Origin of the sequence: Mycolicibacter arupensis, from assembly GCF_002086515.1 — a bacterium.
Classification (GTDB): domain Bacteria; phylum Actinomycetota; class Actinomycetes; order Mycobacteriales; family Mycobacteriaceae; genus Mycobacterium; species Mycobacterium arupense.
Map to the genome: position 1 here is coordinate 1 of NZ_MVHH01000022.1, position 57,671 is coordinate 57,671.

Annotated in this window: 44 protein-coding genes and 1 pseudogene (1 of these 45 running past the window's edge); 29 read left to right on the forward strand and 16 right to left on the reverse strand. The window is 66.9% G+C overall.

The window, feature by feature from the left end:
- The first annotated feature begins 117 nt into the window (after positions 1-117).
- From BST15_RS11900 to BST15_RS11910, 3 genes are all read left to right on the forward strand, one after another.
- Positions 118-1,731: a recombinase family protein gene (locus BST15_RS11900; RefSeq protein ID WP_046189861.1), complete on the forward strand. Its 1,614-nt coding sequence runs from the start codon at positions 118-120 to the stop codon at positions 1,729-1,731.
- A gap of 73 nt (positions 1,732-1,804) precedes the next feature.
- Positions 1,805-3,013 (forward strand): protein kinase family protein, encoded by a 1,209-nt coding sequence (locus BST15_RS11905; protein WP_131701218.1) that lies wholly within the window; start codon positions 1,805-1,807, stop codon positions 3,011-3,013.
- Positions 3,014-3,604: 591 nt separating this feature from the next.
- Positions 3,605-4,237, forward strand: coding sequence for a hypothetical protein (locus BST15_RS11910; protein ID WP_083070964.1), 633 nt, complete (start codon positions 3,605-3,607; stop codon positions 4,235-4,237).
- Between the two features lie 609 nt (positions 4,238-4,846).
- Here BST15_RS11910 and BST15_RS11915 read toward each other — a convergent pair.
- On the reverse strand, positions 4,847-5,719 hold the full coding sequence (locus BST15_RS11915) for a hypothetical protein (protein ID WP_046189859.1): 873 nt from the start codon (positions 5,717-5,719) through the stop codon (positions 4,847-4,849).
- 746 nt (positions 5,720-6,465) lie between these two features.
- On the reverse strand, positions 6,466-7,782 hold the full coding sequence (locus tag BST15_RS11920) for an LAGLIDADG family homing endonuclease (RefSeq protein WP_131701217.1): 1,317 nt from the start codon (positions 7,780-7,782) through the stop codon (positions 6,466-6,468).
- A 674-nt stretch (positions 7,783-8,456) separates the two neighbouring features.
- Between BST15_RS11920 and BST15_RS11925 the strand changes: the two genes are divergently transcribed.
- Positions 8,457-9,008 (forward strand): recombinase family protein, encoded by a 552-nt coding sequence (locus BST15_RS11925; RefSeq protein WP_409366504.1) that lies wholly within the window; start codon positions 8,457-8,459, stop codon positions 9,006-9,008.
- A 6-nt stretch (positions 9,009-9,014) separates the two neighbouring features.
- Here the strand turns inward: BST15_RS11925 and BST15_RS11930 are convergent, their stop codons facing one another.
- Positions 9,015-10,538 carry a bifunctional DNA primase/polymerase gene (locus tag BST15_RS11930; protein ID WP_046189856.1) on the reverse strand — a complete coding sequence of 508 codons (1,524 nt, stop codon included), beginning with the start codon at positions 10,536-10,538 and terminating at the stop codon, positions 9,015-9,017.
- 216 nt (positions 10,539-10,754) lie between these two features.
- Here BST15_RS11930 and BST15_RS11935 point away from each other — a divergent pair, with 216 nt between their 5' ends.
- From BST15_RS11935 to BST15_RS11945, 3 genes are read left to right on the forward strand one after another with little or no spacing between them, the layout of a single operon-like run.
- On the forward strand, positions 10,755-12,335 hold the full coding sequence (locus tag BST15_RS11935) for a class I SAM-dependent DNA methyltransferase (protein ID WP_046189869.1): 1,581 nt from the start codon (positions 10,755-10,757) through the stop codon (positions 12,333-12,335).
- On the forward strand, positions 12,332-13,510 hold the full coding sequence (locus tag BST15_RS11940; RefSeq protein WP_082108448.1) for a restriction endonuclease subunit S: 1,179 nt from the start codon (positions 12,332-12,334) through the stop codon (positions 13,508-13,510). The genes BST15_RS11935 and BST15_RS11940 overlap by 4 nt, the downstream gene beginning before the upstream one ends.
- A complete protein-coding gene (locus BST15_RS11945) occupies positions 13,507-16,740 on the forward strand; it encodes a type I restriction endonuclease subunit R (RefSeq protein WP_083070965.1) in 3,234 nt (1,077 codons plus the stop codon). Before BST15_RS11940 ends, BST15_RS11945 begins: the two co-directional genes overlap by 4 nt.
- 2 nt (positions 16,741-16,742) lie before the next feature.
- Here BST15_RS11945 and BST15_RS21730 read toward each other — a convergent pair whose 3' ends face one another.
- Positions 16,743-17,432: a hypothetical protein gene (locus BST15_RS21730; RefSeq protein WP_131701216.1), complete on the reverse strand. Its 690-nt coding sequence runs from the start codon at positions 17,430-17,432 to the stop codon at positions 16,743-16,745.
- Between the two features lie 166 nt (positions 17,433-17,598).
- Between BST15_RS21730 and BST15_RS11950 the strand changes: the two genes are divergently transcribed.
- Positions 17,599-18,279: an HhH-GPD-type base excision DNA repair protein gene (locus BST15_RS11950; RefSeq protein WP_083070966.1), complete on the forward strand. Its 681-nt coding sequence runs from the start codon at positions 17,599-17,601 to the stop codon at positions 18,277-18,279.
- Positions 18,276-18,422, forward strand: coding sequence for a DUF1059 domain-containing protein (locus BST15_RS11955; protein WP_083070967.1), 147 nt, complete (start codon positions 18,276-18,278; stop codon positions 18,420-18,422). The genes BST15_RS11950 and BST15_RS11955 overlap by 4 nt, the downstream gene beginning before the upstream one ends.
- Here BST15_RS11955 and BST15_RS11960 read toward each other — a convergent pair.
- Both BST15_RS11960 and BST15_RS11965 read right to left on the reverse strand, forming a co-directional pair.
- Positions 18,416-19,261: a DUF4349 domain-containing protein gene (locus BST15_RS11960; RefSeq protein WP_131701215.1), complete on the reverse strand. Its 846-nt coding sequence runs from the start codon at positions 19,259-19,261 to the stop codon at positions 18,416-18,418. The two genes, BST15_RS11955 and BST15_RS11960, sit on opposite strands and share 7 nt — an antisense overlap.
- A 53-nt stretch (positions 19,262-19,314) precedes the next feature.
- Positions 19,315-20,289, reverse strand: a complete 975-nt coding sequence (locus BST15_RS11965) for an Rv1157c family protein (RefSeq protein WP_109370859.1) — start codon at positions 20,287-20,289, stop codon at positions 19,315-19,317.
- A 143-nt stretch (positions 20,290-20,432) separates the two neighbouring features.
- Between BST15_RS11965 and BST15_RS11970 the strand changes: the two genes are divergently transcribed.
- Positions 20,433-21,662, forward strand: a complete 1,230-nt coding sequence (locus BST15_RS11970) for a mannosyltransferase (RefSeq protein WP_046686460.1) — start codon at positions 20,433-20,435, stop codon at positions 21,660-21,662.
- On the opposite strand, the gene BST15_RS11975 is transcribed toward BST15_RS11970, so the two are convergent.
- Complete coding sequence (locus BST15_RS11975; RefSeq protein ID WP_046189855.1) at positions 21,640-21,924, reverse strand: 4a-hydroxytetrahydrobiopterin dehydratase; 285 nt, start codon at positions 21,922-21,924, stop codon at positions 21,640-21,642. The two genes, BST15_RS11970 and BST15_RS11975, sit on opposite strands and share 23 nt — an antisense overlap.
- 33 nt (positions 21,925-21,957) lie before the next feature.
- Between BST15_RS11975 and BST15_RS11980 the strand changes: the two genes are divergently transcribed.
- The 9 genes from BST15_RS11980 to BST15_RS12020 all read left to right on the forward strand — a co-directional run bounded on the left by BST15_RS11980 (position 21,958) and on the right by BST15_RS12020 (position 32,370).
- The gene (locus tag BST15_RS11980; protein ID WP_046189854.1) at positions 21,958-22,365 is read left to right on the forward strand and encodes a (deoxy)nucleoside triphosphate pyrophosphohydrolase; all 408 of its coding nucleotides are present in this window, start codon (positions 21,958-21,960) and stop codon (positions 22,363-22,365) included.
- Between the two features lie 132 nt (positions 22,366-22,497).
- Entirely contained in the window at positions 22,498-22,827 is a 330-nt protein-coding gene (locus tag BST15_RS11985; RefSeq protein WP_046189853.1) for a DUF732 domain-containing protein, read from the forward strand.
- Positions 22,828-22,850: 23 nt separating this feature from the next.
- Positions 22,851-23,240 carry a MarR family winged helix-turn-helix transcriptional regulator gene (locus BST15_RS11990; RefSeq protein WP_083070968.1) on the forward strand — a complete coding sequence of 130 codons (390 nt, stop codon included), beginning with the start codon at positions 22,851-22,853 and terminating at the stop codon, positions 23,238-23,240.
- Positions 23,241-23,291: 51 nt separating this feature from the next.
- The gene (typA, locus tag BST15_RS11995) at positions 23,292-25,178 is read left to right on the forward strand and encodes a translational GTPase TypA (protein WP_046189851.1); all 1,887 of its coding nucleotides are present in this window, start codon (positions 23,292-23,294) and stop codon (positions 25,176-25,178) included.
- A gap of 130 nt (positions 25,179-25,308) precedes the next feature.
- Complete coding sequence (locus tag BST15_RS12000) at positions 25,309-27,138, forward strand: ABC transporter family substrate-binding protein (RefSeq protein WP_207572050.1); 1,830 nt, start codon at positions 25,309-25,311, stop codon at positions 27,136-27,138.
- Between the two features lie 167 nt (positions 27,139-27,305).
- The gene (locus BST15_RS12005) at positions 27,306-28,190 is read left to right on the forward strand and encodes a hypothetical protein (RefSeq protein WP_052751540.1); all 885 of its coding nucleotides are present in this window, start codon (positions 27,306-27,308) and stop codon (positions 28,188-28,190) included.
- Positions 28,191-28,241: 51 nt separating this feature from the next.
- Positions 28,242-29,165, forward strand: a complete 924-nt coding sequence (mshB, locus tag BST15_RS12010; RefSeq protein WP_046191347.1) for an N-acetyl-1-D-myo-inositol-2-amino-2-deoxy-alpha-D-glucopyranoside deacetylase — start codon at positions 28,242-28,244, stop codon at positions 29,163-29,165.
- A gap of 180 nt (positions 29,166-29,345) precedes the next feature.
- Positions 29,346-29,756 (forward strand): hypothetical protein, encoded by a 411-nt coding sequence (locus BST15_RS12015; RefSeq protein WP_052734836.1) that lies wholly within the window; start codon positions 29,346-29,348, stop codon positions 29,754-29,756.
- A gap of 67 nt (positions 29,757-29,823) precedes the next feature.
- Complete coding sequence (locus BST15_RS12020) at positions 29,824-32,370, forward strand: bifunctional FO biosynthesis protein CofGH (protein ID WP_082103988.1); 2,547 nt, start codon at positions 29,824-29,826, stop codon at positions 32,368-32,370.
- 65 nt (positions 32,371-32,435) lie between these two features.
- On the opposite strand, the gene BST15_RS23065 is transcribed toward BST15_RS12020, so the two are convergent.
- From BST15_RS23065 to BST15_RS12040, 4 genes are all read right to left on the reverse strand, one after another.
- A complete protein-coding gene (locus tag BST15_RS23065; RefSeq protein ID WP_165757119.1) occupies positions 32,436-35,231 on the reverse strand; it encodes a PE family protein in 2,796 nt (931 codons plus the stop codon).
- A gap of 246 nt (positions 35,232-35,477) precedes the next feature.
- Positions 35,478-38,921 (reverse strand): PE family protein, encoded by a 3,444-nt coding sequence (locus tag BST15_RS21345; protein WP_109560229.1) that lies wholly within the window; start codon positions 38,919-38,921, stop codon positions 35,478-35,480.
- A 492-nt stretch (positions 38,922-39,413) separates the two neighbouring features.
- The gene (locus BST15_RS12035; protein ID WP_046190700.1) at positions 39,414-41,456 is read right to left on the reverse strand and encodes an NADPH-dependent 2,4-dienoyl-CoA reductase; all 2,043 of its coding nucleotides are present in this window, start codon (positions 41,454-41,456) and stop codon (positions 39,414-39,416) included.
- A 15-nt stretch (positions 41,457-41,471) separates the two neighbouring features.
- Positions 41,472-42,032 carry a PadR family transcriptional regulator gene (locus BST15_RS12040; RefSeq protein WP_046190701.1) on the reverse strand — a complete coding sequence of 187 codons (561 nt, stop codon included), beginning with the start codon at positions 42,030-42,032 and terminating at the stop codon, positions 41,472-41,474.
- Positions 42,033-42,183: 151 nt separating this feature from the next.
- Here BST15_RS12040 and dapC point away from each other — a divergent pair, with 151 nt between their 5' ends.
- On the forward strand, positions 42,184-43,290 hold the full coding sequence (dapC, locus tag BST15_RS12045) for a succinyldiaminopimelate transaminase (protein ID WP_046190702.1): 1,107 nt from the start codon (positions 42,184-42,186) through the stop codon (positions 43,288-43,290).
- A 2-nt stretch (positions 43,291-43,292) separates the two neighbouring features.
- Here dapC and BST15_RS12050 read toward each other — a convergent pair.
- Positions 43,293-43,937: pseudogene (locus BST15_RS12050) on the reverse strand (HNH endonuclease family protein); the annotation flags it as partial.
- A 147-nt stretch (positions 43,938-44,084) separates the two neighbouring features.
- Here BST15_RS12050 and BST15_RS12055 point away from each other — a divergent pair.
- Both BST15_RS12055 and BST15_RS12060 read left to right on the forward strand, forming a co-directional pair.
- Positions 44,085-44,987, forward strand: coding sequence for a pseudouridine-5'-phosphate glycosidase (locus tag BST15_RS12055; RefSeq protein ID WP_046190703.1), 903 nt, complete (start codon positions 44,085-44,087; stop codon positions 44,985-44,987).
- A 30-nt stretch (positions 44,988-45,017) separates the two neighbouring features.
- A complete protein-coding gene (locus tag BST15_RS12060) occupies positions 45,018-45,365 on the forward strand; it encodes a carboxymuconolactone decarboxylase family protein (RefSeq protein ID WP_046190704.1) in 348 nt (115 codons plus the stop codon).
- Between the two features lie 22 nt (positions 45,366-45,387).
- Here the strand turns inward: BST15_RS12060 and BST15_RS12065 are convergent, their stop codons facing one another.
- Positions 45,388-46,113: a helix-turn-helix transcriptional regulator gene (locus BST15_RS12065; protein WP_046190705.1), complete on the reverse strand. Its 726-nt coding sequence runs from the start codon at positions 46,111-46,113 to the stop codon at positions 45,388-45,390.
- A 128-nt stretch (positions 46,114-46,241) separates the two neighbouring features.
- Here BST15_RS12065 and BST15_RS12070 point away from each other — a divergent pair, with 128 nt between their 5' ends.
- Both BST15_RS12070 and BST15_RS12075 read left to right on the forward strand, forming a co-directional pair.
- Positions 46,242-47,651: an acyl-CoA synthetase gene (locus BST15_RS12070; protein WP_046190706.1), complete on the forward strand. Its 1,410-nt coding sequence runs from the start codon at positions 46,242-46,244 to the stop codon at positions 47,649-47,651.
- 39 nt (positions 47,652-47,690) lie between these two features.
- Positions 47,691-47,987, forward strand: coding sequence for a hypothetical protein (locus BST15_RS12075; protein ID WP_234708344.1), 297 nt, complete (start codon positions 47,691-47,693; stop codon positions 47,985-47,987).
- 8 nt (positions 47,988-47,995) lie between these two features.
- On the opposite strand, the gene BST15_RS12080 is transcribed toward BST15_RS12075, so the two are convergent.
- Positions 47,996-48,679: a TetR/AcrR family transcriptional regulator gene (locus tag BST15_RS12080; RefSeq protein WP_046190707.1), complete on the reverse strand. Its 684-nt coding sequence runs from the start codon at positions 48,677-48,679 to the stop codon at positions 47,996-47,998.
- A 119-nt stretch (positions 48,680-48,798) separates the two neighbouring features.
- Here BST15_RS12080 and BST15_RS12085 point away from each other — a divergent pair, with 119 nt between their 5' ends.
- Both BST15_RS12085 and BST15_RS12090 read left to right on the forward strand, forming a co-directional pair.
- Complete coding sequence (locus BST15_RS12085; RefSeq protein WP_046190708.1) at positions 48,799-49,224, forward strand: MmpS family transport accessory protein; 426 nt, start codon at positions 48,799-48,801, stop codon at positions 49,222-49,224.
- Positions 49,221-52,112 carry an MMPL/RND family transporter gene (locus tag BST15_RS12090; protein WP_046190709.1) on the forward strand — a complete coding sequence of 964 codons (2,892 nt, stop codon included), beginning with the start codon at positions 49,221-49,223 and terminating at the stop codon, positions 52,110-52,112. Before BST15_RS12085 ends, BST15_RS12090 begins: the two co-directional genes overlap by 4 nt.
- Positions 52,113-52,151: 39 nt before the next feature.
- Here BST15_RS12090 and dapD read toward each other — a convergent pair whose 3' ends face one another.
- Positions 52,152-53,105, reverse strand: coding sequence for a 2,3,4,5-tetrahydropyridine-2,6-dicarboxylate N-succinyltransferase (gene dapD / locus BST15_RS12095; protein ID WP_109370885.1), 954 nt, complete (start codon positions 53,103-53,105; stop codon positions 52,152-52,154).
- A gap of 102 nt (positions 53,106-53,207) precedes the next feature.
- On the opposite strand from dapD, the gene dapE reads away from it, so the two are divergent.
- Positions 53,208-54,287, forward strand: coding sequence for a succinyl-diaminopimelate desuccinylase (dapE, locus tag BST15_RS12100; protein WP_046190710.1), 1,080 nt, complete (start codon positions 53,208-53,210; stop codon positions 54,285-54,287).
- Positions 54,288-54,345: 58 nt separating this feature from the next.
- On the opposite strand, the gene BST15_RS12105 is transcribed toward dapE, so the two are convergent.
- Positions 54,346-56,364, reverse strand: a complete 2,019-nt coding sequence (locus tag BST15_RS12105; RefSeq protein ID WP_083070970.1) for an ATP-binding protein — start codon at positions 56,362-56,364, stop codon at positions 54,346-54,348.
- 47 nt (positions 56,365-56,411) lie between these two features.
- Between BST15_RS12105 and BST15_RS12110 the strand changes: the two genes are divergently transcribed.
- Positions 56,412-56,975, forward strand: a complete 564-nt coding sequence (locus BST15_RS12110; protein WP_046191117.1) for an LOG family protein — start codon at positions 56,412-56,414, stop codon at positions 56,973-56,975.
- Between the two features lie 40 nt (positions 56,976-57,015).
- A protein-coding gene (gene fadD6 / locus BST15_RS12115; RefSeq protein ID WP_046191118.1) for a long-chain-acyl-CoA synthetase FadD6 crosses the window boundary here: on the forward strand, positions 57,016-57,671 show its 5' end (the start). The gene runs 1,129 nt beyond the window's last position; the window shows 656 of its 1,785 coding nt (coding positions 1-656); its start codon is at positions 57,016-57,018; its stop codon lies off the right edge, out of view.

Below are 57,671 nucleotides of genomic sequence, written 5' to 3' on the forward strand. Positions count from 1 at the left end.
GTCACGGGCAACAGGACTCTAAAACAGGATGGCCCCGTTCATTGGGGACATGCCAGACCCGTTTGCCCTCCTCACGGGCATGTTGCTCGACCAGCAAGTCTAGATACGATTGCAACTATGGGAAGTCAGGCGCTACGCGCTCTTGTCGGTGCTCGTGTCTCGGTAGTCCAAGGGCCTCAGAAGGTCTCGCACCTAGCCCAGTTGGAGACGGCCACGAAGTGGGCCGAGGCCAAGGGCTACGAGATTGTCGGGACGTTTGAGGATCTCGGTGTATCGGCCGAGAAGCGCCCGGAGGATCGGCCAGACCTTGGGCCGTGGCTGACGGACGAAGGCGCGGCGAAGTGGGACGTAATCGTTTGGTCCAAGATGGACCGCGCTTTCAGATCCACACGGCACTGCGTCGACTTCGCCCGGTGGGCTGAGGAGCGGCACAAGGTCGTCGCGTTCGCGGACGACGGGCTGACTCTCAACTACCGGCCTGGAGCGACCAAGGGCATAGACGCGATGATGGCCGAGCTGTTCGTCTACCTCGGTTCGTTCTTCGCCCAGTTGGAACTCAACCGGTTCAAGACCAGGGCGCAGGACGCCCACCGCGCGATCAGGCAGATGGACCGGTGGGCCTCCGGGGTTCCGCCGCTCGGGTTCAAGGTGGTTGACCATCCGAGCGGCAAGGGCAAGGGGCTCGCCACCGACGAGACCGGCAAGGGCCTGCTGCATTCGATGGGCCGCCGTTTGTTGGACGGCTGGAGCTTTATCCGCATAGCGGCGTGGCTCAACGAGCCGTACGCCGATCCTCGGTGTGGCCGCAAGCATGTTCATGGCTGCGAGTGCCGCGACGGTGCGGCCCTGACGAACATGGACCGCGCTCGGGTAGCGAGCGGTAAGCCCGCAAAGGCTCGACCGTGGACGGTCAACACCGTGATAGACGGGCTGACCTCTCCGAGGACGCAGGGCCTCAAGATGACCGGTCGCGGCAAGCACGCCATGGTCGTGCTCGACGCCGAGGGGGAGCCGATCCGGCTCGGGCCACCGACGTTCGACGCCGATACATGGAAGCAGATTCAGGAGGCCGCTCAGCTCCGCAAGATCGGCCGGCGGACGCCGAGCAAGACGGCTAACCCAGTGCTGGGCGTAGCCGTGTGCGGTTGCACCGGCTGCCCAGCGTGCGAGGCTAAACAAGCAAATGGCATCTGCGGGGCCTCGCTGGCCCAGCAGATCACCCGTAAGAAGCTCGCAAGCGGCGAGATGGGGGAGTGGCGTTCGTATCGTTGCGGTCGAACTCCTTTGAACTGCAACGGTGTCTCCGCACGGGCTGAGGACGTTGATTTTCAGTTCACCCATGAGTTCACCTACCACCGAGGTGGCGAGCCGATGACCCGAAGCGTGTTCGTGCCCGGTGAGGATCACAGCGCCGAGCTGGAGCAGGTCAATGCGACGATTGACCGGCTCCGCATGGAATCCGACGCCGGTCTGCTGACGACGCCGGAGGATGAAAGTCTGTGGCTCGAGCGGATGAAAGCTCAAGTTGCCAAGCGGGACCAACTCGCGGCGACGCCGAGCCGAGCGGCTGGCTGGGTGACCGAGGAGACCGGCCAGACGAAGCGGGAAGCGTGGCTAGCCGCCTCCGAGGAGGAGCGGCGGCAGCTCTACCTAGACGCTGGGATGTTGTACGTCCAGAGGCGTAAGGGGGAGCGCAGCTACTTCGACAGGGCATCGACACGGCCCAGGTGACCGGCGACAAGAAAAGACCCTGCCACCGATTCGTCGGTGCAGTTCCTCTGACTCGTGATGTCAGAATGGAGTGGTGGTTTCATCAGCGGAAAGGCGGCTAGAGCGGGTCCTCAGGCAGTACGTCGACGAGCCCATCGACGCGGACTACCTGGAGATGTATCTCACCCCTGGTGCCTGGACGCAGGACCCCTTGGAACGCGCATTCGCATCTATCCATGGGCGGCTCGACAAAGAGTTCGATTTCATGAACCAGAAAGGGCGCAGTAGTGGGCCGTATCCAGGGGGCGGACACTTCAACGCTGATAACAGTCGCAGGTTGCTTGGCCTCATCGATGAGGTGGAGGAGCTGCGGCTGGCGCTGGAAAAGGTCGGAAAGTCGATGACTGTGGCGCCGGAGTACCAGCGCGTTCTGGACGGTGCTAAGACGTGGCTGGTCGACAGCGGCGGTAGTCCGATCCCTGAAGGCTTTACGCCCGTGCGGGTCGAGAAGTACGACCCGGTATTCGGGTTGGCTGATGCCGCACTGGAATTGGCTGACCATTCGAAAGTCTCCCTCACCGTCGTGGGTGAGGGGTCCTACGCGATAGTCCATAAGTTCGTGGATCCAAACTACGAGATCAATGTCGCCCGGAAGAAGCTGAAGAACAACGTCGACGCGCGGGATGTCAAAAGGTTCCGCCGTGAGTACGAGATCATGAAGGGTCTCGACTTCCCGTACATCCTCAACGTCTATCGGTACGACGAAGTGGAGAACTCCTATACTATGGAGTTCTGCGAAAGCACGCTTGAGGACTATGTCAAGCGTCGAAACAACCAGCCGCAGTTTGACTTCAGCGTTCGACGCAGGATCGCGCTCCAGTTCCTATACGGACTGAACTATCTGCACAAGAAGGGCATCTGCCACAGGGACCTGAGCCTCAAGAACATCTTGCTTCGCGTGTTCTCGAACGGGGCCGTCACCGTCAAGCTCTCAGACTTCGGACTGGCGAAGCCGCGAGAGTCCGACTTCACGAAGACAGAGACCGAGATTCGGGGTACCTTCGTGGACCCTGCGCTGGACAGGTTTAAGGATTTCGAGCCGGTCAATGACATCTGGGTAGTCGGTTTCGTGCTCTCCTACCTTTTCAAGGGCGTCAATCGCCTCATAGCGGACTCGACTCCTCTTGGACAGATCATCCAGAAGTGTTCGCATGCCGATCCGGCGCAGCGATACCAGACGGTGCTGGAGGTCATTGCGGCAGTCGAGAACCTGGATACCGAACCGATCGGCGATCCGGCCTAACGGCAGTTGTCACGCCCGAACGATCGTGTAGTGACTGTGCCGTGTGCAGGCAGACCCGTTGTGGGATATGGGTTTACAGAAGATTGGCCACCTCTTGCCATACCATTCGATCTGTGATTGCAGGCCGAGGACTCGGGTCCAAGAGCGCGGGAACCGCAGCCGGTACACCTGCTCGGTGAGGAAACCGACCTCGTGCTGCTCAGCGCGTCGGGCGAGGTGCCCGACTGCGGCCGGGGGCTCTCATCAGTGCTACCTAGCATCGGCGGTTGCCTCGCCCGCTTGACTGCGGGTCATCTTGCCGCCGTCTGGGCGCGGTAGGCCAACCGCAGAGACTCCAGCAGTTGCACCCGCGGTGCAGCTAGCCCTTGCAGCGGGTGCCCCTACCACTGCTCTGGTGTTGCAGCGTGCAGCGTGCAGCGTCCGCCTCGCCCCCCTGCGTGGTGCCCACATTGCGCTGCGGCGCAAGCGGCACTGCGCCCTCCCGCTGCGCCTGCGGCCATGACTCGTCGGGCCGCGCTGCTCGCCCGACCCTGGCCCTGCTCTACGGCGTGTTCGTGCGGTTAGACGTAAGCAACTGCAAAGATCCAACGCATGGCAACGGCGGACGGACCAGCAGGCACCTACGCGGACCACGTAACCATCACTTTTAACCAGGTCTCGGACCGGTCCAGCGGATGCGTGCTCGACAGCTTCCAGATAGGCGTCAACCCGAATGGCACCATCGACCTCGAATGGCTGACCGACGAGATCAAAGGCGTATTCCTTCAGCCCCCGGATCCAGAGACCGGCATCCGTTACCCGCTCGACAACTACATCTTGGCTCAGCGACGAACCGAAATGTCCTGGGGCGCGAGCGCTTCAGTCTTCCAGTTCATCGTTGACACCGCATCCGGTATCGGCAAAGCCGGTGCCGGAGCAGTTGTGGGAGCGGCCATAAACGAGCTGGTTCAGAAGCTGAAAGCGCTTGGCTACCAAGTAATTACAGGAAAGCCCGGGGCTCTTTCCGATGACGAAGCGATTCGCCGGGGCCTGAACGCAATCGAAACTCATTACGAAACAACGCTATCGGACCTGTCTGCAAGGTCCGTGGAGAAGAATGAGTTTGGGCAACATGTTGTGGCTGCGAGTGACAGTGGTGGCTCAACCTACACGGTCACCTTCGTGGTACGGGGTGGCGTAACCGACGTTGTCTCGCGTAGCCACACGCTCCCAACTGGCAATTAGGCGCTCTGGCTCGTCTACCTCGGCTCGTTCTTCGCCCAGGTCGAACTCAGCCGGTTCAAGACCCGTGGCCTCGACATGAGACGACAGCGACCACCGTCAGCTCCTAGTAGACGCCGGCGTCCGGTTCGTCGTGGTCTCCGCTAGGTCGTTCCGAGGAGGCTTCTGGGTGCCATTTGGGCGGCGGCCATTGGGCAGGCCGACTGAGGAAGACCTCGTTGCGGTGCGAGAGGGGTAGTTGTAGTCCTCGTTGCCTGCCGCGAGGAGCGTAGAGCAGGCCCGACGATCATCGTTGCCGGCGTTGGGCTGGCCCTCGATATCACGATGCCAGGGTGAGCGTGGTTTTTAGCGGGAGGGCTGCGTATGACGTTTCAGCCCCTCGCAGCGACGATCGGAATCGTGATACAGGCAGTGAGTGTGACCATGACGGCTATGAGGCGGAACGTGGTGCCCCACTCGTTGATTGCGACCCGCACCGTCTTGATTGCGGCCCGCGCTGTCTTCCCGTTTCCCCGATTGAGGTGTAGTGCGCTGATCATCGACTCTTCCTTTGGTTCGGGGAATTTCGAAGGCGGAGGTTCAAAGGCTCCCGCGTGGCAATACGCGGCGCGATCACTTCGAATCGCCCGAAATCGTGTTGTCGGCTACGGAGGTGTTCCCTTGCGCGGCAGCTTTGGCCTGGCTTTGAAGGAGGGACCGATCGAAGGTGCTAAAAGGTGACGCGAGCGCCCGGTGGTAGACCTCTCTGCGGCCAGCGGGATGCCTTGCGTCCGGCACCTTCTGGATTTTGGTCAACAGGACGCCGACGTTCATCAACTCTCGATAGCCTCGTTCAGCTGTCCGTTCTGAGATCCCGTACCAAGCTTGAGCTCTGCTGACCGGCATGGCGAAGGTTCTTTTGGTGGGGCTCTGCGTCTCGGCCAGGATGATGAGCAGCATCGCTTTGCCTGGGAGCGTCAACCGGTCGGCGTAGCCCGAAGTCCAGTACGCGTGGGGCAACGTGAAATAGCCCGGTCCGCCTTCCTCATCGTCCTCGCCGGGCCGGGACCAGAGTCCTCCCGTGCCCTCGTGCAACGGGTGGACGGCCAGAGCGTTTCCGGTCTCCGTGCGGTGCACAAGCTGTAGCTCGGTCAGGGCGTCGAATGCTTTCGACGCCGCACCGGGACTGCAACGCGTCTTCGTCGACATCATTCGTGCCCAGGTACGCATCGAGATCGGGTCATCGCCGAGGATCGGCTCAAGTGCATGGAGGAGCAAGAGAGCGTCGAGCGGGCGGTGATGCCTACCGTGAACCAACTCGGCGAGCTTTGCTGCCCGCTCGGTCTCGTGGCGCTCCTTCTGGACGAAGACCTTCCTGAGCGGAACGTAACCCCGTTTCGCTGAAGCGAGCAGGCTGGCAACGGTCTCACCGGGCGACATCGGCGGCGCGTCTGGTTCGACCTCGTCGAAGGGGTCCTCCGGCGATGCGCTTTTGGTCTCGTTCATGTCGGGAACGATACCTGCCGGGCGGGCACCGCGAGATGGTCTACGTAGCTGAAAGTGCACCTCTCAGGTGCCAGTTTGTGAGAGACATGGTACGACTATGGAACGCTCTCTGGTAAGCCCATGGGACACCAGATGGAACTGGGGCCTCAGGCGGTCACAATCAGGCAGTTTCAGCATCTCTTGTGGAGTGGCCGATGAATTCCTTCGAGCTCTCTCGGGCGTCGTAACTGCTCCGCGTCTCCCCGTCCCGTTCCAAAACCCGTACAGAATGGCTCGGCCGCATAACCGACCGGTCGGGATGCACCCCTGGAGGGGTACCCCCTGGGGCCCCTGAACTGCGACGATGCCTGCGTCTCGTGTGCGAATTCCGATGTGCGTACCAGCGTGTCGCCTTGCGTCACTCAGCAACTCATGACCCTGCATGCCATATGTCAACCACCTGTAGTAACGCGAATGTCGGCTTGCTAACGAGCAAACACATGCGTGTGCATATCCCCTGATCGCACGCTCTGTAAACCAGGGCATGCACCGCATGCGAACTGAGCAGCAACTCGCACTGGTGATGGGACACTTCCAGATCCTGCCCCGCTGCCTTGTGAATGAATGCGACGGCCACCAAGCTGTCGATTGTGTTATGCCATAGCTGATGCACTCGGGCAGTACGGCTGCAGATTGTTCCAGCGCAGCGCGGGCATCCCGTTGAAAAGGGTCTGGACCGGTTGTCAGCCTCGAGGGTGAAGTCGCCGTCACTGATTACGCAAGTAACCAGGCGTCCGTTGGCGAATGAGTTGTCGCCGGCGATTGCGGATCGACTTGACCGAGCGGTGAAGCTCACTGGCGACGGCGCTGGTCGGCGCATCGTCGCAGCGCTTCAGGTGGCCGAGCTTGTCGAGAATGACGGCGTCCTCCTCGGGGGTGAATTGCTTCTTCCAACGCGGCGTTTGCCCGCCGGCATCGCGCCATGCCCGGCGATGGTCGGCCACTTGGGTGTTATGGATGAGGTGGCCCATTGGACCGGCTTGATACAGGCGATCCGTGGCATCCACTTCGATCCGCCGGGTCGGCACGGTCTTGACTGCACGAATGCTTGCGATGGTGACCCGGTTCCGAGAAGTGCCGTGCACTCGGCCAGCCTTTCGCGCAAAGGCGAAGGGCTGTATGCGCCAGGCGGTGAAGACCACCCTGTAGTACCCGCCGTCGAGGCTCCGTGCGTCCGTCACGAAAGTGATAGTTGGCAACTGCCCAAGACCGCGAAGGAGCTCGACGACATCCTCGGCCAGGTGCCTTCTACCTATGAACACGCATTGCTGACTAGTTGTGGCGCAACCGTCGGTGTCCATCAGCCCTCGGAGGAGCTCCAGCCGTTGCTCGGTCCCCGACCACATGTACTCAACTGGGATCTGCTTGCTGCGGAAGCATTCGATTTCTCGCAACCGGATTGCCGGGCTCGGGCGGTCAGCCGCTTGATATCCGGCGGCGCCGGAGAATGACAACCGGGCGGCATTTTGCCCAGATCTCAGTCGATGCGTGTGGATTCCCCGAGACGCGAGTTGACGCTCCAACTCCTCGACGTCCTCCCAGCCAGACGTGACGTTGCAGGCGCCCGTCGACCCGTCGCCGAGCCACACCCCCAACAGGTACGGGTCGACCGGAAGGTCAACGGTTGGGGTCTGCCTCGCTGCAGCGCGCGGAATCGCGAACTTGCGGCCATCCTCTGCCATCTCGCGGGTAGTCCTAACCCTCGACTGGGCGGCGGATGCCACCGCCTCGGTCAGCCACAGGTGGTCACCGCTCACAACGGTTGATGTCACGGCGCGGCCCGCCTGCTGCCCGCCGGCGAACATGACCTCGTAGCAGTCAAACCCAACCTCCGCTGGGGGTGCGTCTACCACCTGCACGGGCGACCCGTCGGAGCCGAAGATCAAGTCTCCGGATTGCAGCTGCCCCACTGTCGTCCATCCGGTCGGCGTGGGCATGGGTGTATCGACCGATATCCCCCCGGCATCGCTGACGGCCAAGTTGCTCTCGACGGCGTAACGGCGCGTCCGCTGCTGCGCGCTCACCCGCGCCCGATAGCCGGTGCTGTACTCGCGCTGCGCCGCGCTGCAGACCGCGCATCTGCACCGATGCCGCATGTACCCCGCCCTACCGTGCTCAAATTCGCAGGGCTCACCTGCCGTGCACCTCTTGCACGCACTCATGGGCGCATCCAAGCACGACCTGCCGACCCGCCGTTAGGCATCGGGAGGCCGATCCTCAGCGGGCCAAAGTTGTCGTCGCTGGTCAGCTGTTGGGCGGCGAGAGGAGGCCCAACGGGGTGCCGGATCAATGTTCCTGGCGCAGGCTCAAACCCAGACCCAGGCCCAGGCTCGATAGACACGATTTTCTCGATGCCTCTGACCTGCAGTTTTATAAGGAGTCGATTCGCTATTTGCCCCGTAGACGGCCGCTCCACGTGCCGTTGTGCCAAGGGTCGGAGACGGTTTCCCGAGGGCTCCTGAGGCCTCTCGCACGGCGGCGCCACGAGTTCCTGATCGGGTCGGGGAGCTCTAAGGCCGTCGACTGGCCCCCAACGCGCCCCTGGGGCGATGAATGCCCATCTGGGGTGCACCCGTGTTGGGCATTTTGGCCACCGCCTAGGACTGTCCAACTGAAGTGCGAATCGAATTATTTGACAGTATGTCGCTCAAGGTTTTAGAGTCTTGTTTGACAGTTCGTCGGTTGAATGGAGTCAGCAGTGGGTCAGCGCATCGGGTATCAGCGGGTCAGCACCGTCGACCAGAACACGGATCGCCAGCTCGATGGGGTCGAGCTGGACAAGGTGTTCACCGACAAGGCCAGTGGGAAGGATGTCAACCGTCCGGAGTTGGCTCGTGCGATCGACTATGTTCGCGAGGGGGACACGCTGGTGGTCCACTCGATGGACCGCCTGGCTCGCAACCTGGAAGACCTGCGCCGGATCGTTCGGGAACTCACCGGCCAGGGTGTCCGCGTGGAGTTCGTTAAAGAGTCCCTCGCCTTCACCGGCGAGGACTCGGCCATAAACACGCTCCTGCTCTCGATGCTCGGAGCAGTCGCAGAATTCGAACGATCGATGATCCTTGAACGCCAGCGCGAGGGCATAGCCCTGGCGAAGGCTGCTGGGAAGTACAAGGGCCGGAAAGCGGCCCTCACCGAGGGGCGGGCCGACGAGCTCCGTGCTCGTCTGGCCGGCGGGGAATCAGTGACCGCACTGGCCAAGGAGTTCGGGATCAGCCGGCAAACCGTCTACAACTACACCGCGGCCTGAACTGGCTTAGATTATTCCCAACTGGCGCATGAGCTCTTCGTCTTGCCAGCGTCGCCATTCTTCGTCGATGTCGTTCGCATCGACATCATCCGGTGCGGGGGTCGCGTCTCCTCGCGGCCTGGCGCGCTCTGCATCGATGCGGGCCGTCAACTTCGCTCGCTTCTCCTTGCCTCCACGCTCGGCTGCCAGCTTCTCAGCGACCTGGTCCACGTCAGCGGGCACGGAGTAGACCGTGCCCTGCTTGACCAACATCTCGGCCTCAACCAATGCCTTCAGCGCATCCCGCGCTGTGTCAACACCCATTCCGCCCGCCGTTGCGATCTGCTTCGCACGGCAGACGCCACCATCAACCAAATCGAACACATGCGAGTGCCGGCCAGTAAGGCCGTCACTCAGCCAAACATCACCAAGGGGATCTACGGAGAATCCCCTTATAGGGGATTCTCCCTTACTAATAACTGTGGTGGATTCCCCCAGTATCGGTGCGTATTCGGCAGCACCTTCGTCGTCGGTGCCCACGACGCACAGCCGACCGGAGACAGTCAACCGTCTTACCGCTGAACCGATGGTCTTCGGCTCCAGGCCGGTCAACAACGCCAGCGTCCGCAGACTCGCCGTTGCCGACATCAACCCAGTCGCCTCGCACAGCCGTACGACCGCGAGCTGCACCTTGCGGTCGGTGGTGCCCGTCTTGCCGTTCCACAGGCCGTACCGTGCCGACGAACTGAGCTGCTGCAGTACATCTACCAGGTACCGCGACCGCGCGATGGGGTTCGGCGCGTCAGCTCCGGAGTACTTCTGCAGCGCGCCCCTGAGCGCACTTTTGATCCACGACACGTCGTCACCGAGGTAGGCGTTCTCCAGCATCTGAGCACCTATCGCCCCCTTGAGGCGGATCACCGCTGGAGCAACCTGCAGAAACACGGCATTGCGTTCACCTGGTCCCGCATCGGCGAACTTATCGACCAACGACTGGACGACAGCGTCATCGTCATCGCTAGAGGCCGGTTCAGGAGCGATCCCTGAGTCCTGACCTTTGTCGATGGCTGCGATCAACCCCAGCGGAGCCGCCGCCGGCTCGACGTCGTTGACCAGCGCGTAAGTCCGGTTAACCCCGTCTTCGCAGCGGATGACACTGCCGGGAAGCATGACCGAATGCGGGATGTCGATCCCAGCGCCGAGCCCGCGATGGGTGATGCGGACATCGTTGGGGATCGTGAAGATCAAGTGGGTGCCAAAACCGTCAGGATGCGGGGTGACCGTCTGGACGGCCCTCGTATCGGGCAGGTCCGGGAACCGCCCGCGTAGTGCCTCCACAGAGCCGCCATTCTTCGGGTCCACATCCACCACCAGCAGTCCGCCGGTGCCGTTGACCACCTTCGCATTGCCCTTGAGCATGTCCAGGTTCCGCCGCGTATCGATCAGGTTCCAGCTAGCGCAGCCCTTCTTGATCTTCTTCGTCCTGCCGGAGCCAGGCAGGAGCACGCACTTCCGGTCCCAGTAGAACTGGAGGTACTTCATCGAGGGCATGTGGTCATTCCTGCTGTCTGATCGCCGCTGTAAGCGACGAATGAATCCAATCGGTAACTTTACCCAGATCGAGCGCTGCCAGCGCCTCCAGGGCGGCCAGAGCCGGCGCCAGGGGTAAGCGGCGCCGGACTCGCCCGGCGTCTCGTCAGATGCCGCTCGGTTGTTGACCAGAGTTGTAATACTGGCCGAAATTTCGGATCGAGAGAGCGGGTGGTGATGGCTCGTCCCAGGACGAAGGCGAAGACCGAGACCAAGACGTTGGAGCAGCGACTGTGGGACGCAGCCGACGCCCTCCGTGGCAACCAGGAGCCGTCGGAGTACAAGCACGTCGTCCTCGGTCTGGTGTTCCTGAAGTACATCTCCGATCGGTTCGAGGAACGCCGCACAGCCATCGAGGCTGCACTCTCTGACCCTGACTCTGAGGAGTACATCCCCAACGAGCAGCGGAGAGCGCAGTTCATCGAAGACCGCGATGAGTACGCCAGCCACAACGTGTTCTGGGTGCCGCCAGAGGCCCGCTGGCAGCACATCCAAGATCGCGCCAAGCTGCCCAGCATCGGCCAGGACATCGACGCCGCGATGGACCTGATCGAGAAGGAAAACCCCAGTCTGCGAGGCGTGCTGCCCCGCAACTACGCCCGCGAAGGGCTCGACAAGGGACGGCTCGGCAAGCTGGTTGACCTGATCGGCAGTATCGGATTTACGGAGACCGACGATCACGGTTCCGATGACGTGCTGGGGCGCGTCTACGAGTACTTCCTCGGCCAGTTCGCCGGCAAGGAGGCCGGCAAGGACGCTGGGGCCTTCTACACCCCTCGTTCGGTGGTGAAGACCCTCGTCGAGATGCTGGAGCCGTATAAGGGGAGGGTATTCGACCCGGCCTGCGGAACGGGCGGCATGTTCGTGCAGTCGGAGCGGTTTGTGAAGGCCCACGGTGGCAGGCGCACCGATATCAGCATCTACGGCCAAGAGTTCACTGAAGCAACGTGGAAGTTGGCCAAGATGAATCTTGCCCTACGTGGTATCGAGGCCGATCTCGGTGAACGTTCCGCCGACTCCTTCACTCAAGACCTCCACCAGGACCTACGCGCCGACTTCGTGATCGCCAACCCCAAGTTCAACGATTCAGGCTGGTGGGACGCGAAGCTAGCCGACGATCCTCGGTGGAAATACGGGACCCCGCCCGAAGGAAACGCCAACTTCGCCTGGGTTCAGCACTTCATCTACCACCTTTCGCCCAAGGGCACAGCTGGGTTTGTTCTGGCGAACGGATCACTGTCATCGAAGATGGGGGGCGAGGGCGAGATCCGCCAGAAGCTGGTCGAGGCAGACTTGGTGGACTGCATCGTCGCCATGCCCGACAAACTGTTCTTCAACACCGGCATCCCGGTCAGCTTGTGGTTCGTCTCCAAAGATCGGCACGGCAACGGGCACCGCAGGCGCACGGGTGAGGTGCTGTTCATCGACGCACGGAAACTCGGCACCAGGGTCACCCCTCGGCTACGCGAGCTGTCCGACGCTGACATCGCTAAGGTTGCCGACACCTACCATTCCTGGCGGAACCGCGATGGTGGCTATGAGGACGTGCCTGGCTTCGCCAAGGCTGCGAGCCAGGACGAGATCGAGCAACATGATTTCGTGTTGTCGCCGGGTTTCTACGTGGGAACTGAGGAAGTCGAGGCCGATGACGAGCCTCTCGATGAGAAGATTGCTCGACTCGCCGCGGAACTTTACTCTGAGTTCGACCGAGGTAGAGAACTTGATGACATAATTCGCTCGCAATTGGAGATGCTATGAATTTGGACGGATCAACGTTCCCGTCCGTCCGGCTTGTCGACCTCTGTAGAGGTGATCGATCGATCACTTATGGCATTGTGAAAGTCGGTCAGTTTGTCGACGGCGGAGTCCGAGTGATCCGAGGCGGTGATATTCGAAACAATAGAATTACTGTAGATGAGAGCAAGTGTGTGAGCGAGGAGGTAAGTCGGCAGTTTAAACGCACCATCTTGCGTGGCGGCGAGATTGTTTTAAATTTGATTGCTGAGCCTGGGCATAGCGCAATCGTTCCTGCTTCGCTGGTTGGCGCGAATGTCACCCGTGATGTGGCCGTAATACCGGTCTGTGGCACTGATGCTCGGTTCATAAATTATTATTTTCAGTCACCGCAGTGTATCGAATGGCTTCGCGCTCATCTCCAGGGAAGCGTAACGCTAAAGATCAACTTGGGAACATTGGCGGCGCTTCCTGTGCCGGTTCCTTCAGACGATGAGCAGCAGCGTGTCGTCGCAGTGCTTGGTGCTCTTGACGACAAGATCGAGTCGAATCGTCGCCTGACTGTGCTTATTCCGCGACTGATCCGCGCCATAATTACCAATGCCCTCGGCGAAGAGTCGACCGAGATCTCCGTCGCTGATCTAGCTCGTTTCGTCAACGGTGGAGCATTTACAAGAGGAGCGTCTGGAACTGGCCGTATCGTAATTCGGATTGCGGAACTCAACACCGGTCCTAGCGGCTCGACAGTCTATAGCGACATTGATGTGCCTGATGAGAAGACGGCCAGGCCGGGAGACGTCTTGATGTCCTGGTCGGGCACGCTAGGAGTATATCGGTGGGTCCTAGGGGAAGCGATCATCAACCAGCACATCTTCAAGGTTATTCCCGCAGAAGGGTTCCCCGCCTGGTTGGTGTTCGATCGACTCGATGCGATCATTCACGTGTTTCAACGTATCGCCAAGGACAAGGCGACAACCATGGGCCACATCCAACGTGGCCACCTCGCTTCGACGACAGTTGCAGTGCCTCGCGCTGATGTGATTCGGGAACTCCACGGCCGGCTCCAACCACTGTGGGAACGTCTTTTGGTTGCCGAGCAGGAGAACCTTCGACTTGCGAAATTGCGCGATGCGCTCCTCCCGGAGTTGCTTTCCGGGCGCCTCCGCGTACCCGAAGTAGCCGAGGCCGTGGCGTCGTGACGGCTGTCGATGAGTCGGTGATTGAGGACGCCGCACTGGAATGGTTCGCCCAGCTTGGCTACGAGCGGCAGCATGGCCCCGATTTGGCTCCAGGCGAGTCGAGGTCGGAGCGCGACTCCTTCGGGCAGGTTTATCTGTACGGGCGGCTCCGTGACGCCGCCACCCGGATCAATGCGGATCTCGATACCGACCTGATCGAGGCTGCGATCAAGCGGCTGGAGCGGGCGGAGTCGCAGAGCCCGGTCGACGAGAACTCTCGCGTCCACAAGCTGCTCACCGAAGGGGTTCCGGTCGAGCACCGGGCCGCCGATGGATCGGTGCGAACTACGAGTGTGTGGCTGATCGACTTCGGCGACCCGGCCAACAACGACTGGCTCGCGGTCAACCAGTACACGATCACCGAGAACGGCAAGAACCGTCGACCCGATGTGTTGGTGTTCGTCAATGGGTTGCCACTGGCGCTTCTGGAGTTGAAGAACCTGGCCGCTGAGGCTGCCACACTGAAGAAGGCGCACGCCAAGATCCAGAACTACCGCACCGACATTCCGTCGGTGTTCGCCACCAATGCGGTCACGGTCATCTCCGACGGCACCAGCGCGGCGATGAGCAGTTTCGCCGGCGGATTCGAGCACTACGCCCCGTGGAAGACCATAGAGGGCCGCGAGGTGATCACGAACCTGCCTGCCCTGGAGGTTCTGATCAAGGGGGTGTTCGACCAGAACCGGTTCCTGGACATCGTTCGCAACTTCGTCGTGTTCAGCAACGAGACCGTCACCGACCCGAAGACCGGGCAGAAGTCCAGCGCTCTGATCAAGCGGGTGGCGAAGTACCACCAGTATTGGGCGGTCAACGCGGCGGTGGAATCCACGGTCGTCGCTGCCTCACCTGATGGCGATCGCCGTGGCGGCGTCGTCTGGCACACCCAGGGCTCGGGGAAGAGCCTGGAGATGGTGTTCTACGCCGCCAAGGTCATGCGTGACCTCCGGATGAGCAACCCCACCTTGGTGTTCATCACCGACCGCAACGACCTCGACGACCAGCTGTTCGCCGAAGTGTTCGCTCCGGCCACGATCCTGCCCGAATCGCCCCAGCAGGCGAGCACCCGAACCGAACTACGAACCTTGCTGCGCCGCAACTCCGGGGGAATCTTGTTCACCACGTTGCAGAAGTTCGCCCCCGGCGAGGATGGGGACCGCAACCCGGTGCTGACCGACCGCCGCAACGTCGTGGTCGTCGCGGATGAGGCCCACCGCAGTCAGTACGGCTTCGGAGAGACCCTGGACAGCGAGGGCCGGTTGAAGGCCGGCCTGGCCAAGCATCTCCGGGACGCGTTGCCGGGAGCAAGCTACCTGGGCTTCACCGGCACACCGATCGAATCGACCGACAAGTTCACGCGGGCGGTGTTCGGTGATTACATCGACATCTACGACCTGACCCGTGCCGTCGAGGACGGGGCCACGGTCAAGATCTACTACGAATCACGCCTAGCCAAGGTCGAACTCAGCGCCGACGACTACGAGGCCCTCGATGCCGCTGCGGATGAGATCACCGAGAAGGTAGAGGAATCCGAGGCTGCCAAGGCGAAGTCACGGTGGTCACGCCTGGAGGCCATCGTCGGAGCCGAAGAACGACTGGACCTGATCGCCGCCGACATCGTGCAGCACTGGGAGAAGCGTCGATCCGCCTTGTTCGGCAAGGGCATGATCGTGGTCATGTCTCGACGCATCGCGGTGCGCCTCTACGAGAAGATCGTCGCCCTGCGACCGGACTGGCACTCCGCTGATCCCGCCGAAGGCAAGATCAAGGTCGTCATGACCGGCTCCACCGATGACCCGGAGAACTTCCAGCCGCACGTCTATACGAACGATGTTCGCAAGCAGCTCAAGGCTCGCGCCAAGAACCCCGACGACCCGTTGGAGTTGGTGATCGTCCGCGATATGTGGCTGACCGGGTTCGACGCCCCGTCGCTGCACACGATGTACATCGACAAGCCGATGCAGGGTGCCGGGCTCATGCAGGCCATCGCTCGGGTGAACCGCAAGTTCCGCGACAAACCTGGTGGGCTGATCGTCGATTACATCGGGTTGTTCGCCAATCTCCAGAAGGCGCTAGCCGAGTACTCGCCCAGTGACCGTGATCAAGCCGGCGTACCCATCGAGGACTTGGTCGCCGTCATGTTGGAGAAGCATGACATCGTCCGTGGCCTGCTGCACGGCTGCGAATACGACTCATCGCCGGACCTGTCTGCTGCTGAGCGGCTTACCCAGCACGCCAAGGTGATCGACTTCATCATGGCTGATCCCGACCGGACCGAACGGTTCGTTGACCAGGTGCTAGCACTGGCCAAGGTGTTCGCCCTGTGCGGGGCACGAGACGAGGCAGCAGAAATCGGCAACGATGTGCGACTGTTCATCGACGCCCGCTCGGCGATTCTCAAGATTCAGAATCCCGCTGCCACACCGGGCTCGGGGCGGGTCGAAATCGACACTGCCATCGCCCAACTGGTCAACGAGGCCGTCTCCGCCGACGAAGTGATAGATATTTACAAGTTGGCCGGCGTGGACACCCCCGAGCTGTCCCTGCTCTCGGATGAGTTCCTTGACACCCTGGCGGACAAGGAGAAGCCGAACCTGCAGATGGGCCTACTGCGTCGGCTCATCAACGACGAGATCAAGACCGTGCGGCGCACCAACATAGTGCAGGCTCGGAAGTTCTCCGAGCAGCTCGAAGAGGCCATCAACCGCTACACCAACAGGTCGTTGACCACCGCCGAGATCATCGCCCGCTTGGTCGAACTGGCCAAGGAGATGCGGGATGACAAGAAGCGTCACGAGGAACTGGGCCTGCATGCGGACGAGATCGCCTTCTACGATGCCATCGTCCAGAACGACGCCGCCGTGCTGCAGATGGGCGACGCGACCCTGAAGACAATCGCCCACAAGCTGGTCGAGGCGGTGCGATCCAGCGCCACCATCGACTGGAATCTCAAGGAGAGCGTCAAGGCCGAGATGCGAACCAAGGTCCGCCGGCTCCTAGCCCGTTTTGACTACCCTCCCGACCACGAGGACAGGGCCGTGGAGTTGGTCCTCCAGCAGGCCGAACTGTTCGCGGGGAATGGAGTCAGTGGTGACACGGCGTCAAGGTTGGATGTGGCATACCCGCCGTCGGCTGCAGCCTTGGCTCACGACGATCTGGCCGAGAGGCGTCGAAGCAATGCGCGACGTATTTAGTGTTAGCAGGCAAATTGTGTAGTCAGGTAATTGTCAGTCGCTATTTCTTCAATTTCGAATGTCGCAACAGGGTCTGGTGCAATACTTGCGAGGAAGACTTTGTAGAGAGAGGTCTCGCCATTGTCTTTCCCCCGAAATATTTTTTGTTCTCCTATGTTGGGGTAGGCGGAGCAGGATTTAAGGTCCGATGTGAATTGAATGACAACATAGGACTCATACCAGCTTGTGACGGCGATGCGTACGTCTCCTCCGAGCGCCGTAGATGAACTGCCTTTGTGGACTGAGACGGTCTCCCTTGGCCGTGTCGGCTCGGCGGATGTTGTAGGGGTTCGGGGGGTGGAAGTTGTTGTTTGGGTGGTCGTGGTACTCGTTCTGGCGGTCGGGGCGGGTCCTGCAGAGTCGTGACTGGGAAGTTTTTCGTCAGTCGGGTTTTCGCTGAAATAGATGACTGCGAGGGATGTGACGAGCAAACTGGCGGCGAAGATCCTGCAGGCATATCTTATCCAACGTCGGTGAAATCGACGCGCCACACCGATGGTAAATAGGGCCGCCGCTGAAAGAATCAAGACGAGCACCCTTGCGGGGCCCGTTGATGTCAACCCAGCCAGGGCTACGGCCAGTGCGCCGATCGCCAAGGCGATAGACTCCGCATTCCAATCTCGGGTTGGCCCCTGGGTGTGGCTATCGTTCACGCCGAAATCTTATGCGACATGCGAATTTTTTCCGTTACGGGGCTGGAGTCGGATCGATGCACGTTCGCAGTCTTCGTGGCGGGCTTAAATGCACGTTCGATCTGCGTAGGCGTCGTCCGTCGGGCTGTCGACCCCTCGCGGGTTGCTTATCCCTAAACTGGCGCCTGTGCCAACCCTGTATCTGAGTGGCGACCCTGTTGCGGACGCATTGCTGAGCGCCAGCCCCTTCGCTCTTCTCGTAGGCGCATTGCTCGACCAGCAGATACCAATGGAACATGCATTTGCTGGACCTAAGAAGATCGCCGACCGTCTAAATCGCAATTGTGTTGCCACTTCTCAGCAGATCCCCATGGAAGTCGCGTTCGCCGGCCCGAAGAAGATCGCCGACCGGATGGGCGGCCTGGACCCGCACGAGATCGCCGAGCGCAACGCAGAAGAGTTCGCGGCGCTGTTCGCCGAAAAGCCTGCGGTGCACCGGTTTCCGGGCTCCATGGCGGGCCGTGTCCAAGCCCTGGCCGCAGCGGTGGTCGAGCAGTACGGCGGCGACACGACCGCGTTGTGGACCGCCGGTGATCCCGATGGCGCTGAGGTGCTCAAACGCCTCAAGGCGCTGCCGGGCTTCGGCGAGCAGAAGGCCCGGATCTTTCTTGCGCTGCTCGGCAAGCAGTACGGCGTGACCCCGCCGGGATGGCGGCAGGCCGCCGGCGCCTACGGTGAGCCCGGAACACACTTGTCGATCGCCGACGTCGTCGATGAGGCGTCGCTGCAACAGGTGCGCTCCACCAAGAAGGCCCAGAAGTTGGCGGCGAAAGCCGACCGGGAGAACAAGGGAAAGGCGGCGACGTGAAAACTCACCTGAACTGTCCGTGTGGCGAGGCCATCGTCGGTAAGGACGAGGACGATCTGGTCGACCTGACTCAGAAGCACCTCGCGGATGTGCACCCCGGCATGAGCTACGACCGGGACGCCATCCTCTTCATGGCTTACTGACGACGCCGCCGGGTCCGCCGGCGGGCGACCACCAGCAGGCCTGCGAGCACCGCGATCACCGGCAGCCACGGCAGCAGGAATCCGGTGATCGAGATCAGGCCGTGCGTGAACGACAGCAGGGCGTGCCAACCGTGGCGCACCGATGCCACAAAGCCGGCCGAAGGCGCCTCGAACTCCGACGCCAGCGAAACGGTCAGGGTCGCATAGCTGGTCTGCTCGCCGAGCTGGGCGCGCTGTGCGCGCAGGCTGTCCAGGTCGGCCTGCCGCGACGTCAGCTCCTTCTCGGCCTCCAGCAGATCGGCCGTGGTGGCGGCCGACTTCATGAGGGTGGTCAATCGGTCCACCGACGCCTGGAGGGCCTTGACCCGGGCGTCGAGGTCGACGCGTTGGCTGGTGACGTCGTCGTGTCGCACCGTCAGTGAGGAAGCCTCGCCCAGGCGCTGCGCCCCGTCGAGGAACTCATCGACCTTTGCCGACGGAATGCGCACCGTCAGCGTGGCGGTGCGGGTATTGCCCGGTCCCGTGCTCTGCGTGCGGTCATCGACACGGCCGCCCAAGCTGGTGGCCAGCTCGATCAACTTGTCCGCCGATCCACCGACGTCGCTGACCGTCAGATCCAAGCTGCCGGTGGTGACGATGTCGCGGTCTTGCTGCGGACTCGGCGGGGCCTTGGGGCTCAGGGGCGCGGGCGCCGAAACCGCGTCACCGGCGGTCATCCGTTCCGTCGCCATCTGGTCCGACGGCGCCCGCTGGCCGGCGCAACCGGTGATCGTCAGCAGCAGCATCGCGGCCAGGCCGACCAGCAACGCCCACGGTGTCGACCTGCGGTTGACGGTCATGGGCACCACCCTAACGCTGCTCAGTCCGGGATTCAGGCCGCTGATTCAGCGGCTCAGGGCACCACCGTCGAGCCGATGGTGGGCATGAAGTTGCACTGGTGGGTCTTGGTGCTGACCTGGCCGAAGATGGTTGACATGATGCTGCCCGATCCGGTGTCGACGATCGCGGTGAGCGTGGTCGGACCCTCGGGGTTGATGTCGGTGCGCGGCTGCAGGGTGGCACTGCCGGACTTGCCGGTGGTCAGGTTCACCCACGTCACGTTCAGCGGGAGCTTCTGCATCTCGGCGGGGCCGGGGGTCCCCATCGCGGTGAACACGTAGGCGGTCTGGCCGGGTTTGGGGCCGGGGGTCGGAATCGTGGCGGGGCCGGCCACCGACAGCGCGGTGGCGATGACCGTGCCGCCGTCGTCCTGGCAGTTCTGGCCGATCGAGGGGTACATGAAGTCCTGGGTCGGCGGGGCGTCGGGACCGAAGCCCGCGTTGGCCGTCGGCATCGCGTCGGGTGCGGCAACGGCGGCGGCCGCGGCCTCGGCGAGCTCGGGCGATACCGCCACGGCGTCGGCCGGCGCGGGCAGGGCGTCGGGTGCGCTCACCGCGGCCTGGGGAACCGGCCCAACGGACTTGGCCGGGTCGACACCGCTGGGCAGGTGGGCGACCATCCCGGGTGCTGAACCCGCGGTGGGTACGTGCTCGGGCGGTGCCTGAACGAACTGTGCCACCGTGTCGGCCACCTGCCGGGAGCCTTCGGGGGCGTTGGAGTTTCCGGTAAACGCGGCGGCCGCAGCCATCAGCAGGGAGGTCGCCCCGGCGGGGTCGGCCGCGGCCTGCTGGATCACCGGGTTCAACTGCTCAAGGGCGGGCAGTCCGGGGAATCCCGCGGCGGGCAACGGCAGTGCCGGAATGGCCGGGTCAGCCATCGCTACTCCGCCGGCAGCCCCGAAGACCAGCACAGCCGACGAGCCGGCCGCGACGGCCGCCTTGGCGGCAGTGGCCCGCGTGGCGGTGAACAGCGTCTGGAGGCGCGACATGATTTCCCCAATCGTCGGCGGTGTCGTCTACGAAAACTGAAGCTACGTTGTTACTGATGAGGCTCAAGTGACACGTGTGTCATTTATAGAACCGTTACGGACCCGAACCGCGACAGTGATCTCCGGGGCAGTTCGCTACAGTCGTGCCGGTAGACACCACCCTCGACACCCCGGCCGCACGTTCCTGGGCGACCCGTCTCAGCGCGTGGGCGCCCCTGCTGCTGGTGGCGAGCATCGCGGCGCGACTCGCCTGGACGTATCTGACCCCGCGCGGCGCCAATTTCGTCGACCTCCACGTCTATATCGACGGCGCGGCCGCCCTGGCGCAACCCGGCGCGCTCTATGACTACGTCTACGCCGACCAGACGCCGGACTTCCCGCTGCCCTTCACCTACCCGCCGTTCGCGGCGGTGGTGTTCTATCCGCTGCACTTCCTGCCGTTCGGGCTGGTCGCGTTCCTGTGGCAGATCGGGACCATGGCCGCGCTCTATGGGGTGGTGCGCCTGAGCCAGCGGCTGCTCGGGGGAGCGGCCGCAGACGCCCGCGCCCAGGCCATGCTGTGGACAGCAGTCGGGATCTGGATCGAACCCCTGCGCAGCACCTTCGACTACGGCCAGATCAACGTGATCCTGGCCCTGGCCGTGCTGGCCGCGGTCTGCAGCCGGCGGTGGTGGGTGTCGGGCCTGCTGGTGGGGCTGGCGGCCGGAGTGAAGCTGACACCGGCGATCGCCGGTGTCTACCTGGCCGGGGCCCGACGCTGGGCCGCCGCGGTGTTCTCTGCGGTGGTCTTCGCGGGCACCATCGTGGTGTCGGCATGGGTCACCGGTGACCAGGCCCGCCGCTACTTCACCGAGCTGCTGGGCGATGCCCATCGGGTGGGCCCGATCGGAACGTCGTTCAACCAGTCCTGGCGAGGCGGGATCTCACGCATCGTGGGCCACGACGCCGGCTACAGCCTGCCGGTGCTGATCGCCATCGGCGTCACCGCGGTGCTGGCGGTGCTCGCCTGGCGGGCGCTGAACAGCACGTCCGCCGGGCCCGACCCCTTGGGATCGCTACTTGTGGTCGAGTTGTTCGGGCTGCTGGCCTCGCCAATCTCGTGGACCCACCACTGGGTGTGGCTGCTGCCGCTGATGATCTGGTTGTTGCACGGTCCCTACCGGGACCGGGTCGGCGCGCGGGTACTGGGCTGGGGCTGGCTGGCGCTCACCGTGATCGGCGTGCCCTGGCTGCTGAGCTTCTTCCAGCCGACCATCTGGCAGAACGGCCGCCCCTGGTACCTGGCGTGGGCCGGCCTGGTCTACATCATCGCCGCCCTGGCCACGCTGGCCTGGATGGCGACCACGAGGGTCAGGCCGCCAGCAGCCGATTGATGTCGCCGGCCATCGCCACGTCCTTGTCGGTGATCCCGCCGGCCGAATGCGTCACCAGGACAAACGTGACGGTGCGCCAGCGGATGTCGATATCGGGATGGTGATCGGCGGCCTCGGCGCGCTCGGCGACCCGCCGCACCGCCTCAATACCGGCCGGGAACGACTCAAACGTCACCGTTCGGCGCAGTACGCCGTCGGCGTGCTCCCAGCCGTCCAGGCCGGGCAGTGCCGCGCTCACCTGATCGTCAGTCAACAAAGCCATACCCGACCGTAGGACGGTATAGCCTCACACGCCATGTCCCCGCAGATCGTGGTCGCCGGAGCCGTCATCGCCGACTCGGCGGCCGGGCGCACGGTGCTGATCGCGCAGCGGCGCCGCCCGCCGGAGCTGGCCGGCCGGTGGGAGCTGCCCGGCGGCAAGGTCATGCCCGGGGAGCGCGAACCCGCCGCCGTGATCCGCGAGCTGGGGGAGGAGCTGGGCCTAGATCCCGACGCCATGACGGTGGGGCCGCGCCTGGGTGCCGATGTCGAGCTGAGCCCGGACATGACGTTGCGCGCCTACCTGGTGAGCCTGGCACGCGGCGAGCCCCGGCCCCACGACCACCAGGCGCTGCGCTGGGTGACCGCAGGGCAACTGGAAACGGTCGACTGGGTCCCCGCTGATCGCGCTTGGCTGCCGGAGCTGACACAAGCTCTCGGGTGAAAATGCTCTGTTAATTCTTGCCCCGGGCATCGGTCGCTAAGCGATATACGCCGCTACGCTGGTGCCTCGGGCTGACCGCTACGTCGCAAGGAGGAATCAGCCGATGGGTTCACGACCGCAACGGGGGCGCCGGTGAGGGGCCGTGCAGCGCTGCTGGCCGCGTTGGGGTGCCTGTGCATCGCAGCGCCCGCCCAGGCCGATCCCACCGACGCCGACGCCGCTTTCCTGGGGTCGTTGCGAGCGGCCGGCATCACCTACAACAACGCCGACCAGGCCATCGTCACCGCGAAACTGGTCTGTCAGCTGATCGCCGAGGGCAAGGCCAGCTCTGATGTGCTGGAGGGCCTGAAGTCGCGCAACCCGGGCCTGACGACCGAGCACGGCACGCAGTTCGTCGGGATCGCCGCCCAGTTGTACTGCCCCGACCAGCTGGTGCGCAACGGCTCCGCGGGCACGCCCTAACGAGTCGGAATACAGTGACAGGCGTGCCACTGCCTGACGACGTCTATGCCCGGCTGCTCACATTCCGGACGAAGCTGCGGCGCTTCGAGCGGTGGAGCGCCGACCAGGCGCAGGCGGCCGGACTCACCCCGGCGCAGCACCAATTGCTGCTGGCGATCCGCGGCCACAACGATCTGCGCGGGCCCACCGTCGGCGACATCGCCGAGTACCTGCTGCTGCGCCACCACAGTGCCGGGGAACTGATCCAGCGGGCCGAAGCCGCAGGCCTGGTGGTCCGTGTGCGTGACCGTTCCGACCAGCGGGTGATCCGTCTGCAGCTCACCGAAACGGCCGCCCAGTGCCTGCAATCGTTGACCGAACTGCACCTCAAAGAGCTCGAGAGGTTCTCCACGGAGTCTTCCCTCGGGCTGTGACGTGGCTTTCACGTTTTCGCGATTGACAGGGTGCGCTGGCAGACTCACCCGGTGAACTTTCGTAACGTTGCCATCGTCGCGCACGTCGACCACGGCAAGACGACTCTGGTCGACGCCATGCTCCGCCAGTCCGGCGCCCTCTCGCACCGCGGTGATGACGACAAAGAGCGCATCATGGACTCCGGCGACCTGGAGCGCGAAAAGGGCATCACGATCCTGGCCAAGAACACGGCCGTGCATCGCCACAACCCCGATGGATCCGTCACCGTCATCAATGTGATCGACACCCCGGGCCACGCCGACTTCGGTGGTGAGGTCGAACGCGGCTTGTCCATGGTCGACGGTGTGGTTCTGCTGGTCGATGCCTCCGAAGGCCCCCTGCCGCAGACCAGATTCGTGCTGCGCAAGGCGCTGCAGGCGCACCTACCGGTGATCCTGGTGGTCAACAAGACCGACCGGCCCGACGCGCGGATCGCCGAAGTGGTCGACGCCAGCCACGACCTGCTGCTTGACGTGGCCAGCGACCTCGACGACGAGGCACAGGCCGCAGCAGAGCACGCCCTGGGATTGCCGACGCTGTACGCATCCGGGCGGGCCGGGGTGGCCAGCACCAGCGCCCCCGCCGACGGCCAGATCCCCGACGGCGACAACCTCGACCCGCTGTTCGACGTGCTGCTCGAGCACGTTCCGGCGCCCTCGGGTGACCCGGAGGCGCCGTTGCAGGCGCTGGTCACCAACCTTGACGCTTCGCCGTTCCTGGGCCGGCTCGCCCTGATCCGGGTCTACAACGGCCGCATTCGCAAGGGCCAGCAGGTGGCCTGGATGCGTGAGGTCGACGGCGAACCGGTGACCACCACCGCGAAGATCACCGAGCTGCTGGTCACCGAGGGCGTCGAACGCACCCCGACCGAAGAGGCCAGCGCCGGTGACATCGTCGCCGTCGCCGGGATCAGCGACATCATGATCGGTGACACCCTGGCCGATCTGGCCGAACCGGTGGCGCTGCCGCGGATCACCGTCGACGAACCGGCGATCTCGGTGACCATCGGCACCAACTCCTCGCCGCTGGCGGGCAAGGTCTCCGGGCACAAGCTGACGGCACGGATGGTCAAGTCGCGCCTGGACACCGAGCTGATCGGCAATGTGTCGGTCCGGGTGGTCGACATCGGCCGCCCCGACGCCTGGGAGGTGCAGGGCCGTGGCGAGTTGGCGCTGGCGATCCTCGTCGAGCAGATGCGCCGCGAGGGCTTCGAGCTGACCGTCGGCAAGCCGCAGGTGGTGACCCGCAAGATCGACGGCAAGGTCCACGAGCCGTTCGAGCACCTCACCGTCGACTGCCCCGAGGAATACGTCGGCGCCATCACCCAGCTGGCGGCCGCCCGCAAGGGACGCATGACCGAGATGGCCAACCACACCACCGGCTGGGTCCGGATGGAGTTCATCATCCCCAGCCGCGGTCTGATCGGTTGGCGCACCGACTTCCTCACCGAGACCCGGGGGACCGGTATCGCCAACGCGGTGTTCGAGGGCTACCAGCCGTGGGCCGGTGAGATCCGCGCCCGGCACACCGGATCGCTGGTCTCCGACCGGTCCGGCACCATCACGCCGTTCGCGCTGATCCAGCTGGCCGATCGTGGGCAGTTCTTCGTCGAGCCGGGCCAGGACACCTATCAGGGCATGGTGGTGGGCATCAACCCGCGTGCCGAGGACCTCGACATCAACGTCACCAAGGAGAAGAAGCTCACCAACATGCGGTCGTCGACGGCCGACGTGATGGAGACGCTGGCCCGGCCGATCGAGCTGGACCTGGAGCAGGCCATGGAGTTCTGCGCCGCCGACGAGTGTGTCGAGGTGACCCCCGAGGTGGTGCGGGTCCGCAAGGTCGAGCTGGACTCGACGCTGCGGGCGCGCAGCCGCTCCCGGGCCAAGAACCTTTAGGCCGGGCGCGGCTTTGCGCGCGGCGCGGCGGTTTTCGCACCGCGATCGTCGCCCGGATACCCTGGTGGCCGTGCCAAGAACCGCCCGCCGTGCCCGTGTCACGGCGGGGGCGCTGGCTTCGGCGACGCTGATGCTGGTGTCGGCGTGCACGGTGAATCCGCCCCCGGCGCCGCAGAGCACCGAGACGCCGAAGAGCGTGGCGCCCCCGCCCCAGCGGATCAGCCAGATCATCATGGGCATCGACTCCATCGGTGCGGGCTTCAACCCCCACCTGCGCTCCGACCTGTCCGCGGTCACCGCGGCGATCAGTGCCCTGGTGCTGCCCAGCGCATTTCGGCCGATTCCGGACTCCAGCACCGCCACCGGGTCGCGGTGGGAGATGGACCCGACCCTGTTGGTGTCGGCCAAGGTGACCTCTGAGGCGCCGTTCACGGTGACCTACCGGATCCGCCCCGAGGCGTCCTGGACCGACAACGCGCCTATCGCCGCCGACGACTTCTGGTACCTGTGGCAGCAGATGGTCAGCCAGCCCGGCGTGGTCGATCCGGCCGGCTATGACCTGATCACCGGCGTGCACTCCGTCGAAGGCGGCAAGCAGGTGGTGGTCACCTTCGCCAAGCCCTACCCGGCCTGGCGGGAGCTGTTCAGCAACATCGTTCCGGCGCACATCGTCAAGGACGTGCCTGGCGGTTTCCCGGCCGGCCTGGCGCGGGCGCTGCCGGTCACCGGCGGCCAATTCCGGGTGGAGAACATCGACCCGCAGCGCGACGCGATCCTGCTCGCCCGCAATGACCGCTACTGGGGTCCGCCGGCCAAGCCGGACCTGGTGCTGTTCCGCCGTGCGGGGTCCGCGGCGGCGCTGGCCGACTCCATCCGCAACGGCGACACCCAAGTAGCCCAGGTGCATGGTGGCTCGGCGGCATTCGCCCAGCTGTCGGTGATCCCCAGCGTGCAGACCACCCGGGTGGTCACGCCCCGGGTGATGCAGCTGGCGCTGCGTGCCGCCGAACCCAAGCTGACCGATGTGCGGGTGCGCCGCGCGATCCTGGGCCTTCTCGACGTGGGACTGCTGGCCACGGTGGGGGCCGGCAGTGACAACACCGTCACGCTGGATCAGGCGCAGGTGCGTACCCCCAGTGACCCCGGCTATGTGCCGACCGCCCCGCCGGCGATGTCCGAGGGGGCGGCCCTGGGACTGCTGAAGGCCGCCGGCTACCGGGTTGAGAAGGACGCACCCCCGTCAGCGCTCGTGCCGCCGGCGGGCGGCGCCACCGGCGTGCCCCATCCGCCGGAGGTCACCCGTGGCCGGATCAGCAAGAACGGGGAGCAGCTGTCGCTGGTCATCGGGGTGGCGGCCAACGACCCGACCTCGCAGGCCGTGGCCAACACCGCAGCGGATCAGCTGCGCAATGTCGGCATCGCCGCCACCGTGCTGGCGCTGGACCCGGTGAAGCTCTATCGGGACGCGCTGGCCACCCATCAGGTGGACGCGATCGTCGGCTGGCAGCAGGCCGGCGGCGACCTGGCGACCCTGCTGGCCTCTCGCTACGGCTGCGGCGCGCTGACGCCCCTGGCCGTGCCCACCGCCGAAGGCCCGGTTCCGACGCCGGCGGCTCCGCAGGCCCCGCCAACCTCGGCGCCCGCACCGGCACCGACCACCACCTCGACGGTTCCTGCGCGGCCCGCTCCCGGGGCGCTGGTCCAAGCGCCGTCGAACATCACCGGGGTCTGCGACCACGCCATCCAGGCGGAGATCGATGCGGCCCTGGACGGCAGCAAACCCATCAGCGAAGTGATCGCCGCGGTGGAGCCGCGACTGTGGAACATGGCGACCGTCCTGCCGATTCTGCAGGACACCACGATCGTGGCCGTCGGTCCGAGCGTCACCAACGTCAGCCTGACCGGCGCGGTACCGGTCGGAATCGTGGGCGGGGCCGGAAACTGGGTGAAGTTGCCCTGATTTCTCAGCCGCGACGGACAGGGCCTGGACCTGCTGAGACGGTGGGACTGATGCGGCGTGAACCGGCTGAAAACGTCGAGAACCGGCATTCACTGAAGTCTTGCGCACAGACAATTCTTGGGTAAGATTAAGCAACCTGCGCGCTGATCGACGGAGGGGGCTTGCCCGTGGAGTACATCGCTCACCGCTTCGCCATTGTGGCCGCCGCAGCGCTGACTGTCGGCGGCCTCGTCGCAGCGCTCACGTCGATGGTCCCTTCCCCGCCTGATGTTCAGATCCGCGACTTCGACCTCGCGGCGGCGAACATCGACCTGAGTCCGACACTCGACATCGTCGAGAACCATGTGCGACCGGACTATGTGGGCAGTGGCAGCGCCGACGGTCCGCACATCGACCTGGGCGACCTACTCTTCGGCGGCGGTGACGACGCCCTCGGTGCCGGCTCGGCGTTCAACGCAGGCGACATCAGCGACGCGCTGCTGAATCAGTTGGCGGGAGGCAACTTCGGTCCCCAGGAGCTGCCGTCGGGGGTGCCCTCCATTCCCGGCCTGGGCGGTGTACAACTGCCCACCGGCAGCCTGTTCCCGGGCGGTACCGAACAGGCGATCAACGCCGCAGCCGCTGACGCGGTAACCAACTTCGGCCTTTTCCTGCAAGGGCTTCCCGACCCGCAGCAGATGCTCAGCACCGCCGTGATCACGGCACAGTTGGGCTTCAACACCGCGCTTGTGGCAGCACAGCAGGCCGCGGTCGATCGGCTCTTCGGCGACAGTCCCCAGATCAATGACGCCGTGAACTGGATCTTCAGCGTCAACAACACGGTGCTGGCGCAGAACGAGGAAGCGTTCAACAACCTGTTCGGCATCAGCTTCGACCCCAGGGAGAGCCTGCTGGGCCACTTCGACCCGCAGATCATCGAGGCCGACTGGGCCACCATGCTGGGGTTCAACACCGACGACTTCAACGAGATCGTCGAGGCCATCCAGTCCGACAACCTCGTGCTGTTGCTGGGCAGCATCGACTGGGAAGACCTGTTCAGCGGCCTGTTCTGACCGACCCGAGGGCCCCAGGTCACTTCGCCGGTGTGGCGGTAGGGTTCTGGCGTGTCCGCTCGGATTCCGCGACTGCTGTTCGTGCATGCCCACCCCGACGACGAAACCCTGACCACCGGGGCCACCATTGCCCACTACGCCGCCCGCGGCGCCGACGTGCACGTGGTGACCTGCACGTTGGGCGAAGAAGGCGAGGTCATCGGAGAACGGTGGGCGCACCTGACGGTGGATCAGGCCGACCAACTGGGGGGCTACCGCATCGGTGAGCTGACCGCGGCACTGCATGCGTTGGGGGCCCGTCCGCCGCGATTCCTCGGTGGGGCAGGGCGCTGGCGCGACTCCGGCATGACGGGCACCCCGGCGCGACGACAGCAGCGGTTCATCGACGCCGACGACGCCGAGACCGTCGCTGAGCTGGCGGCCGTGATCCGGCGGCTGCGCCCACACGTGGTGGTCAGCTACGACCCCAGTGGCGGCTACGGACACCCCGACCACGTGCACGCCCACCGGGTGACCACTGCGGCGGTGGACGCCGCAGCAGCCGATGCCGGCGGTACCGATGTCGGCTGGGCCACGCCCAAGTTCTATTGGACCGTCAGTTCCGGCAGTGCCCGGAAAGCCGCCCTGCGGGAACTGAAGGATGCCGACCTCCTGCCGCACTGGACGCTGCCGGCCGGTGGTCCCGACTCGGCAGCGATCGGGGACTTCCCCGATCACCAGATCGATGCGGTGATCGAGGCGGCCGGGTCACGTGCCGCCAAGACCGCGGCCATGGGCGCCCACGCCACCCAGATCACCGTCGGACCCACCGGACGGGCGTTCGCGCTGTCCAACAACGTCGCCCAGCCGGTCCTGGACAGCGAGCACTATGTGCTGGCAGGCGGCACGCCGGGACCGCGCGACGCCCGGGGCTGGGAAACCGATCTGCTGGCCGGACTTCAGCTCGGTGACGAGGGCCACAGGGTAGGCTCCTGACGGAGCACGATCCTCGATGTAGCAAGGGCTAGGTGGTTTAGGCATGGATCCCGATCTGGACCCGAACTTGGAGCACTGGCAGTGGTGGCTCGACAGCTTCCAGTGGATGGTCGGTTCGATGGTCAGCCAGCTGGAGAGCATCCCCACTTGAGCCCGGTCGCGTCGCTCACCGAGCCCGCGATGCCTACCGATACGCCGAGCCCGGCGTTCCACTTCGCCGTCCTGGCCCTGCTGGTCGTCGACGGCGTGCTGTGCGCCGTGGCCACCGCGTTGATGTTGCCCGCACACATCGGCGCGGTGCCCTTTCCCCTCAGCGCACTGATCGGGGGCCTGGTCAACGCCGGCCTGGTATGGGTGGCAGACCGCTGTACGACCTCGCTGCGGTTGGCCGCACTGCCGCTGTGGTCCTGGTTGTTGACCATCGCCGTGATGACCTTGGGCGGCCCGGGCGATGACCTGATCTTCGCCGACCGCGGTGTGATGGCCTACGGCGTGCTGCTGATGATCGTGCTCGGCAGTGCGCCACCCGGCTGGGTGCTGTGGCGACGTCGCGAAGAGCTGGCCGCACTGTCGGCGACCGGGAGACCCTGAGCGGCTTCGCCGCGCGGCGTGCGCTCGCGGGCGTGATCGGCGCGGCGGCTACTGTGGCGCTTATGGCATGCGCGAGATTCCGGGTGCGGGTGGCGCGCGGATGACGAACCCGTCGGCACTGCGCCGGGTATTGCGACGGGCCCGCGACGGCGTGCTCCTGAACCCCGACGAGACCGCCATCGCGATGACCGCGCGGGGCGACGACCTGGCAGATCTGTGCGCCAGCGCCGCCCGGGTCCGTGATGCCGGACTGGTGTCCGGTGGCCGGCGCGGGCCGGGCGGCCGGCTGCCGGTCAGCTACTCGCGCAAGGTGTTCATCCCGGTGACCCACCTGTGCCGCGACACCTGCCATTACTGCACCTTTGTCACCGTCCCCGGTGTGCTGCGCGCCCAGGGCAAACAGATGTACCTGGGGCCCGACGAGATTCTCGACATCGCGCGCCGCGGAGCCGAGTTGGGCTGCAAGGAGGCGCTGTTCACCCTGGGGGACCGGCCCGAGGAGCGCTGGCCGCAGGCGCGGCAGTGGCTCGATGAAAGCGGCTACGACAGCACGCTGGCCTACGTGCGCGCCATGGCCATCCGGGTGCTGGAGGAGACGGGCCTGCTGCCGCATCTGAACCCCGGGGTGATGAGCTGGTCGGAGATGTCTCGGCTCAAGCCGGTGGCGCCGTCGATGGGCATGATGCTCGAGACCACCTCGCGGCGGCTGTTCGAGACCAAAGGCCTGGCCCACTACGGAAGTCCCGACAAGGACCCAGTGGTGCGCCTGCGCACACTGGCCGACGCCGGCCGGCTCTCGATCCCGTTCACCACCGGCCTGTTGGTGGGCATCGGCGAAACGCTCGAGGAACGCTCCGACACCCTGCATGCGATTCGCAAGGTGCACAAGGAGTTCGGGCACATCCAAGAAGTCATCGTGCAGAACTTCCGGGCCAAGGAGCACACCGCGATGGCATCCGTGCCGGACACGGGGTTCGAGGACTTCCTGGCCACGGTGGCAGCCACCCGTCTGGTGTTGGGTCCCAAAATGCGGGTGCAGGCGCCACCCAACTTGGTGTCGGCCGACGAATGCCTGGCGCTGATCGGCGCCGGAGTGGACGACTGGGGCGGGGTGTCGCCGCTGACCCCCGATCACGTCAACCCCGAGCGGCCCTGGCCGGCGCTGGATGACCTGGCCGCCGTCACCGAGCAGGCCGGCTACGACCTGGTGCAGCGGCTGACCGCTCAGCCCGACTATGTGCAGGCCGGCGCTGCCTGGATCGATCCGCGGGTGCGCCCGCACGTGGAGGCCCTGGCCGACCCGGACACCGGCTGGGCGCGCGACATCAACCCCGTCGGCCTGGCCTGGCAAGAGCCCGACGAGGTGCAGTCGGCGGGGCGGATCGATCTGCACACCGCGATCGACGTCGACGGCCGGGCCACCGACACCCGCAGTGATCTGGGCAGCGCATTCGGGGACTGGGAGTCGATCCGCGAGCAGATCCACCAATTGGCGGCGCGCGCACCCGAACGCGTCGACACCGATGTGCTCGCGGCGCTGCGTTCCGCCGAGCGCGACCCGGGCGGCTGCACTGACGCCGAGTATCTGGCATTGGCCACCGCGGATGGCCCGGCCATGGATGCTGTTGCCGCACTGGCTGATTCACTGCGGCGCGACGCCGTCGGCGATGACGTCACCTACGTGGTCAACCGCAACATCAACTTCACCAACATCTGTTACGTCGGCTGCCGGTTCTGTGCGTTCGCGCAGCGCAAGGGCGACGCCGATGCGTTCTCGCTGTCGAATGCCGAAGTCGGCGAACGTGCCTACGAGGCACACCTGGCCGGTGCGACCGAGGTGTGCATGCAGGGCGGGATCGACCCGGAGCTGCCGGTCACCGGTTACGCCGACCTGGTCCGGGCGGTCAAGGCCCGGGTGCCGTCGATGCACGTGCATGCCTTCTCGCCGATGGAGATCACCAACGGGGTGTCCAAGAGCGGCTTGAGTGTTCGCGAGTGGCTGATCAGCCTGCGCGAGGCAGGTCTGGGTAGCATCCCAGGCACCGCCGCGGAGATCCTGGACGATGAGATCCGCTGGGTACTGACCAAGGGCAAACTGCCCACCTCCATGTGGGTCGAGGTGGTCAGCACCGCCCACGAGGTGGGCCTGAGGTCCAGTTCGACGATGATGTACGGCCACATCGACTCGCCCCGGCACTGGATCGGGCACATGCGGGTGCTGCGCGATATCCAGGACCGCACAGGCGGTTTCACCGAGTTCGTGCCGCTTCCGTTCGTGCACCAGAGTTCGCCGCTGTACCTGGCCGGGGGAGCGCGGCCGGGTCCGAGCCATCGGGATAACCGGGCCGTGCATGCGTTGGCGCGCATCATGCTGCATGGACGCATCCCCAACATCCAGACCAGCTGGGTCAAACTCGGCATCGAGCGCACCCAGGTGATGCTCAACGGGGGAGCCAACGACCTGGGCGGCACGCTGATGGAGGAGACCATCTCCCGGATGGCCGGCTCCGAGCACGGGTCGGCCAAGACCATCGCCGAGCTGACGACCATCGCCGAGGGCATCGGTCGCCCGGCCCGCCAGCGCAGCACCGACTACGCGCCGCTGCCGGTCTGACTTACTGCGCTTTCAGCGCGGCTTCTCCCGCTTAGCAGGAGAAGCCGCGCCGAAATGGCCGGAGATCAGGCGGCAGGCGGACCCGACCAGCCGTTAGAGCCGGCGGTACCGGTCGCGCCGTTGGCACCGTTGCGGCCCAATGCACCGACGCTGCCCTTATAGCCGCCCGAGGGTATATCACCCGCGGCGCCTCTGGCTCCGCCGTTTCCGCCGGCTCCGCCGGTTCCCCCTACGCCGCCCGTGCCGCCTTCACCGTGCGCGCCATCGTTGCCGGCGCCGAGGGCGATGCCGCCTGCACCGCCGGCGCCGCCTGCGCCGCCTGCGCCGCCGTCCCCACCGGTTCCGCCGTCCCCACCGTCCCCGCCGTTGCCGCTGATGGAGCAGCCGCAGATTCCCCTGCCGCTACCGCCGGTGCCGCCGTTGCCGCCGTTTCCGCCGCTGTCGCCGTTTCCACCTGCGGCGCCGTTTCCGCCGGCTCCGCCGGTGCCGCCGTCGCCGCGGATCACACCGCCGGCTCCACCGGTCCCTCCGGATCCGCCCGCCCCTCCAGCCGTTCCGGCGGCACCGTCTCCGCCCGCGCCGCCGTTTCCGCCGTAGCCGCCGGTGTTACCGATATTGCTGGTGGGATAACTCAGTGTCAGGGCGAACCCGCCCCTGCCGCCGTTGCCGCCGTTTCCGCCGGCACCGCCGTCACCGCCGTTGCCGCCGTCACCGCCGGTACCGAAATCGCTGCCCTGGTCACCACCGTTGCCTCCGGCGCCACCGTTGCCGCCCGCGCCACCGTTGCCGCCGTCTCCGCCATCCCCGCCGTGGGCAGTGCTGCCATAGTTAACGGTGTCGGCGAGGGCATCGCCGCCACGGCCACCGATGCCGCCGTTGGCGTGGTCGGCGCCGTTTCCGCCGTCACCGCCGTTGCCGCCATTGATGGTGCCAGGCCAGAACTGGGTCATTTCTCCGGCTCCGCCGTTGCCGCCGTCGCCGCCGCGTTGGCCGACGGTGCTGCCGTTGGCACCGCCTGTGCCGCTTGAGTCATCTCCACTACCGTCGGGCGCGCCGTTCAACTTGCCGTTGGTCCCTCGTGTGGCGGCGCCGGTCTGGTTGAAGGCGGGATTGACTCCGTCGGTGCCTGCTGAGCCGTTTCCGCCGGTGCCGCCGTTGCCTCCGTTGCCGATGTTGCCGCCGGCGCCGCCGTTGCCGGCGTTTCCGCCGGTGCCGCCGTTGCCGGTTTGGGCTGGGTTGAGGGTGGTGAGGTAGCCGTTGCCGCCTGCGCCGCCGTTTCCGCCGTTGCCGCTGAGGGCGTTGGCGGTTCCGCCGTAGAGGCCGGCTGCGCCGGTGGTGCCGGTGGTGGTGCCGTGGCCGCCTTGGCCGCCGATGCCGATGGCTCCGGCGTTGCCCCCGGTGCCGCCTGCGCCGCCGTTGCCGCCTTGGGTGGTTGCGTCGCCGGCGGCTCCTCCGTTGCCGGCGTTTCCGCCGGTGCCACTGTTTCCGCCGGCTCCGCCGTTGCCGCCGTTTCCGTCAGCGGCTGCGGGGCGTAGTCCGAGGATTCCGGTCCGCCCGCCGGCTCCGCCGTTGCCGCCGGCGCCGCCGTTTCCGCCGGCTCCGCCGATGCCGCCGTTACCGCCGATGCCCCCGTTTCCGCCGGTGGCGGTCACGGTGCTGTCGACGGTGGTGCCATCGGGGGTGGTTCCTGCGGCCAGGCCGCCTGCGCCACCGGTTCCGCCGTCACCGCCTGCGGTGCCTGCGCCGCCGGCACCTCCGGCGCCTCCGATGCCACCGATACCGGCGGAGCCGAAGATTCCGGAGCGGCCTCCGGCGCCACCGTCACCGCCGGCGCGACCGGCGAAGCCCGATAGGCCGTTGCCGCCGTTTCCGCCGTTGCCTCCGTCACCGCCGGTTGCGGTGCCGCCGCTGATGGCGGTGGCTGCCCCGCCTGCGGCGCCGTTGCCGCCGGCCGCCCCGGTTGCCCCGTTGCCACCGGATCCGCCGGCACCGCCGAGGGCAGCGGTGAGACCGTCGTTGCTGAGGCTGTCTTGGCCCAGGCCGCCGTGACCGCCGGCTTGGGCGCCGAGTTCGCTGAGCGCGCCGTCGGCGCCGTTGCCACCGGCCAGGCCCGCTGTGTTGAGGGCGGGCAGCAGTCCGCCGTCGGTGCCGTCGGCGGCCCGCCCGTCGAGGACGGGTGCGATGGCGTCGGCGCCCCGGCCCCCGGCGCCGCCGGCACCGCCGGTGCCGCCGGCACCGAACCAGAATCCGCTGGCCCCGCCGTCGCCGCCGGCACCTCCGGCCCCGCCGAGGCCATCGATACCGTCGAATCCGGCCCCGCCGGCCCCGCCGGTGCCGCCGTTGCCCAAAAGCCAGCCGCCTGCGCCGCCGTTGCCACCGATCCCGCCGGCTATCGCGGCATCAAGGCTGTCCAGGCCGGCCCCGCCGGCACCACCGTTGCCGATCCAGCCGGCGTCGCCGCCATCGGCGCCGGCTGCTCCCAGGCCGCCGTTGCCGAACAGGAAGCCGCCGTCACCGAGGTCGCCGAAGATCCCCGAGCTACCAAAGAGCGAGTCGTTGGTTCCGGTGAATTCGTCGATGCCGTTGCCGAGAAGTTCGCGGCCGAACAGGTACACGAATGGGTCATTGACCGCTGAGACGACTTGGGCGATAAATGGATTGGCCAGCGCGGCCTGGCCCGAGTTGATGACGGTCTCCACCAGCCACTGATCGATATCGGTGGTCAGAGCGCTGCCGGCGGCGATCCCCGCCAAGGGATCAGCCCAGTTCAGATCCAGGCTGTCCCAGCCCGCCGAATCCCACCAGGGTGTTGAGTCCCAGCTCGATGCCGACCACACGCTCGGATCGAACAGATCGGACAACCAATCGAATTCATCTGCTTGGGCTGGCGGGGCTACCGCCGACCCCAAAGCCAAAAACGCGCCCACCCCCACCGCAGCGGAACCGCGCCGGGCACTCCCACGCGCACCAACCCACCCAACGCTGGGACTACCCTTCACGCCCTGCCGACGCGCCATCACACCGCTCCTATCTGGATCTGCTGACTAAAACTTGAGTAAAAGGCCCTGCATGCCATGACATGCAGGGCCTTTCGGGTGCCCGCGGGATCAGCCTCCGGGCTGACCGTTGGAGCCTGAGGAACCGGCCGCGCCCTGGCTGCCGGCCGCGCCGGCAGTTCCGGCCGTGCCGAAAATGCCGCCCGTGACCACCGTTCCGGCCGCGCCCGCTGCACCGCCGGTGCCGCCGCTTCCGCCGGTGCCGCCGCTTCCGCCGGTGCCCGCGTCGCCGCCCGTGCCGTCATCGCCCGAACCGAGCGCTTTGCCGCCCGCTCCGCCGTTGCCGCCCGACCCACCGGTGCCACCTGAGCCGCCGGTGCCAGCGTTGCCGCCGTTGCCGCCGTTGCCGCTGGTACTGCCGGAAAGCTGGCCGGCCCCGCCGTTGCCGCCGTTGCCGCCATTGCCACCGACATCGCCGGTGCCGCCGGTGCCGCCAGTTCCACCCGCGCCGCCGAGTCCACCGTTGCCACTGATCGTGCCGCCGTTGCCGCCGGCGCCGCCGACCCCTCCGGAGCCGCCGCTCTGGCCGGCCGCGCCAGTGCCGCCGGTGCCGCCGGTGCCACCGTTACCGGCGACGCTGAAACCGGGGTTCTCGACGCTGTTCCCGATCGCGCCGCCGGCGCCGCCGTTTCCGCCCTTGGCCCCGGCGCCGCCGTCACCGCCATCGCCGCCGTCGCCACCGAAGCCGCGGTTGGCGATCGTCGACGTCGTGCCGACGCCGCCGCCGGTACCGCCGTTGCCGCCGGCGCCTCCGTCACCGCCATTGCCGCCTTGGCCCCCATCGCCGCCGTTGGCGGTGACGATTCCCGAGTTCCTTCCAGCGGCGACGCCGCCGTTGCCACCATTGCCACCGTTGGCGAGGTCGCCGCCGTTGCCGCCGTTGCCGCCGTTGCCGGCGTTGGTGCTGGTGAGGGTGCCGCCGGTGACGAAGGCGCCCTGGCCGTTGCCGCCGTTGCCGCCGCCCTGGCCCACGGTGCTGCCGTTGGTGGCGTTGCCACCATTGACGCCCGTGCCGCTGGAACTGCTGCTCGATTGGCTGGTTCCGTTCGCGGCAGTGCTGGTCTGGTTGGCGATCGGGTTGACGCCGTTAGCGCCGGTACCGCCGTTGCCGCCGAGGCCGCCGTTGCCGCCGTTGCCGATGATTCCCGCGTTACCCCCGGCCCCGCCAGCGCCGCCATCGGCGCCCGGTGCGGAGGCATCGGAGCCGTTGCCGCCATCACCGCCATTGCCACCGGTGGCCTGTGCACCGTCGGCGCCCGCGGTGCCGCCGGCGCCACCGGCGCCTCCGGTGCCTGCCGCCCCAGCGGTCCCGCCGATGCCTGCAGAGCCGCGGTCACCGCCGTTTCCGCCGCGGCCACCGTCGAGGTTGTTGGTGTCGCCGTCGGCGCCCGTACCGCCGTTGCCGGCATTGCCGGCATTGCCCGCGTCGGCGCCGTTCCCGCCGTTGCCGTTGGTGCCTTGGGCGCCGTGGGCCGCGATTCCGGCGTTGCCGCCGGCGCCGCCGGCGCCACCGTTTCCACCGGCACCGCCGTCGCCGCCATCGTGGCCGGCGCCGTCGTCGACCCCAGCCACGCCGGCCGCACCGGTGCGGCCGTGGCCACCGTTGCCGCCGGTAGCGCCGTTGCCGCCAGCGCCACCGCTGCCGGCATTTCCGGCCAGCGAGCCGCCGTTGCCGCCGTGGCCACCGGCACCGCCGTTGCCGCCGTTGCCGCCGTTAGTACCGGACTCACCGAAATCGACACCGTCGAGCCCGTTGGCTCCGGTCGCGGCGTTTCCGCCGGTGCCGCCGTTGCCTCCGTTGCCGATGTTGCCGCCGGCGCCGCCGTTGCCGGCGTTTCCGCCGGTGCCGCCGTTGCCGGTTTGGGCTGGGTTGAGGGTGGTGAGGTAGCCGTTGCCGCCTGCGCCGCCGTTTCCGCCGTTGCCGCTGAGGGCGTTGGCGGTTCCGCCGTAGAGGCCGGCTGCGCCGGTGGTGCCGGTGGTGGTGCCGTGGCCGCCTTGGCCGCCGATGCCGATGGCTCCGGCGTTGCCCCCGGTGCCGCCTGCGCCGCCGTTGCCGCCTTGGGTGGTTGCGTCGCCGGCGGCTCCTCCGTTGCCGGCGTTTCCGCCGGTGCCACTGTTTCCGCCGGCTCCGCCGTTGCCGCCGTTTCCGTCAGCGGCTGCGGGGCGTAGTCCGAGGATTCCGGTCCGCCCGCCGGCTCCGCCGTTGCCGCCGGCGCCGCCGTTTCCGCCGGCTCCGCCGATGCCGCCGTTACCGCCGATGCCCCCGTTTCCGCCGGTGGCGGTCACGGTGCTGTCGACGGTGGTGCCATCGGGGGTGGTTCCTGCGGCCAGGCCGCCTGCGCCACCGGTTCCGCCGTCACCGCCTGCGGTGCCTGCGCCGCCGGCACCTCCGGCGCCTCCGATGCCACCGATACCGGCGGAGCCGAAGATTCCGGAGCGGCCTCCGGCGCCACCGTCACCGCCGGCGCCACCGGCGAAGCCCGATAGGCCGTTGCCGCCGTTTCCGCCGTTGCCTCCGTCACCGCCGGTTGCGGTGCCGCCGCTGATGGCGGTGGCTGCCCCGCCTGCGGCGCCGTTGCCGCCGGCCGCCCCGGTTGCCCCGTTGCCACCGGATCCGCCGGCACCGCCGAGGGCAGCGGTGAGACCGTCGTTGCTGAGGCTGTCTTGGCCCAGGCCGCCGTGACCGCCGGCTTGGGCGCCGAGTTCGCTGAGCGCGCCGTCGGCGCCGTTGCCACCGGCCAGGCCCGCTGTGTTGAGGGCGGGCAGCAGTCCGCCGTCGGTGCCGTCGGCGGCCCGCCCGTCGAGGACGGGTGCGATGGCGTCGGCGCCCCGGCCCCCGGCGCCGCCGGCACCGCCGGTGCCGCCGGCACCGAACCAGAATCCGCTGGCCCCGCCGTCGCCGCCGGCACCTCCGGCCCCGCCGAGGCCATCGATACCGTCGAATCCGGCCCCGCCGGCCCCGCCGGTGCCGCCGTTGCCCAAAAGCCAGCCGCCTGCGCCGCCGTTGCCACCGATCCCGCCGGCTATCGCGGCATCAAGGCTGTCCAGGCCGGCCCCGCCGGCACCACCGTTGCCGATCCAGCCGGCGTCGCCGCCATCGGCGCCGGCTGCTCCCAGGCCGCCGTTGCCGAACAGGAAGCCGCCGTCACCGAGGTCGCCGAAGATCCCCGAGCTACCAAAGAGCGAGTCGTTGGTTCCGGTGAATTCGTCGATGCCGTTGCCGAGAAGTTCGCGGCCGAACAGGTACACGAATGGGTCATTGACCGCTGAGACGACTTGGGCGATAAATGGATTGGCCAGCGCGGCCTGGCCCGAGTTGATGACGGTCTCCACCAGCCACTGATCGATATCGGTGGTCAGAGCGCTGCCGGCGGCGATCCCCGCCAAGGGATCAGCCCAGTTCAGATCCAGGCTGTCCCAGCCCGCCGAATCCCACCAGGGTGTTGAGTCCCAGCTCGATGCCGACCACACGCTCGGATCGAACAGATCGGACAACCAATCGAATTCATCTGCTTGGGCTGGCGGGGCTACCGCCGACCCCAAAGCCAAAAACGCGCCCACCCCCACCGCAGCGGAACCGCGCCGGGCACTCCCACGCGCACCAACCCACCCAACGCTGGGACTACCCTTCACGCCCTGCCGACGCGCCATCACACCGCTCCCTCCGAGCTGCAAAACCGCAAACCAACCTGAGAACACCTCAAGTTGCGCTAAGGGAACCTGACGCCCAAATCCGTGTCCACCCAATGCATCACCATGAGCGAAATGCGCAGGACTCGGTCAGAGGGGAGTTTGTCGGGGCGGTGCGGCGTCAAATTGACCGGGTGTTCAGATCAGGCTGGCGAAAACTGATTCTGCTGGTGGGTAGCACAATTCAATTAATACGCATCAAGATATGAACTCCGCTTTGCGCTTAATCCGGCCTATTTCTTTGTCGCGCAAGGACATCTGCTATGGGGAGGCCGATGCGACTTACAGTGATGCTCGTTACAGTCGGGCGGCCAGTTCGGTGCCCTGCTTGATAGCGCGCTTGGCGTCCAGCTCCGAGGCCAGCGCCGCCCCGCCGATGATGTGCGGGCTCACGCCGTGCTGGCGCAGGCCGTCTTCGAGGTCGCGCACCGACTCCTGTCCGGCGCAGATCACCACATTGTCCACGGCCAGCACCTGCGGGCGAGACTTATTGGGGCCGTGGCTGATGTGCAGCCCGTCGTCGTCGATCAAGTCGTAGTTCACCCCGGAGAGCTGGTGGACGTTCTTGGCCTTCAGCGACGCCCGGTGCACCCAGCCGCTGGTCTTGCCCAGCTTGCGGCCCTGAGCTCCCGCGGTGCGGGCCAGCAGGTAGACCTCGCGGGCGGGCGGTGCCGGGTCTGGGGGCAGCAGCGCGCCCCTGGCCTCCCAGGGGTCGGCCGCACCCCATTCGACTTTCCACTCCTTCAGATGCAGGGCGGGGGAGGCCTCGGGTGCGTCCAGGACCAGGAACTCGCTGACGTCGAAGCCGATGCCGCCGGCTCCCACCACGGCCACCGAGGGGCCGACCGGACGGCCGGAGATGGCCTCGGCATAGGACATGACCATCGGATGGTCGATGCCCGGGATCTGGGGAATCCGCGGTCGCACGCCGGTGGCCAGCACCACCTCGTCGAACCCGATCAGCTCCTCGGCGCGGGCGCGGCTGCCCAGGCGCACCGTCACCGCGTATTTGTCGAGCATCGTGGTGAAGTAGCGGATCGTCTCGCCGAACTCCTCCTTGCCCGGAATACGGCGGGCGAGGTCGAACTGGCCCCCGATGAACTCGTTGGCCTCGAACAGCGTCACCTCATGACCGCGTTCGGCGGCCGACACCGCCGCCGCCAAACCGGCCGGTCCGGCGCCCACCACCGCGATGCGCCGGCGCTGCCGGACCGGGCCGAGCACCAACAGGGTCTCGTGGCCGGCGCGGGGATTGACCAGGCACGAGACCTTCTTGTGCACAAAGACGTGGTCCAGGCAGGCCTGGTTGCAGGAGATGCAGGTGTTGATCTGCTCGGCCCGGCCGTTGGCGGCTTTGCGCACCCACTCCGGGTCGGCCAACATGGGGCGTGCCATCGAGACCAGCCGCACCGACGTCTCGGCCAGCACCTGTTCGGCGGCCTGCGGCATGTTGATCCGGTTGGACGCCACCACCGGGATCGTGACGTGATCGGCGACGGCGTGCGAAATCCCGACGAACGCGCCGCTGGGCACCGAGGTCACGATGGTCGGCACGCGTGCTTCGTGCCAGCCGAACCCGGAGTTGATCAGGGTGGCCCCCGCTGCCTCGACTTCGGTTGCCAGCGAGAGGATCTCCTCCCAGCTCTGGCCGCCTTCGACGTAGTCGGCCATCGACAGCCGGTAACAGATGATGAAGTCGTCGCCGACGGCAGCGCGGGTGCGCGCCACGATCTGCACCGGGAAGCGCCGCCGGTTGGCGGCGGTGCCGCCGTAGGCATCGGTGCGCTTGTTGGTGCATGGCGCCAGAAACTGGTTCAGTAGGTAGCCCTCGCTGCCCATGATCTCCACGCCGTCGTAGCCGGCCTCGCGGGCCAACACCGCGGTGTGGGCGAAGTCGGCGATCGTCGACTCGACGCCGCGGGTGGACAGCGCCCGGGGCCGGAAGGGATTGATCGGCGCCTTGATGCTCGATGCGCTGACCGAAAAGGGATGGTAGGCATAGCGTCCCGCGTGCAGCACTTGGAGCGCGATCTTGCCGCCTGCCTCGTGCACGGCATCGGTGATGCGGCGGTGGCGTCGGGCGTCGGCTCGGGTGGTCATCGCTGCGGCGAACGGCAGCAGCCAGCCGGACCGGTTCGGCGCGTACCCGCCGGTGATGATCAAACCGACGCCGCCGCGAGCCCGGGCGGCGAAATACTCGGCCAGCCGGCCGGTGTCGCCGGCGCGGTCCTCCAGGCCGGTGTGCATGGACCCCATCACCACCCGGTTGGACAGGGTCGTGAAGCCCAGGTCCAGCGGGGCCAGCAATAGCGGGTATGGATTGGTGGATTCTGTTGTCACAGTGACCCCTTCACGTCAGTGCCGCTCCGGCGTCAGAGCCTCGTCAACTTCAAAGAGCCAGTCGATCGCGCTCTCCTCCGCGCGGATGCCGCCGCGCAGGACCAGGTACTGGTGCAGTGCGGCGCCGGACAATGCGGCGGGATCGGGAAATTGTTTCTTCTCCAGGGCGCGGTAGACGTCCAATCGCTCGCCACGCTCGGCGCGCAGGACGGCGGCCTGAGCGCGCACCGCGGCGCGCTCGCTGTGGCTGGCGCCGCGGATCTTGACCGCCAGTTCACGCAGCCGGTTGTCCAGCACCGCGCTTCCGCGACCGGCCAGCGGGGCTGCAATCCACCGAGCCAGCTCCACGCGGCCTGCCTCGGCCACGGTGTACACCTTCTTGTCCGGCCGGCCCTGCTGGGTCACCTCGGTGACCTGCACCCAGCCGTCGGCCTCCATGGTCCGCAGGGTCCGGTAGATCTGCTGGTGAGTGGCGCTCCAGAAGTAGCCGATCGAGCGGTCGAACCGGCGGGCGAGTTCGTAGCCCGAACCCGACTGCTCGTTGAGTGACACCAGGATCGCGTGCGGTAGGGCCACACAGGCAAGGGTGGCATCCGCAGGCGCAATATGCAACTAAGTGCACAGCAACTGAGTGCATAGGCGTGCGTTCGCCCTGATGGTGGATGCGCTCCGGGGGTGGCCTCTACTATCAGAAACCGATGAATCCACCGCGCCTCGCCGCAACCTCATGAGTCCTGTCCTCGGCGGCAGGTCGGCCGCGTTACCCACTTTTCCCTGGGACACCCTGTCCGAGGCGACTGCGCTGGCCAAGGCTCATCCCGACGGAATCGTCGACTTGTCCGTGGGCACCCCTGTCGACCCCGTCGCACCGCTGATCCGCGAGGCACTGGCCGCGGCGGCGTCCGCGCCGGGTTACCCCACCACCGCCGGCACCGCAGCGTTGCGCGCCGCAGCGGTCGGCGCGCTGGCGCGGCGGTACGGGATCACCGGCCTGACGGAGTCGGCGATTCTGCCCGCGATCGGCACCAAGGAGCTGATCGCCTGGTTGCCGACTCTGCTGGGCCTGGGCGACCAGGATGTGGTGGTGGTGCCCGAGCTGGCCTACCCGACCTATGAGGTCGGTGCCCGACTGGCCGGAGCCCAGTGGGTGCGCAGCGACGCCCCCCAGCTGCTCGACGGTCCGCCGCCGGCCCTGGTGTACCTGAATTCGCCGAGCAACCCGACCGGGGCGATCGCGACGACCGACGAGTTGCGCGCCGTGGTCGGCTGGGCCCGCGAACATGACGTGCTGGTGGTCTCCGACGAGTGCTACCTCGGGTTGGGCTGGGACGCTGAGCCGCGCTCGGTGCTGCACCCGGCGGTGTGCGACGGCGACCACCGGGGCCTGCTGGCGGTGCATTCGCTGTCCAAGACCTCGTCGCTGGCGGGGTATCGGGCAGGATTCGTGGCCGGGGACGCCGCGGTGGTGGCCGAGCTGTTGGCGGTACGCAAGCACGCCGGGATGATGGTGCCCACCCCGATCCAGGCAGCCATGGTCGCCGCGCTTGACGACGACGCACACGAACGCGAACAACGCGACCGCTACGCCCGCCGCCGCGCAACGCTGCTTCAGGCGATGCAGGGTGCCGGCTTCACCGTCGAGCTGTCACAGGGCGGGCTTTACCTGTGGGCCACACGCGGCGAGGCATGCCGCAGCACCGTCGACTGGCTGGCCCAGCGCGGCATCCTGGTGGCGCCCGGCGAGTTTTATGGACCCGCGGGGGCACAACATGTTCGGGTGGCATTGACGGCCACCGACGAGCGAATCGCCGCGGCGGCGGCCCGGCTGGCTTAGCCTGCGGGCACCTCGCAACCCTCGGTGAGAACCCGCTCGATCGCGTCGTGCTCGGCTTGGGTTACCCACAGGCCGTAACCGGACTTCACTCCGACGATCCGCGCGACGTAGGTGCAGCGGTAGGACTTGTTGGGCGGCAGCCAGCTTGCCGCGTCGCTGTCGCTCTTCTGCTCGTTGATCGGCCCAGTCGTGGCCTGCAGGTTGAGCGGATCGTTGGCGAAGTTGCGCCGGGTGAGCTCGTCCCACTGCTGGGCGCCCTTCTGCCAGGCATCCGACAACGCCACGACGTGATCGATCTGCACCTCTTGGGACGTGCCTGGGCCACGCGTGAAGGCGATGGCCGTATCGGTGTAGGGGTCATGCAAGACACCCGAGGCCACCACGCAGTCGTTGGTTCCCGGCTTGATCTGGGCGCCGACCAGGTCGCGGCGCAGGATGTCGTTGCGGGTGTCGCAGCCGTTGTGGCCCAAGGGAACCGTGACGTCATCGCTCCACGGCTGGCCAAACAGTGCGCGTGCGTAGCCGGTCTTGGGCGCGCGGCCCTTGATCGGCAGGGCGGCAAGCAGTTCCAGGGTGGCCGGTGCGGCTGGTGCACCCACCGGATCCGGCTCCGCGGGGGCCTCGGGTGCGAGCAGCAGCGCCGCCATCAGCCAGGCAATCCAGCAGGGCAGTCTGCTTCGCCCGACAGTCACGTGCATCTCCCTTTCCGTCAACGATGGCGGACGCTACCAGCCTGTTCTGACGCGATCGGCGCAGTGAGATCGTGGCGGATACTGGCGCAATAGGCTCAGGGGATGCGCATTCATCCCGAGGTCGCCGATGCGCTGGCCACCGGCCGCGCCGTCGTGGCGCTGGAGAGCACGATCATCAGTCACGGCCTGCCGCGTCCGGACAATCTGCGCATCGCCCGCGAGATCGAGGACGCCGTACGCGCCGCGGGTGCGGTACCGGCCACCATCGCGATCCTCGACGGCCAACCGCAGATCGGGCTGGACGACTACGCGTTGCACCGGATCGCCACCGGCGCAACGGCGGTCAAGGTCAGTGTTCGCGAGATCGCGATACTGGCCGCGGCGGGCGGGGATGGCGCGACAACGGTCGCGGCGACCGCTCATCTGGCGGCTGCCGCCGGCATCACGGTGTTCGCCACGGGGGGATTGGGAGGTGTGCATCGCGGCGCGGCGGACACCTACGACGAGTCCGCGGACCTGACCGCGCTCTCGCGCATCCCGGTGCTGGTGGTGTGTTCGGGAGTGAAATCGATTCTCGACATCGGCGCGACGCTGGAGCGGTTGGAGACGCTGTCAGTAGGGGTGATCGGCTACCGCACGCAGCGCTTCCCGGCCTTCTATCTCGCCGACTCCGGTCATCGGCTGGACTGGTCGATTCAGAATCCCGAACAGGCCGCCGCGGTCCTGCGGGCCCGCGCCCGGTTGGGTACCGACGGCTACGGGTTGGTGCTGGCCAATCCGATCCCCGCCGAGGCTGAGCTGGACCGCGCACTGCATGACCGGGTGCTGGCCGACGGTCTGGCTGCAGCGGAGGCTGCGGGCGTACGCGGCAAGGACGTGACCCCGTACCTGCTCGACCATTTCCACCGCGCCACCCAGGGCGCATCGGTGGCCGCCAATGTCGCGCTGGTGCTGGCCAATGCGCGGCTGGCCGCCGAGATCGCGGTGGCCTATGCCGGCGGGTGACACACCCGGGGGCCTGATACCCTGGGGGGTATGAGTCACTACCAGGAAGTCCTCAACGACCTCAATCCGCAGCACCGGGACCTGCGCCAGCAGATTCCCGGCGTCTACCAGGCCTTTGGGGAGATGAGCAAGGCGACCTTCGAGTCCGGTGCGCTGGACCGCAAGGTCAAAGAGCTGATGGCGATGGCGATGGGCGTGGTTCAGGGCTGCGACGGCTGCATCGCATCGCACGCACGTGCCGCGGCTCGGGCAGGAGCGACCAAGCAAGAAGCCGCCGAAGCCATTGGGGTCAGCATCCTCATGCACGGCGGTCCGGCCACCATCTACGGGGCGCGGGCCTACACGGCCTTCTGCGAATTCGCTGACGACGAGCAGTGACGGCCGCGTCGAACCGGCGGGGTTAGCGGCCGATCACCTTGGCGACGCACATCTCCGGCTCAACGAACGGCTCGAGCTCAGCGCTGCCGCCGGCCCCGTTCCGGGCGCTGAGTAGCCCGCGCAACACGCCCAGGTGCATGGCGCAGCTGACCTCTGGATGAGCCCGCGCCAGGTCATATACCGGGCAGGCGTGCAACAGGATGGTGCGCTGGTGGGCGTCTTCGCCCTCGGCGTCGCTCGGTGCCAGCGCGGCGAGTTCGGCATTGAAACCCATGCGCGCGAAGATTCCGGCGATCCGGCCGGCGCAGTCATCGATGCTGGTGTCGGGGGAGACCCCGGTGGCGGTGACCGGCCCCTCGGTGGCGGAGTCGCTGGCCGCCAGGATCCGGTCGGCCCAGCGCCGGCCGACCCGTTCGGCCCGCTCGGCGCGTTCGGCGACGGTATCGCCGAGCTCCATAGCCAGGATCTCGGCGAGGTTGCGGTAGTCCAGCCGGTCACGAACCGCCACGTAGCCCGTCCGGGGCCGGCCGACGCCGTTGCGTTTGATCCGGGTCCGCGCGACAGCCCCCGCCTCGCATAGGGCGTCGAGGTGAAACCGCACCGTGGTGACATGCAAGTGCATCCGCTCGGCGAGTTCGGCGGCATCGACCGCGCCATCGGCCGCGCCCACCAGCCGCAGCACCCGCTCCCGCTGCTGGTTGCGGGGCAACCGCTGCGGGCCGCGTCGCTGGCCGGGCTGGCTGTGCATCGAAGTGCCTCTTCCTTGAGGAGTCGCCCACAATTAGGGGAACTGATTCGTTGATACCACTAATGGCGGTCAGCCGCTGATCGGGCGGATCGCCGGGCCGGTGCCGACAAACGAGTAACGTCCCGGAGATGCTGCTGACCTCGCTGGCCTCCGACGGCTCGAACGCCCCGGACATCGCTGATGCGGTGCGTATCGACGACACCGCCCTGAGCCGGGCGCAGCTCAGTGCCGCGTCCGCGGGGGCGCTCGAGGATCTCGGCGGCGCGAGCAGCGTTGCGGTGCTGGCCACACCCACGGCGCAGACGGTGCTGGCGGTGACCGGCTGTCTGCTGGCCGGGGTGCCGGTGGTGCCGGTGCCCGCCGACGTGGGCGTCGCCGAGCGTCAGCACATGTTGCGCGATTCGGGCGCGCAGGCCTGGCTGGGGGAGCGGCCCGACGATCTCGCGGGGCTGCCGCATTTCGCGGCACGCTCGGGGTCGCAACAGCCGCGTGCAGCCGATGCCTGCGATGACGAGGACACCGCGCTGATCATCTACACTTCCGGAACCACCGGTCCCCCCAAAGGTGTTCAGTTGAGCCGGCGGGCGCTGGCAGCCGACCTCGATGCACTGGCGCAGGCCTGGCAGTGGAGCCCCGACGACGTGCTGGTGCACGGACTGCCGATGTATCACGTGCATGGCCTGGTCCTGGGACTGCTGGGGTCATTGCGGGTGGGCAACCGCTTCGTCCACACCGGCAAGCCGACTCCGGAGGCCTACGCCGCCGCTCACGGCACGCTGTATTTCGGGGTGCCGACCGTATGGTCCCGGGTGGTGGCCGACCCGGGTGCCGCCGCGGCGCTGCGATCGGCCCGGATGCTGGTGTCCGGTAGTGCCGCGTTGCCGGTCCCGGTGTTCGACGCACTCGTCGCGCAGACCGGACACGCACCCATCGAGCGGTACGGCAGCACCGAGTCGCTGATCACCTTGAGCACCCGGGCCGACGGTGAGCGCCGGCCGGGTTGGGTAGGGCTGCCGTTGGCGGGCGTGCAGACCAAGCTCGTCGCCGACGACGGCGGCCCGGTGCCCCACGACGGGGAGAGCATCGGGCGGCTGGCGGTGCGCGGACCGACGCTGTTCAACGGATATCTCAACCGGCCCGACGCGACAGCCGACGCGTTCGATGCCGACGGGTGGTACCGCACCGGCGATGTGGCCGTGATCGACGGTGCGGGCATGCATCGGATCGTCGGACGCGAATCGGTGGATCTGATCAAGACCGGCGGGTTCCGGGTAGGAGCTGGTGAGATCGAAACGGCGTTGCTCGGTCATCCTGCGGTGGCCGAGGTTGCTGTCGTCGGGCTTCCCGACGACGACTTGGGGCAGCGCATCGTTGCGTTCGTTGTTGCGTCGCCGGCCGGCCCGGCACGGCCAAACGAGCTGATCGACTATGTGGCCCAGCAGCTTTCGGTGCACAAGCGGCCCCGTGAGGTGCGCATAGTGGATGCCTTGCCGCGCAACGCGATGGGAAAGGTCCTCAAGAAGGCACTGCTGACGTAGGCTCCGCTTGCGTGACACCGACACCGAAAGGGTGGGCCCGTGAAGCCTTCGAAGCGAATCAGTCTTGGCGCGGTGACCGTGCTCGCCGGCACGGCGCTGCTGATCGGCGGATGCTCGGCGGTGGACAAGGTCATCAACAAGGGCGGCGACACAACCTGCGGAGAATTCAACGGTCACACCGACGAGAAGCAGCGCTCCGAGGTCGCCAAGATGCTCAAGGACGCCAAGGGTGGCGAGCCGTCGAACCTGGAGCTTTCCGGGACACAGCTGGCGGTCAGCGCCTTCTGCAAGACGATCGGGAAAGACAGCGACAAGATCAGCAGGGCGATGCTGTAGCGCTCAGCTCACCCGCGATTGCGGTCCGCGCAGGGACCGGCCGGTTCCCAGGTCTGCATCGCGCATTCGACGCCGTCGTCGTCGAGCGCGGCGACCGGCAGCGTCACGTGATCGCTGCGATAACGCATCCCGTCGAGAAGGATGGCGACGTAGCGGCGCCACAACTGCTCGTCGACATGGCCGGCGAACTCGCTCACCGTGCCCGCCAGTAGCCCCAGGATCGGCATGTCGGTCGAGGACATCTCAGGGCGTAGGTGACCGTCGGCTCGCGCCCGCTCGACGAGTTCCTTGATCACCGGGATCAGCCGATCCTGGGCGGCGATCACCCGTTCACCCCCGTAGCACTTACTGAAGGCGATCTCTCGCAGTCCGCGGTCGGTGGCCAGGATTTCGCACATCTGCTCGACGTACCAGGCGAGACCGTCCCAGGAATGTGGTTGGCGCAAAGCTGTTTCCGCGAAACCGATGAGTTGATTGAGGCCGTCTTCGAAGATCGCTTCGAGCAGCTCGTCTTTGCTGGAGAACCGCCGATAGACGGTCCCCACTCCCACGCCGGCATGGTGGGCGACGTCGTTGAGATTGGGCTCCAAGCCTCTGGTGGCGAACAGCTCGCGGGCCGACTCCACGATGCGCTGGCGATTACGCGCCGCGTCCTTGCGCAGCGGGCGGTTCGGTGTGTCGTCGGCGTTCACAACGGCCCAGTGTAATGCGAACAACAGAAAAACGGATTGACTCTATCCACTTACCTAGTTAGCTTGACTACCTGGAAAGGTGCGGGACTGATCCTGGGCCGAAATCGGGGAGAGCGACGATGAAGAGGCTGATTCAGCGGGTGTGGTTGCCGGCCCTGATCGTGGTGGCAGTAGCCGCGGGCGGCCTCACCGTGGCGCAGTTGCGGAAGGTGTTCGGGGCGCATCCCGTCGTGGTGACCGAACTGTCGTCGGACAACGCCGAAGACTTCAACCCCAAGTTCGTGACCTATGAGGTCTTCGGCTCGGGTGGCACCGCCGTCATCAACTACATGGACCTCGAAGGGCGGCCCCAGCGCGTCGCCGGCGCCACGCTGCCGTGGACGCTGACCTTGCAGACCACGCTTCCCTCGGTGATGCCCAACATCTTGGCCCAGGGGGACGGCGACACGATCAGCTGCCGCGTCACCGTCGACGACGAGGTCAAACAGGAACGCACGGCCAACGGCTTCAACGCCGAGACCTACTGCTTCGTGAAGGCAGCATGACCACGCCGACGGCCCAAGCGCCGACCCACGCCGCCTCCGAGACCGCCGGGCATCCGCGCATTCCGCGGTTCATCCGGGCGTTCGCCGTGCCGATCATCCTGGTGTGGATCGGCTTGATCGCCGCGCTGAACATCGTCGTACCGCAGCTCGAGGAAGTGGGCAAGCTGCGCGCGGTCTCGATGAGCCCCAACGACGCACCCTCGATGATCGCCACCAAGCGGGTGGGCAAGGTCTTCCAGGAGTACGACACGTCCAGCTCGGTGATGATCGTGCTCGAGGGCGAAGCGCCGCTGGGTGCCGAGGCCCACGATTTCTATGACCGCATGGTGAGCGCGCTGCGGGCAGACACCGCCCACGTGCAGCATGTCCAGGATTTCTGGGGCGACACGCTGACCGCCAAGGGAGCGCAGAGCGCCGACGGCAAGGCCGCCTACGTCCAGGTCTACATCTCCGGCGACCAGGGCGAGACCCTGGCCAACGACTCGGTGGACGCGGTGCGCCGCATCGCGACGCAGACGCCCGCGCCCGACGGGGTGAAGGCCTACGTCACCGGTCCAGCCGCCATGAGCACCGATCAGAACCACGTCGGCGACAAGAGCATGGAGACCATCGAAATGCTCACCTTCGCCGTGATCACGGTGATGCTGCTGGGCGTGTACCGGTCGGTGATCACCACACTGATCGTTTTGGCGATGGTGGTCCTGGAGTTGTCCGGTGCCCGTGGTCTGGTGGCATTCCTGGGATTTCACAACTTCTTCGGCCTGACCACCTTCGCCACCAACCTGCTGGTGACGTTGGCCATCGCCGCCTCCACCGACTACGCGATCTTCCTGATCGGTCGATATCAAGAGGCGCGCAGATCGGGCGAGAACCGAGAAGCGGCGTATTACACCATGTTCCATGGCACAGCACACGTGGTGCTGGCCTCCGGGCTGACCATCGCCGGCGCCACGTTCTGTCTGCATTTCACCCGGCTGCCCTACTTCCAGACCATGGGTATTCCGCTGTCGATCGGCATGGTGGTCGTGGTGGCGGCCGCCCTGACACTGGGGCCGGCGATCATCTCGGTGTGCTCCCGGTTCGGCCGTGTCCTAGAACCCAAGCGCATCACCACATCTCGCGGATGGCACCGGGTCGGCACCGCCACGGTGCGCTGGCCCGGCGCGATCCTGGTAGTCGCCGTCGCGGCGGCGTTGATCGGTCTGCTGGCGCTGCCTGGGTACCACACCACCTACAACGACCGCATCTACCTGCCCGACGACGTCCCCTCCAACGTGGGCTACTCGGCGGCATTCCGGCACTTCTCCGAAGCGAAGATGAACCCGGACCTGATGATGATCGAAACCGACCGGGATCTGCGCAACCCCGCGGACTTCCTGGTGATCGACAAGATCGCCAAGGCCCTCAAGGCCGTCCATGGAATCGCCCAGGTGCAGACCATCACCCGGCCCGACGGCGATCCGATCAAACACGCGACCATCCCGTACACCATCGGCCAGAGCGGCACCGCTCAACTGATGAACAACGACTACATGCAGTCCAATCTGGACAACCTGCTCAAACAGGCCGACGATCTGCAGGCCAGCATCGACTCGATGACCGAGATGATGCGGATTCAGACGGACCTGGCCGCGGTGTCGCAACGGATGGCCGACAAGATGGCCAAGACATCGGTCGACATCGGCGACATGCGTGACCACTTGGCGGACTTCGATGACTTCTTCCGGGTGTTCCGCAACTATTTCTACTGGGAACCGCACTGCTTCGACATCCCGATCTGCTGGGCCCTGCGCTCGGTCTTCGACACCATGGACGGCATCGACACCATGTCCGGAGACTTCGACGACATCGTTCCCGACATGCAGCGCATGGCCGAGCTGATGCCGCAGATGGTCGCCGTCATGCCGGCCCAGATCCAGTCCATGAAGAACCAGAAGCAGACCCTGCTCAACCAGTACCAGGTGCAGAAGGCCCAGCAGGATCAGAACATCGCGATGCAGGAGAACTCCACCGCGATGGGCCAGGCCTTCGACGCCGCCAAGAACGACGATTCGTTCTACCTTCCGCCGGAGGCGTTCGAGACGGCCGACTTCAAGCGGGGCATCAAACTGTTCCTGTCGCCGGATGGACATGCGGTGCGGTTCACGATCATTCACCAGGGTGATCCGTTGACGCCTGCGGGTATTTCCCGGATCGAAGCGCTCAAGGTGGCGGCTGCCGACGCGATCAAGGGGACGCCCTTCGAAGGCGCATCGATCTACCTGGGCGGGAGCGCGGCCACGTTCAAGGACATGCAGCAGGGTGCCGACTACGACCTGATGATCGTTGCCACGGCCGCACTGGTGCTGATCTTCATCATCATGATGGTGCTCACCCGGGCCGTGGTGGCGGCCACGGTGATCGTCGGCACGGTGGTGCTCAGTCTGGGGTCGGCGTTCGGGCTGTCCGTGCTGATCTGGCAGCACCTCGTCGGCATCCCGCTGAACTGGATGGTGTTGCCGATGTCGGTCATCGTGCTGCTGGCCGTCGGCGCGGACTACAACCTGCTGCTGGTCTCGCGTATCCGCGAGGAGATCCACGCCGGCCTGCACACCGGGCTGATCCGCGCCATGGTGGGCACCGGGGCCGTGGTGACCGCCGCGGGACTGGTCTTCGCCTTCACGATGGCATCCATGGCGGTCAGCGCCCTGATCGTGATCGGCCAGGTCGGCACCACGATCGGGCTGGGTCTGCTGTTCGACACTCTGGTGGTCCGCTCACTGATGACCCCGTCGATCGCCACCCTGCTTGGCCGCTGGTTCTGGTGGCCGCAACTGGTGCGCCCCCGCCCCGTTCCGCGGCCGTGGCCGCAGCCGATCCAGCCGGAGCGTGAGGAGGCGCTGGTCTGAGCCCAGCGGTTAGCGAGGTTCGACCGCGTCAACCCCGCGTCAGTTGGCGTGCAGGGCTTCGTTGAGCGCGATGCCCTGACCGTCACGGGCGACCACCTCAACGGCGCCGCTCTGGGAATTGCGGCGGAACAACAGGTTGTTGCCACCGGCCAGATCGCGGGCCTTGGTGGTGGTGCCGTCGGGCAGGCTGACCTTGGTGCCCGCGGTGACATACAGCCCGGCCTCGACCACACAGTCGTCACCGAGCGGGATGCCCAGCCCGGCGTTGGCTCCCAGTAGGCAGCGCTTGCCGATCGAAATCACTTGTGTCCCACCGCCGGAAAGCGTCCCCATGATGGAGGCGCCGCCGCCGACGTCGGAGCCGTCGCCCACCACCACGCCCGCCGAAATGCGGCCCTCGACCATGGAGGCGCCCAGCGTGCCGGCGTTGAAGTTGACGAATCCCTCATGCATCACCGTGGTACCCGAGGCCAGGTGGGCGCCCAGGCGTACCCGGTCGGCGTCGGCGATCCGCACGCCGGAGGGCAGCACGTAATCGACCATCCGGGGGAACTTGTCCACGCCGTAGACCGTCACCGGGCCGCGCCGGCGCAGCCGGGCCCGGGTGGTCTCGAAGCCTTCGACCGCACACGGCCCGAAGTTGGTCCACACCACATTGGTCAGCACGCCGAACAGCCCGCCGGCGTTGAGCCCGTGCGGGGCCACCAGACGGTGTGACAGCAGGTGCAGCCGCAGATAGGCGTCGTAGGCGTCGACCGCAGTGTCCTCCAGCGACCCGATCACCGTGCGCACCGCGACCGTTTCGGTGCCGCGGTCCTCATCGCGGCCCACCAGCCCGGCCAGATCGGCGGGCGCCTCATCGCCGGCGAGGCGCGTGGTTCCGGGTGCGCCCGAGCCGCCCAACTCCGGTGCGGGAAACCAGGTGTCGAGCACCGATCCGTCTGCGGCCAGCGTCGCGATACCGACGCCCGAAGCTCCAGTCACGCCGACCAGGTTACCTTTTCCGCGGGCAGACACAGAATCGGACGGTGAGGCGATAACCCGTGCGAATCCGTGTCTGATCGGCGGGAAACGCTCGCCCGCTAGTCTGGGTCCGTGCTGGACCTGCACTCCGATCCGATTGCCCTGACCGCGGCGCTGGTGGACATTCCCAGCGAGTCGCGACATGAAGCACTGATCGCCGACGAGGTCGAAGCCGCGCTGCGGGCCCAGACCACCGGATTCGAGATCATCCGCGACGGCGACGCGGTCCTGGCTCGCACCCGGTTGGGACGCCCCACCCGGGTGCTGCTGGCCGGGCATCTGGACACCGTCCCGGCCGCGGGCAACCTGCCCAGCCGGCGCACCGTTGACGCCGACGGCGACATCCTGCACGGCTGCGGCACCGTCGACATGAAATCCGGCGTCGCGGTGTTCCTGCATCTGGCCGCGACCGTCACCGAGCTCCGGCACGACCTGACGTGCGTCTTCTATGACTGCGAAGAGATCGAGGCGGCCGCCAACGGGCTGGGGCGCATCGAACGCAACCTGCCGGAGTGGCTGGTGGCAGACGTAGCCATCCTGGGTGAGCCCACCGGCGGCTATATCGAGGCCGGCTGTCAGGGCACCTTGCGGGTGGTGATCAGCGCTGCGGGCACCCGGGCGCATTCGGCGCGCTCCTGGCTGGGCGACAACGCCATCCACAAGCTCGGGGCGGTCCTGGACCGGCTCGCCGCCTACCAGCCGCGCAGTGTGGACATCGACGGCTGCGTCTACCGGGAGGGATTGTCGGCGGTGCGCATCGACGGCGGGGTGGCGGGCAACGTCATCCCCGACGCGGCCGCCGTCACGGTGAACTTCCGCTTCGCCCCCGACCGCACCCCCGAGCAGGCGCTGGCCCACGTCCGGGAGGTGTTCGACGGCCTGGACGTCGACATCCAGCAGACCGACGCCGCGGCCGGGGCGCTACCGGGGCTGACCGCGCCCGCGGCGGCCGCGCTGGTGAACGCCGCCGGCGGCCAGGTCCGGGCCAAGTACGGCTGGACCGACGTCTCCCGCTTCGCCGCCCGCGGTATTCCCGCGGTCAACTACGGCCCCGGCGACCCCAACCTGGCCCACACCGTCGAGGAAAGGGTGCCGGTCGAACAGATCGCCGCGGTGGCCGAGCTGCTGCGCGGCTACCTGTCGCAGTCCTGACGCCGGACGATTACCGAACATCTATCGCGGGGGCGTCAGATGATCGCCGTTTCGACCCTCAGCTCCTGGCCCGCTGCAGCGCGGCGCGGCCGAACGCGCAGTCGACCTCGCCGCACAGCTTTGCCAGCGGGTCCACCGCCCGGGCGTCGCCGAGCCGGGCGGCGGTGTCCCAGGCCTGCAGCGCCACCGCGGACTGCCCGGTGCGCTCGGCCATCCGGGCCGCCTCCCGGGCGGCGTTGATCGCGCCGTGCTGGTCGCGCATCCCGGCCCGCTGCCAGGCGCGCGCCACGCCCAGCTCCGGGGCGAACAGCGCTGACTTGGTGCCGTGGCGAGATTCCGCCCGGCTCAACGTCTTTGCCGCGCCGGCGATGTCGGACTGGCGGGCCAGCGCGGTCGCCAGCAGGGTCAGCGACAGCGGCCCCCACGAATAGCCGGTGCGCTCCAAGGTGGCGGCGGCCGGAGTCAGCAGCTCGGTTGCGGCGTCGAATTCCTCGGCGGCGATCAGCACCTGAGCCACCAGCACCTCACCGATCGCGCGGCCGGGCTGTGACACCTCGGCAAAATCGGTGAACTGCCCGGCCAGCTCGCGTGCCTCGTCCAGGTGCTGCGCCATCAGCAGGGTGGTGATCTCGGCCAGGCCGACGGTGAACCGCAGCACGCCGGGATGCTCGGCGTCCAGGGCACGCCGGGCCAGGGGGCCCACGTCGTCGAATCGGCCTGCGCGCGCGGCGCATAGCGCCGCGGCGCTGCCTGCCCACGCCACCGCCATGTCGTCGGCGGCCGGGTCGGCCAGGACTTCGGTGGCCGACTGCATCGCACGGCCGATGTTGCCGGCGTTCATCGCGAACGTGGCGGCGAGTGCGTCGAGGGTGATCCGCGAACCCGGCGCGGAAACCCGGCCACGCGTGGTGGTCAGGAACGCGGTGGCGCGTTCGGGCTCACCCAGCATGAAGAACTGATTGGCGGCCCGCGGCAACGCCCAGGCCATCAATTCCGGCTCACTGAGGCAGGCGGGGTCCACCGCCGCCAGCACCGCGTCGGCGTCGCGGCCCCGGCCCTGCCAGCCCAGTGCGTGTGCCAGCGCCAGAAGGGCGGGCAGGCCACCGCTGCGGTCCACCGCATGGCGGGCCAGCCGCTCACCCAGGTGCGGATCACCCAGTCGCAGCGCCTGCTGGGCCGCGGCCACCACGTCCGCGACGGGCTGGGGCGCGTCACTGTCGGCCGCCAATGCCGCCAGCCGCAACTGCTCGCCCACGTGCGCGCAGGGCCGGGCGGCCAGCGCCCCCACGGCTTCGGTGCGCCGCGCGCGGGCGCCGGCTTCGCCCATCGAATCGCGGGCCCGGTCGGCGAACAGCGGGTGGGCGGTGTAGACCACGGGGTCAGGCTCTCGACCGCCACGGGTGCGGGTCTCCACCACGCCCAGCTCCTCGGCCTGGCGAACGGCGTCGGCGCTGGTGAGACGGGTCAGGTCGATCAGCGCCAGCGGTTCGAAGACGGCCAGATAGTCCAGTACGGCGCGGGCATCGGCGGGCAGGCCCGCCACGAAGGCGTCGACATCGTGGCCCGCCTCGCCGGATTCTTCGGCTGCGTCGATGTCGATGCGGGTCAGTAGTGCGTCGCCCCATAGTGCGGTGATAGGGGCCGCCGGGGAGCCGTCGGCGCGGCCGGTGGCGATGATCCGGGCCGACCCGGTCAGGGCCAGCTGATAGACCAGCGTCGCCGACAAGGCGTCGAGCAGATGGGCGTCATCGACCACCAGCAGCAGTTCACCTGCCGCATCGACCAGCGAATCGCGGGCCGCGCGCAGCAGCGCGGCGGGCTTGCCGACGTCGGCCACCCGCACCAGGTGACTGAACGCGCCGAACGGCACCGTGCGTTCGGCGGGGGTGCCGATCACCCAGCGCAGCCGGGTGTTCGGGTGGCGGTCGACGTGGTGTTCGGCGGCCAGCCGGGCCAGCGTGGACTTGCCGCAGCCGTCCGGACCGAGCACCACGGCCCCCGCCTGTGTTCCGGCGAGCGCCGTACTGAGCCGATCCAGGGCCGCCGACTGCTCGGGAACGTTCCACCGGATCGGCACGGCCGCGAGTTTACGGTCTGAGCCAACCGCCCGTTAGCCTTTCGGATGTGCGGTCAAGTGAATGGGCGGTCTGTGTCTACTGTGCGTCCGGCCCCAGCGATCCGGCCCTGCTGGCGCTGGCCGCCAAGGTCGGTGCGGCGATCGCCGAACGGGGCTGGACGCTGGTGTGGGGAGGTGGCAACGTCTCGGCGATGGGCGTGCTGGCCGTGGCTGCCCGGGAACACGGCGGGCATACCGTCGGCGTGATCCCCAAGGCGTTGCTGCACCGCGAGGTGGCCGATGTGGATGCCGACGAGCTGATCGTCACCGACACCATGCGGGAGCGCAAGCAGGTGATGGACGACCGTGCCGACGCATTCCTGACGCTGCCCGGCGGCATCGGCACACTGGAAGAGCTGTTCGAAACATGGACGGCTGGGTATTTGGGCATGCATGACAAAGAGGTGGTGTTGCTCGATCCCGACGGCCACTATGAGGGGCTGTGGACGTGGCTGTCCGGGTTGATCGATACCGGCTTCGTGTCCCGGCGGGCGATGGACCGCCTTCTGGTGTTCGACGAGATGGAGGCGGCACTGGACGCGTGTTCACCCGGTACCGCCGGTACTGACTAAGCTCGCCTAGCCACCGATTGCAGCGAAATGAGGCGATAACGTGTCCGATCACGACCCCGGCACCGGCACCCGGGTGGGACCGGTCCATCTCCTGGCCCGCACACCGCGACTGTTGGCTGATGCGCCGACCATCGTGCGCGGGCTGTGGACCGGACTGCGAGCCCGCCCCACCTCCAAGGCCTCGATCGGCAAAGTCTTCCAGGACCGTGCCGCCCGGCTCGGGGACCGCGTCTTCATCCGATTCGGTGATGAGCAGCTGACCTATCGCGAAGCCAACGAGACCGTCAACCGCTACGCCGCCGTGCTGGCCGCGCGCGGTGTCGGACACCGTGACGTGGTCGCGATCATGCTGCGCAACTCCCCGGACGCGGTGTTGATGATGCTGGCCGTCGCCAAGTGCGGCGGAGTCGCCGGAATGCTCAACTATCACCAGCGTGGCGACGTGCTGGCCCACAGCCTGGGCGTGCTGAACGCCACGCTGCTGGTCGCCGAGGCTGACTTGGTCGAGGCCGTCACCGAATGCGGGGCCGCCACCCCGGTGACCATCGAGGAATTCCGCCGGCTGGCCGCCACCGCCCCGGACGGCAACCCCGCGTCGGTCAACGCGGTGCTGGCCAAGGACACCGCGTTCTACATCTTCACCTCGGGCACCACCGGCTACCCCAAGGCCAGTGTGATGACGCATTACCGCTGGTT

Bases quoted from the DNA above. Each gene is read 5' to 3' on its own strand.
- BST15_RS11900 (WP_046189861.1), top strand. From the start codon at position 118: ATGGGAAGTCAGGCGCTACGCGCTCTTGTCGGTGCTCGTGTCTCGGTA.
- BST15_RS11930 (WP_046189856.1), bottom strand. From the start codon at position 10,538: ATGCCCTCGATGAAGTACCTCCAGTTCTACTGGGACCGGAAGTGCGTG.
- BST15_RS11940 (WP_082108448.1), top strand. From the start codon at position 12,332: ATGAATTTGGACGGATCAACGTTCCCGTCCGTCCGGCTTGTCGACCTC.
- BST15_RS12065 (WP_046190705.1), bottom strand. From the start codon at position 46,113: ATGCACAGCCAGCCCGGCCAGCGACGCGGCCCGCAGCGGTTGCCCCGC.
- BST15_RS12090 (WP_046190709.1), top strand. From the start codon at position 49,221: ATGACCACGCCGACGGCCCAAGCGCCGACCCACGCCGCCTCCGAGACC.
- BST15_RS12020 (WP_082103988.1), top strand. From the start codon at position 29,824: ATGCGCGAGATTCCGGGTGCGGGTGGCGCGCGGATGACGAACCCGTCG.
- BST15_RS11980 (WP_046189854.1), top strand. From the start codon at position 21,958: ATGTCCCCGCAGATCGTGGTCGCCGGAGCCGTCATCGCCGACTCGGCG.
- BST15_RS12085 (WP_046190708.1), top strand. From the start codon at position 48,799: ATGAAGAGGCTGATTCAGCGGGTGTGGTTGCCGGCCCTGATCGTGGTG.
- BST15_RS11915 (WP_046189859.1), bottom strand. From the start codon at position 5,719: ATGAACGAGACCAAAAGCGCATCGCCGGAGGACCCCTTCGACGAGGTC.
- BST15_RS11935 (WP_046189869.1), top strand. From the start codon at position 10,755: ATGGCTCGTCCCAGGACGAAGGCGAAGACCGAGACCAAGACGTTGGAG.
- BST15_RS12055 (WP_046190703.1), top strand. From the start codon at position 44,085: ATGCGCATTCATCCCGAGGTCGCCGATGCGCTGGCCACCGGCCGCGCC.
- dapC (WP_046190702.1), top strand. From the start codon at position 42,184: ATGAGTCCTGTCCTCGGCGGCAGGTCGGCCGCGTTACCCACTTTTCCC.
- BST15_RS11975 (WP_046189855.1), bottom strand. From the start codon at position 21,924: ATGGCTTTGTTGACTGACGATCAGGTGAGCGCGGCACTGCCCGGCCTG.
- BST15_RS12060 (WP_046190704.1), top strand. From the start codon at position 45,018: ATGAGTCACTACCAGGAAGTCCTCAACGACCTCAATCCGCAGCACCGG.
- BST15_RS11910 (WP_083070964.1), top strand. From the start codon at position 3,605: ATGGCAACGGCGGACGGACCAGCAGGCACCTACGCGGACCACGTAACC.
- BST15_RS11965 (WP_109370859.1), bottom strand. From the start codon at position 20,289: ATGTCGCGCCTCCAGACGCTGTTCACCGCCACGCGGGCCACTGCCGCC.
- BST15_RS12015 (WP_052734836.1), top strand. From the start codon at position 29,346: ATGCCTACCGATACGCCGAGCCCGGCGTTCCACTTCGCCGTCCTGGCC.
- BST15_RS12070 (WP_046190706.1), top strand. From the start codon at position 46,242: ATGCTGCTGACCTCGCTGGCCTCCGACGGCTCGAACGCCCCGGACATC.
- BST15_RS12000 (WP_207572050.1), top strand. From the start codon at position 25,309: ATGCTGGTGTCGGCGTGCACGGTGAATCCGCCCCCGGCGCCGCAGAGC.
- BST15_RS11960 (WP_131701215.1), bottom strand. From the start codon at position 19,261: ATGACCGTCAACCGCAGGTCGACACCGTGGGCGTTGCTGGTCGGCCTG.